The organism is Streptomyces formicae (genome assembly GCF_002556545.1).
GTDB classification, from domain to species: domain Bacteria; phylum Actinomycetota; class Actinomycetes; order Streptomycetales; family Streptomycetaceae; genus Streptomyces; species Streptomyces formicae_A.
This window is the reverse complement of sequence record NZ_CP022685.1, coordinates 514443-572113: the sequence shown is the minus strand read 5'-3', so window position 1 is coordinate 572113 and position 57671 is coordinate 514443. Positions and strand designations below refer to the sequence as shown.

Annotated in this window: 50 protein-coding genes (2 of these 50 cut by a window edge); 36 read left to right on the top strand and 14 right to left on the bottom strand. The window is 72.6% G+C overall.

All coding sequences use genetic code 11. From position 1 onward, the window contains the following. The 11 genes from KY5_RS02435 to KY5_RS02385 form a co-directional block, all read left to right on the top strand. A protein-coding gene (locus tag KY5_RS02435; protein ID WP_098240613.1) for a non-ribosomal peptide synthetase crosses the window boundary here: on the top strand, window positions 1-4589 show its 3' portion. 5272 nt of this gene lie to the left of the window's left edge; only the last 4589 of its 9861 coding nucleotides appear in the window; its start codon lies beyond the left edge, outside the window; it ends in the stop codon at window positions 4587-4589. A 50-nt stretch (window positions 4590-4639) separates the two neighbouring features. Further along, entirely contained in the window at window positions 4640-5659 is a 1020-nt protein-coding gene (gene gntD / locus KY5_RS02430) for a guanitoxin biosynthesis L-enduracididine beta-hydroxylase GntD (protein WP_098240612.1), read from the top strand. 46 nt (window positions 5660-5705) lie between these two features. Continuing rightward, a complete protein-coding gene (locus KY5_RS02425) occupies window positions 5706-6455 on the top strand; it encodes an SDR family NAD(P)-dependent oxidoreductase (protein WP_098240611.1) in 750 nt (249 codons plus the stop codon). Next, window positions 6452-6961: a cobalamin B12-binding domain-containing protein gene (locus KY5_RS02420; RefSeq protein WP_234362586.1), complete on the top strand. Its 510-nt coding sequence runs from the start codon at window positions 6452-6454 to the stop codon at window positions 6959-6961. Before KY5_RS02425 ends, KY5_RS02420 begins: the two co-directional genes overlap by 4 nt. After that, window positions 6961-8274: a methylaspartate mutase gene (locus KY5_RS02415; protein ID WP_098240610.1), complete on the top strand. Its 1314-nt coding sequence runs from the start codon at window positions 6961-6963 to the stop codon at window positions 8272-8274. The genes KY5_RS02420 and KY5_RS02415 overlap by 1 nt, the downstream gene beginning before the upstream one ends. A 1-nt stretch (window position 8275) precedes the next feature. Continuing rightward, on the top strand, window positions 8276-9604 hold the full coding sequence (locus KY5_RS02410) for a glutamate synthase-related protein (RefSeq protein WP_098240609.1): 1329 nt from the start codon (window positions 8276-8278) through the stop codon (window positions 9602-9604). Next, complete coding sequence (locus KY5_RS02405) at window positions 9601-10257, top strand: helix-turn-helix domain-containing protein (RefSeq protein WP_098240608.1); 657 nt, start codon at window positions 9601-9603, stop codon at window positions 10255-10257. Before KY5_RS02410 ends, KY5_RS02405 begins: the two co-directional genes overlap by 4 nt. Window positions 10258-10271: 14 nt before the next feature. Further along, a complete protein-coding gene (locus tag KY5_RS02400; protein WP_234362585.1) occupies window positions 10272-11678 on the top strand; it encodes an MFS transporter in 1407 nt (468 codons plus the stop codon). A gap of 196 nt (window positions 11679-11874) precedes the next feature. After that, window positions 11875-12849, top strand: coding sequence for an aspartyl/asparaginyl beta-hydroxylase domain-containing protein (locus KY5_RS02395; RefSeq protein ID WP_098240606.1), 975 nt, complete (start codon window positions 11875-11877; stop codon window positions 12847-12849). Window positions 12850-12923: 74 nt separating this feature from the next. After that, window positions 12924-14030, top strand: a complete 1107-nt coding sequence (locus tag KY5_RS02390) for a 50S ribosomal protein L11 methyltransferase (RefSeq protein ID WP_098240605.1) — start codon at window positions 12924-12926, stop codon at window positions 14028-14030. Between the two features lie 591 nt (window positions 14031-14621). Continuing rightward, complete coding sequence (locus KY5_RS02385) at window positions 14622-15665, top strand: helix-turn-helix transcriptional regulator (RefSeq protein ID WP_098240604.1); 1044 nt, start codon at window positions 14622-14624, stop codon at window positions 15663-15665. A gap of 123 nt (window positions 15666-15788) precedes the next feature. On the opposite strand, the gene KY5_RS43185 is transcribed toward KY5_RS02385, so the two are convergent. After that, entirely contained in the window at window positions 15789-16238 is a 450-nt protein-coding gene (locus KY5_RS43185) for a helix-turn-helix domain-containing protein (protein ID WP_098240603.1), read from the bottom strand. A 584-nt stretch (window positions 16239-16822) separates the two neighbouring features. Between KY5_RS43185 and KY5_RS02375 the strand changes: the two genes are divergently transcribed. Next, window positions 16823-18187, top strand: a complete 1365-nt coding sequence (locus KY5_RS02375; protein WP_098240602.1) for an FAD-dependent oxidoreductase — start codon at window positions 16823-16825, stop codon at window positions 18185-18187. Window positions 18188-18262: 75 nt separating this feature from the next. Here the strand turns inward: KY5_RS02375 and KY5_RS02370 are convergent, their stop codons facing one another. After that, window positions 18263-18883, bottom strand: coding sequence for an L-threonylcarbamoyladenylate synthase (locus tag KY5_RS02370; protein ID WP_098240601.1), 621 nt, complete (start codon window positions 18881-18883; stop codon window positions 18263-18265). A gap of 180 nt (window positions 18884-19063) precedes the next feature. Here KY5_RS02370 and KY5_RS02365 point away from each other — a divergent pair, with 180 nt between their 5' ends. Beyond that, entirely contained in the window at window positions 19064-22123 is a 3060-nt protein-coding gene (locus KY5_RS02365; protein ID WP_234362584.1) for an AfsR/SARP family transcriptional regulator, read from the top strand. 259 nt (window positions 22124-22382) lie between these two features. Next, complete coding sequence (locus KY5_RS02360) at window positions 22383-23057, top strand: M15 family metallopeptidase (RefSeq protein WP_098240600.1); 675 nt, start codon at window positions 22383-22385, stop codon at window positions 23055-23057. Here the strand turns inward: KY5_RS02360 and KY5_RS02355 are convergent. Both KY5_RS02355 and KY5_RS02350 read right to left on the bottom strand, forming a co-directional pair. Next, window positions 23027-24292: an MFS transporter gene (locus tag KY5_RS02355; protein ID WP_098247020.1), complete on the bottom strand. Its 1266-nt coding sequence runs from the start codon at window positions 24290-24292 to the stop codon at window positions 23027-23029. The genes KY5_RS02360 and KY5_RS02355 overlap by 31 nt on opposite strands. A gap of 116 nt (window positions 24293-24408) precedes the next feature. Beyond that, window positions 24409-25104 (bottom strand): type 1 glutamine amidotransferase domain-containing protein, encoded by a 696-nt coding sequence (locus tag KY5_RS02350; protein ID WP_098247019.1) that lies wholly within the window; start codon window positions 25102-25104, stop codon window positions 24409-24411. Between the two features lie 173 nt (window positions 25105-25277). Between KY5_RS02350 and KY5_RS02345 the strand changes: the two genes are divergently transcribed. Then, a complete protein-coding gene (locus KY5_RS02345; RefSeq protein ID WP_234362583.1) occupies window positions 25278-26237 on the top strand; it encodes a DNA-binding protein in 960 nt (319 codons plus the stop codon). Here the strand turns inward: KY5_RS02345 and KY5_RS02340 are convergent. Beyond that, window positions 26200-26778, bottom strand: coding sequence for a TetR/AcrR family transcriptional regulator (locus tag KY5_RS02340; RefSeq protein ID WP_098240598.1), 579 nt, complete (start codon window positions 26776-26778; stop codon window positions 26200-26202). The genes KY5_RS02345 and KY5_RS02340 overlap by 38 nt on opposite strands. A 330-nt stretch (window positions 26779-27108) precedes the next feature. On the opposite strand from KY5_RS02340, the gene KY5_RS02335 reads away from it, so the two are divergent. The 4 genes from KY5_RS02335 to KY5_RS02320 are packed head-to-tail and all read left to right on the top strand — an operon-like array spanning window position 27109 to window position 31943. Then, window positions 27109-27651: a (2Fe-2S)-binding protein gene (locus tag KY5_RS02335; protein WP_098240597.1), complete on the top strand. Its 543-nt coding sequence runs from the start codon at window positions 27109-27111 to the stop codon at window positions 27649-27651. Further along, the gene (locus KY5_RS02330; RefSeq protein WP_098240596.1) at window positions 27648-28640 is read left to right on the top strand and encodes an FAD binding domain-containing protein; all 993 of its coding nucleotides are present in this window, start codon (window positions 27648-27650) and stop codon (window positions 28638-28640) included. Before KY5_RS02335 ends, KY5_RS02330 begins: the two co-directional genes overlap by 4 nt. Further along, window positions 28637-30778 (top strand): xanthine dehydrogenase family protein molybdopterin-binding subunit, encoded by a 2142-nt coding sequence (locus KY5_RS02325; protein WP_098240595.1) that lies wholly within the window; start codon window positions 28637-28639, stop codon window positions 30776-30778. The genes KY5_RS02330 and KY5_RS02325 overlap by 4 nt, the downstream gene beginning before the upstream one ends. 13 nt (window positions 30779-30791) lie before the next feature. Further along, complete coding sequence (locus tag KY5_RS02320; protein WP_098240594.1) at window positions 30792-31943, top strand: XdhC family protein; 1152 nt, start codon at window positions 30792-30794, stop codon at window positions 31941-31943. On the opposite strand, the gene KY5_RS02315 is transcribed toward KY5_RS02320, so the two are convergent. Beyond that, window positions 31892-33994 (bottom strand): ATP-binding protein, encoded by a 2103-nt coding sequence (locus tag KY5_RS02315; protein WP_159072465.1) that lies wholly within the window; start codon window positions 33992-33994, stop codon window positions 31892-31894. The two genes, KY5_RS02320 and KY5_RS02315, sit on opposite strands and share 52 nt — an antisense overlap. 134 nt (window positions 33995-34128) lie before the next feature. Between KY5_RS02315 and KY5_RS02310 the strand changes: the two genes are divergently transcribed. The 4 genes from KY5_RS02310 to KY5_RS02295 all read left to right on the top strand — a co-directional run bounded on the left by KY5_RS02310 (window position 34129) and on the right by KY5_RS02295 (window position 38477). Further along, window positions 34129-35031, top strand: a complete 903-nt coding sequence (locus tag KY5_RS02310) for an MEDS domain-containing protein (RefSeq protein ID WP_098240592.1) — start codon at window positions 34129-34131, stop codon at window positions 35029-35031. Continuing rightward, a complete protein-coding gene (locus tag KY5_RS02305; RefSeq protein ID WP_098240591.1) occupies window positions 35028-35990 on the top strand; it encodes a sensor histidine kinase in 963 nt (320 codons plus the stop codon). The genes KY5_RS02310 and KY5_RS02305 overlap by 4 nt, the downstream gene beginning before the upstream one ends. Window positions 35991-36081: 91 nt before the next feature. Continuing rightward, window positions 36082-37257 (top strand): serine hydrolase domain-containing protein, encoded by a 1176-nt coding sequence (locus KY5_RS02300; RefSeq protein WP_098240590.1) that lies wholly within the window; start codon window positions 36082-36084, stop codon window positions 37255-37257. Next, window positions 37254-38477: a carboxylesterase family protein gene (locus KY5_RS02295; RefSeq protein WP_234362582.1), complete on the top strand. Its 1224-nt coding sequence runs from the start codon at window positions 37254-37256 to the stop codon at window positions 38475-38477. The genes KY5_RS02300 and KY5_RS02295 overlap by 4 nt, the downstream gene beginning before the upstream one ends. 42 nt (window positions 38478-38519) lie before the next feature. On the opposite strand, the gene KY5_RS02290 is transcribed toward KY5_RS02295, so the two are convergent. After that, the gene (locus tag KY5_RS02290; RefSeq protein ID WP_098240589.1) at window positions 38520-39926 is read right to left on the bottom strand and encodes a VWA domain-containing protein; all 1407 of its coding nucleotides are present in this window, start codon (window positions 39924-39926) and stop codon (window positions 38520-38522) included. After that, window positions 39923-40792, bottom strand: coding sequence for an AAA family ATPase (locus tag KY5_RS02285; RefSeq protein ID WP_098240588.1), 870 nt, complete (start codon window positions 40790-40792; stop codon window positions 39923-39925). Before KY5_RS02285 ends, KY5_RS02290 begins: the two co-directional genes overlap by 4 nt. 174 nt (window positions 40793-40966) lie before the next feature. On the opposite strand from KY5_RS02285, the gene KY5_RS02280 reads away from it, so the two are divergent. From KY5_RS02280 to KY5_RS02260, 5 genes are all read left to right on the top strand, one after another. Further along, window positions 40967-41464, top strand: coding sequence for a winged helix-turn-helix transcriptional regulator (locus KY5_RS02280; RefSeq protein WP_098240587.1), 498 nt, complete (start codon window positions 40967-40969; stop codon window positions 41462-41464). 113 nt (window positions 41465-41577) lie between these two features. Next, window positions 41578-42123: an SRPBCC family protein gene (locus KY5_RS02275; RefSeq protein ID WP_098240586.1), complete on the top strand. Its 546-nt coding sequence runs from the start codon at window positions 41578-41580 to the stop codon at window positions 42121-42123. Next, entirely contained in the window at window positions 42123-43178 is a 1056-nt protein-coding gene (locus KY5_RS02270) for an LLM class flavin-dependent oxidoreductase (RefSeq protein ID WP_098240585.1), read from the top strand. The genes KY5_RS02275 and KY5_RS02270 overlap by 1 nt, the downstream gene beginning before the upstream one ends. A gap of 116 nt (window positions 43179-43294) precedes the next feature. After that, a complete protein-coding gene (locus KY5_RS02265) occupies window positions 43295-44449 on the top strand; it encodes a 12-oxophytodienoate reductase (protein WP_098240584.1) in 1155 nt (384 codons plus the stop codon). Window positions 44450-44490: 41 nt separating this feature from the next. Further along, window positions 44491-45048, top strand: coding sequence for a CGNR zinc finger domain-containing protein (locus KY5_RS02260; protein WP_098240583.1), 558 nt, complete (start codon window positions 44491-44493; stop codon window positions 45046-45048). A 32-nt stretch (window positions 45049-45080) separates the two neighbouring features. Here KY5_RS02260 and KY5_RS02255 read toward each other — a convergent pair whose 3' ends face one another. Together KY5_RS02255 and KY5_RS02250 are read right to left on the bottom strand one after the other, a co-directional pair. Then, window positions 45081-45521 (bottom strand): nitroreductase family deazaflavin-dependent oxidoreductase, encoded by a 441-nt coding sequence (locus tag KY5_RS02255; protein ID WP_098240582.1) that lies wholly within the window; start codon window positions 45519-45521, stop codon window positions 45081-45083. Window positions 45522-45599: 78 nt separating this feature from the next. Further along, window positions 45600-46199 carry a TetR/AcrR family transcriptional regulator gene (locus tag KY5_RS02250; protein WP_098240581.1) on the bottom strand — a complete coding sequence of 200 codons (600 nt, stop codon included), beginning with the start codon at window positions 46197-46199 and terminating at the stop codon, window positions 45600-45602. Between the two features lie 137 nt (window positions 46200-46336). Between KY5_RS02250 and KY5_RS02245 the strand changes: the two genes are divergently transcribed. From KY5_RS02245 to KY5_RS02235, 3 genes are all read left to right on the top strand, one after another. Beyond that, window positions 46337-47827: an APC family permease gene (locus KY5_RS02245; protein ID WP_098240580.1), complete on the top strand. Its 1491-nt coding sequence runs from the start codon at window positions 46337-46339 to the stop codon at window positions 47825-47827. Window positions 47828-47833: 6 nt separating this feature from the next. Next, entirely contained in the window at window positions 47834-48697 is an 864-nt protein-coding gene (locus KY5_RS02240; protein ID WP_098240579.1) for a carbon-nitrogen hydrolase family protein, read from the top strand. A 103-nt stretch (window positions 48698-48800) separates the two neighbouring features. Continuing rightward, on the top strand, window positions 48801-49862 hold the full coding sequence (locus tag KY5_RS02235) for a PucR family transcriptional regulator (protein ID WP_098240578.1): 1062 nt from the start codon (window positions 48801-48803) through the stop codon (window positions 49860-49862). A gap of 70 nt (window positions 49863-49932) precedes the next feature. Here KY5_RS02235 and KY5_RS02230 read toward each other — a convergent pair whose 3' ends face one another. Both KY5_RS02230 and KY5_RS02225 read right to left on the bottom strand, forming a co-directional pair. Next, entirely contained in the window at window positions 49933-50340 is a 408-nt protein-coding gene (locus KY5_RS02230; RefSeq protein ID WP_098240577.1) for a CoA-binding protein, read from the bottom strand. 31 nt (window positions 50341-50371) lie between these two features. After that, window positions 50372-50947, bottom strand: a complete 576-nt coding sequence (locus KY5_RS02225) for a TerD family protein (RefSeq protein ID WP_098240576.1) — start codon at window positions 50945-50947, stop codon at window positions 50372-50374. A gap of 184 nt (window positions 50948-51131) precedes the next feature. Here KY5_RS02225 and KY5_RS02220 point away from each other — a divergent pair, with 184 nt between their 5' ends. Beyond that, window positions 51132-51536, top strand: coding sequence for a BlaI/MecI/CopY family transcriptional regulator (locus KY5_RS02220; RefSeq protein WP_098240575.1), 405 nt, complete (start codon window positions 51132-51134; stop codon window positions 51534-51536). Between the two features lie 23 nt (window positions 51537-51559). Next, entirely contained in the window at window positions 51560-52495 is a 936-nt protein-coding gene (locus KY5_RS02215) for a M56 family metallopeptidase (RefSeq protein ID WP_098240574.1), read from the top strand. Window positions 52496-52575: 80 nt separating this feature from the next. Here KY5_RS02215 and KY5_RS02210 read toward each other — a convergent pair whose 3' ends face one another. Next, on the bottom strand, window positions 52576-53031 hold the full coding sequence (locus KY5_RS02210; protein WP_098240573.1) for a tellurite resistance TerB family protein: 456 nt from the start codon (window positions 53029-53031) through the stop codon (window positions 52576-52578). A gap of 144 nt (window positions 53032-53175) precedes the next feature. On the opposite strand from KY5_RS02210, the gene KY5_RS02205 reads away from it, so the two are divergent. The 3 genes from KY5_RS02205 (at window position 53176) to KY5_RS02195 (ending at window position 57320) form a co-directional block, all read left to right on the top strand. Continuing rightward, window positions 53176-53859 (top strand): transcriptional regulator, encoded by a 684-nt coding sequence (locus tag KY5_RS02205; protein ID WP_098240572.1) that lies wholly within the window; start codon window positions 53176-53178, stop codon window positions 53857-53859. A 176-nt stretch (window positions 53860-54035) separates the two neighbouring features. After that, a complete protein-coding gene (locus KY5_RS02200) occupies window positions 54036-55574 on the top strand; it encodes an APC family permease (RefSeq protein WP_234362581.1) in 1539 nt (512 codons plus the stop codon). Between the two features lie 105 nt (window positions 55575-55679). Next, entirely contained in the window at window positions 55680-57320 is a 1641-nt protein-coding gene (locus tag KY5_RS02195; RefSeq protein WP_098240570.1) for an amidohydrolase, read from the top strand. Here KY5_RS02195 and KY5_RS02190 read toward each other — a convergent pair. Next, window positions 57277-57671, bottom strand: the 3' portion of a protein-coding gene (locus tag KY5_RS02190; protein WP_418952733.1) for a 4'-phosphopantetheinyl transferase family protein. Its footprint extends 331 nt past the window's final position; 395 of the gene's 726 nt are visible here — the last part of the coding sequence; its start codon lies off the right edge, out of view; it ends in the stop codon at window positions 57277-57279. The two genes, KY5_RS02195 and KY5_RS02190, sit on opposite strands and share 44 nt — an antisense overlap.

The following is a 57671-nucleotide window of genomic DNA, read 5'->3' as shown; positions in this document are numbered from 1 at the left end:
GCCGCCGGATCCTCGCCGAGTGGGGGACCGCCCTGCCCGCCGACCTGTGGCAGCGACTCGCCGCGTCGCCGTCCGGCCCCGAGTGCGCGCACACCGCGTACGTCCTGGACGCCGCGCTCCGGCCCGTGCCGCCGGGCGTCACCGGTGACGTGTACCTCGCGGCTGTCCGGACCGACTCCGACGCCGATGACCGGCTCGTCGACAGCCCTTTCACGCCCGGCGGCCGGATGTACCGGACGGGGCACCGGGCCCGCTGGCGGCACGACGGCACGCTGGAACTGACCGAGGCACCGGCCCCCACCACCAGGACGGAAGCGGCTCCCCGCCCCGTCGCGGCCGAGCCGACCGGCCCACGCGCTCCGCGCACCCCTCAGGAAGAGGTGCTGTGCGCGCTGTTCGCCGAGGTCCTCGGTGTGCCGCGTGTCGGGATGGACGACAACTTCTTCCTGCTCGGCGGCTATTCGCTGATCGCCACCCGCCTCATCAGCCGCGTCCGGTCGGTGCTCGGGGTCGAAGTGGGCATCCGCCGCCTGTTCTCGGCGCCGACCCCGGCGGGCGTGGCCGCGTTGCTCAGGGACGCGGACGACGCACGCCCGATGTTGCGTGCGGGGGAGCGGCCGGACGTGGTGCCGTTGTCGTTCGCGCAGCAGCGGTTGTGGTTCATGCGGGAGTGGGAGGAGGGGGGTGCTTCCTACAACATTCCGCTGGCCGTACGGCTGCGGGGTGCGGTGGACGCGTCGGCCCTTCGGCTCGCGCTCGCCGATGTCGTCTCGCGGCACGAGGTCCTGCGCACGTGCTATCCCGCGAAGGGCGGGGAGCCGCGACAGGAGATCGGCGACGACGTCGAGGTTCCGCTGCTGGTCTCCGAGGTCGCCGAAGAGGCGTTGTCGGAGCGGGTGGAGTTGGCCGCGGGCCATAGCTTCGACCTGGCGACCGAACGGCCGCTGCGGTGTGAGCTGTTCCGGGTGTCGGACGGCGATCACGTGTTGGTGCTGGTGCTGCATCACATCGCGGGTGACGGCTGGTCGTTGGTGCCGCTGGCCCGGGATCTCTCGGTGGCGTACGCGGCGCGACTGGACGGTGCGGCCCCGGAGTGGACCGAACTGCCCGTGCAGTACGCCGACTACGCCCTGTGGCAGCGGGAGCTGCTCGGTGACGCGGCGGATCCGACGAGTGTGGGCGCCCGTGAACTCGCTTACTGGCGCGCCCAGTTGGCAGGGCTGCCCGCCGAGCTGGCGCTGCCGGTCGACCACCCGCGTCCGGCGGTCGCCTCCTATCGGGGCAGGACCGTATCGGTCACCGTTCCCGCTTCGGTGCACGCGGGCCTGGTGGGTCTTGGCAGGGAATCCGGTGCGACGTTGTTCATGGTGTTGCAGGCGGCGTTGGCGACGCTGTTCTCGCGGTTGGGCGCGGGTTCGGACATTCCTCTGGGCACGGCCGTGGCGGGGCGTACCGACGACGCGCTCGACGATCTGGTCGGGTTCTTCGTGAACACGCTCGTGCTGCGGACCGACGTCTCGGGTGATCCCACCTTCCGTGAGCTGCTCGACCGGGTGCGTGCCACCGATCTCGACGCGTACGCCCATCAGGACCTGCCCTTCGAACGCGTCGTGGAAGCCCTGAACCCGGCCCGCTCCACCTCCCGCAATCCGCTCTTCCAGCACATGCTGATGCTGCGCGGCGAGAGCGTGGGAACCTCCTTCGACCTCCCCGGAACCGAGGCGTCGGAGTTCCCCGCGATCGCCCACATCGCCGAGTTCGACACGTTCTTCGCCGCGCGGGAGTGCTTCGACGGCGACGGCGAACCGGCCGGTCTGTGCTGGGACATCGAGTACGCCACCGACCTGTTCGACCACGCCACCGTCGAGACCATGGCCGCCCGGCTCGTCAACCTCCTCACGGGGGTGGCCGAACGCCCCGACGAGCCGCTCGGCCGGATCGAGTTGCTCGACCCCGAGGAACACCACCGCATCCTCACCGAGTGGAGCGGGCGGGCCTCCGTGCTCGCCGACGAACGGCCCGTGCACGAGCTGTTCGAGGAGCAGGCGCGGCTCAGGCCGGACGCGGTCGCACTGGTCCTCGGCAGTCGGCGGCTGACCTTCGGCGAGCTCAACTCCCGTGCGAACTCGCTCGCCTGGGAGCTGGTGCGGCGCTGGATCGGGCCCGAGGACCGGGTCACCGTACTCCTCGAACGCTCGGTCTCGTCCGTGGTCGCGCTGCTCGCGGTGCTCAAGGCGGGGGCCACCTACGTCCCCGTCGACACCGGACATCCCTCGGACCGCATCGCCTACATCCTCGACGACGCGGAGTCCCGGCTGACCCTGACGAGCATGGCGGCCATGGCCACCCTGGACGGCCTCGACCCGGGTCCCGTACTGCTCCTGGACCACCTGGAGGACGGTGCGGAGACCGGCGCCGACGACAGCGGGAACGAGCCGGGATGTTCCGTGCTGTCGCAGGACCCCACCGACGCCGAGCGGGTCACACCGCTCGACCCGGCGCACCCGGCGTACGTCCTCTACACCTCGGGCTCCACGGGGCGCCCCAAGGGCGTCGTGGTGGAACACCGCAACCTCACCAACATGTGCCACGCCCACCGCGAGTCGCTCTTCACCGAGCACCTGCTGGCCACGGGCCGCGACACCGCGCGGATCGCGTTCACCGCGCCGCTGTCCTTCGACGCGTCCTGGGTGTGGGTCGTCGCGATGTGCCTCGGCCACGAACTGCATCCGCTCGCCGAGGCCGACCGGCGCGACCCGGCCGCCGTGGTCCGCTACATCGGGCGGCACGGCGTGGACCTCCTGGACACCACGCCGACGTACGGCCTGGAGATGCTGGAGCACGGTCTCCTCTCGACGCCCGCGCTGACCCCGCGCACGATCACCCTGGGCGGCGAGGCCATCCCCGAACCCCTGTGGCGGCGGCTGCTCGAAGAGGAGGGCACCACCGGCTACAACTGCTACGGGCCCACCGAATGCACCGTCGAGACGCTCACCGCTCCGCTGGAGGGATCGCCGACGCCCGTGCTCGGGCGGCCCATGAGCAACATGTGGGTGTACGTCCTCGACGCGGAGCTGCGGCCGGTGCCGCCCGGGGTCACCGGGGAGCTGTACATCGCGGGACGCGGTCTCGCCCGCGGCTACTCCGGGCGCGCCGCGCTCACCGCGGAACGCTTCGTGGCCTCGCCCTTCGGGCCCACGGGGACGCGGATGTACCGCTCGGGAGACCTCGCCCGCTGGCGGTCCGACGGCAGCCTCGAATTCTGCGGACGCGCCGACGACCAGGTGAAGCTGCGCGGCTTCCGCATCGAGCTCGGCGAGATCGAGGCAGTCCTGAGCGGCCACCCGGGGATCGCGCACACCGCGGTGGTGGTCCGCGAGGACCGGCCCGGCGACCAGCGGCTCGTCGCCTACGTGGTCGCGGCCGGTGGCAGGGACGCCACCGACGCGGCAGCCCTGCGCGCGTTCGTCTCCGAGTCGCTGCCCGCGTACATGGTGCCCGCCGCCTTCGTGCCGCTGGACGCCCTGCCCGTCACCGGCAACGGCAAGCTCGACCGGCGGGCCCTGCCCGTCCCCGAGTACGGCGGCGTCGGCAGGCACCCGGAGACCGACCTCGAACACCGGCTGAGCGCGCTGTTCGCCGAGGCGCTCGACGTGCCCGACGTCGGCATGGACGACAGCTTCTTCCACCTGGGCGGCCACTCGTTCCTGGTCACGCGGCTCGTGAGCCGGATCCACGCGGAGTGCGCGGCGCACGCGGGCCTTGCCGGTCTCACGCTGCAGGACTTCTTCCAGACGCCGACCGTGGCCGGTCTCGCCGCGCGGGCCGACGGCGGCACCGCGCGGCCGGGGTCCGGCGTCCTGCTGCCGCTGAGCACCGCGGGCGGTCTCCCGCCGCTCTTCTGCGTGCACCCCGTGACCGGCCTGAGCTGGTGTTACGGCGGTCTGGCCGGTGAGTTGACGGACCGTCCCGTATACGGGCTCCAGGCGCGGCGCCCCGGCGAGGGCGAGGCGGCGAGCGTCTGGGAGCAGGAGCGACCCGCCGACCTCGGCGCGCTCGTGGACGACTACCTCGCGCACCTGCGCGGCGTCCAGCCGCACGGCCCCTACCACCTGCTCGGCTGGTCGCTCGGCGGGAACATCGCGCACGCGATGGCCTGTCGCCTGCGCGCGCAGGGCGAGCAGGTGGCGCTCCTCGCGCTCCTCGACTCCTATCCGATGGACGCCGACGACACCGCGCCCGCGTTCGACCCGGACGAGATCGCGGGCTTCCTGCGCAGGGAGGGCGACGGCTGGCCGGACCTGGAGCCCGCCTTCGTCGCCTCGCTCACCGCCGCCGCCGCGCACACGGTCAGGCTCGTGGAGGAGGCCGAGACCGCCACCTACCCCGGGGACGTCCTGCACTTCACGGCGGCCCTGGGACGGGACGGCACAGCGCCGCTGCCCGAGGACTGGCGCGCGTACGTCGCGGGCGACATCGCGACCCACTCCGTCGCCTGTGAGCACCTGGACATGACACGCCCCGCGCCGCTGAAGGACATCGCGGTGACCCTGGCCCGCGCGCTGGCCCAAGGCCCCACGCACCCGTGACCCCGCAACCCCGTCCGCACCCGCGGCTCAAGGAAGGAAGTGTCGGCGCCATGGCCGAAGAGAACATCCTGCACTACGAGTTGTCCCCCGACGAGGCACGTCAGTTAAGGGAAGAGAGCGCCCGCCTCGCCGTCACCCTGCCCGACGCGACGGACCCGGCGGGCTTCGACCGCAACCCGTTCGCCGACGCGGGACTCCCGGACGGTCTGCGCAAGGCTCTGGAGCGGTTCCGGCGCACCGAGGACCACGTCGGGTTCCTCGTCCACGGCTTCCCCGTGGACGACGAGGCCGTCGGCGCGACCCCCGAGCACTGGGAGCGCACCGACCCGAGCGGCTCGACGCGGGAGCCCGACCACTTCCTCGCCATGTGCGCGACGGCGCTCGGCGACCCCTACAACTGGCTGACCCTCCAGCTCGGCCGCATGGTCCAGGACGTGCTGCCCATCCGCGGCGACGAGGAACGCCCCACCGGGCACGGCAGCGAGGCGCTCCTCGAACTCCACACCGAGGACTGCTTCCACCCGGACCGCTGCGACTATCTGCTGCTCCTCGGCATGCGCAACGACGAACAGGTGCCGACCGCCCTCTCCTCGGTGCGCGACGTGAAGCTCAGCGAGGAGGACCTCGACGCGCTGATGCGCCCGGACTTCTACAACCTCCCGGACGACGAGCACATCCGGCAGCTGCGCACCCGCTTCCCCGACCACCCGGCGCTCGCCAGGGCCGAGGAGATGGAGCGCGACCCGGAGGCGGTGCCGGTCCTCTTCGGCGACCGCGAGCGTCCCTACGTCCGCGTGGACCAGACCTTCACGCGGTGCGTGGCCGACCGGCCGGGCGCCCAGCGTGCCTTCGACAACCTCATCGCCGAGCTGGAGCGCGTGCAGCAGGCCGTGGTCATCGAGCAGGGCACCCTGCTGATCGTCGACAACTACCTCGCCGTGCACGGCCGCAAGCCGTTCCGGCCCAAGTACGACGGCAGGGACCGCTGGCTGAAGCGGATGATCGTCAGCCGCGATCTGCGCAAGGCCAGCGCGAGCATCCTCCCGGACAGCCGCCGGGTCCTGTTCTGAGCTTCCGGCATCCGTGCAAGTCACTCTGAATCACGAGGAGTCGAACGTGCGCACCATCGTCATATCAGGAGCGTCCAGCGGGATCGGCCGCGCCACCGCCGAGCGGTTCGCCGCGGCGGGCGACCACGTGGTGAATCTGGACGTCAACGCCCCGGACCCGGGCGGCGAGCCCGCAGGGACCTGGACCGAGGTCGACGTCGCCGACTGGACGGCGGTGCAGGAGGCGGTGGCCCGGGTCCACCAGGAGACCGGGCGGCTCGACGTCGTCATCGCCAACGCGGGCATCAGCACCCGGCACGGCGTCCTCGACATGCGCGAGAGCGACGTCCGCCGACTGGTCGAGGTCAACCTCTTCGGCGTCCTGGCCCTGTGGCAGCAGGCCGCCCGGATCATGGTCGAGCAGGGACACGGCACCCTGCTGGCCACCGCGTCCGTCAACGGCACGCGGGGCTACCCGTACTACGCCGACTACAACGCGAGCAAGGCGGGCATCCTCGCCCTCGTCCGTACGTTCGCGCTCGAACTGAGCCCCCGCGTCAGGGCCGCCTGCGTCAGCCCCGGCGCGGTGCTCACCCCCATGCAACTCGCCGAGTACACCGACGAGATGCTCAAGGAGACCAACGCCCAGATCCCGGCGGGCCGGCACGCCGACCCGGCCGAGATCGCCTCGGCGTTCCACTACCTCGCCTCCGACGAGGCCGCGTTCCTCACCGGTCAGGAACTGATCATCGACGGCGGCGAGACCGTGGGCGCCACGACCTCCGCGTACGGCACGGCCGTGCGCAGCGGCCGATGACCGGACTGGGGAGCCCCGGTGTCGTGCCCCGCGACGACGCCCCGCGCGGCGACGTTCCGCGTGGCGACGTTCCTCGTGGGGAGACAGGACGCCTGGACGTCGTGGTGACCGGCACCTCGTCGGACGCGCACACCTGGAACCTGATCTACCTGGAACTGCTGCTCACCGAGTGGGGGAACCGGGTGACCAACCTGGGTCCCTGCGTCCCGGACGCGCTGCTGCTCGACCACTGCACGGCGCGGGTCCCCGACCTCATCGTCGTCAGCAGTGTCAACGGCCACGGCGCCAACGACGGACTGCGGCTGATCGGCGCCATCAGGGAGACCGCGGAACTCGCGGCGACACCGGTGGTGATCGGGGGCAAGCTGGGCACCCTCGGCGACGGCTCGGCCGCGTGGGGTCCGCGACTGCGCGACGCGGGCTACGACGCGGTGTTCGACGACAGCGTCGGCGTCCTCCAGTTCCACGGCTTCCTGGAGAAGCTGCGGGCCGAGGCGCGCTGCTGATGGCGGAGAGCACCCGTGGCCTCGCGCCCACGAGCTTCGGCGGATTCGTACGCGCCGCCGGGGAGCTGGTCGTCCAGCCCCGCATGGGCTTCAGCTCCCCGGAGCGGATGCGCAGGGGCCTCGATGCCACCCGTGCCGCCGACGCCACCACCGTCGGGACGCTGACCATCGACAGCTACACCAGGGTCGGTGATCTGCCCGCCGCCCGGCGCGCCCTCGACGAGGGGGTGGACCTCAACGGCTACCCCCTCGTCACGCACGGCCCCCAGCGCACCCGCGAGATGCTCGACGGAGTGCTCGGGCCGGAATTCCCCGTCCAGGTGCGACACGGTTCGGCGGCCCCGCAGGACATCGTGCGGGCCCTCACCGAGGCGGGACTGCACGCCACGGAGGGCGGTCCCGTCTCGTACTGCCTGCCCTACGGCCGTACGCCGCTCGAGGAGTCCGTACGCAACTGGGCGGAGTCCTGTCGCATCCTGACCGACGGCGTCGGCGACGGCGCCGAACCGCATCTGGAGAGCTTCGGCGGCTGCATGCTGGGGCAGCTGTGTCCGCCGGGACTCCTCGTCGCGCTCTCGCTGCTCGAAGGCATGTTCTTCGCGCAGCACGGGGTGCGCAGCGTCTCGCTCAGCTACGCCCAGCAGATCGACCCCGAACAGGACGCCGAGGCGGTGCGCGCGCTGCGCGCCCTCGCCGACGAGCTGCTGCCCGGCGTCGACCGGCACATCGTCATCTACACGTACATGGGCGTCCATCCGGCCACCCGCTCGGGCGCCCGCGCCCTGCAAGAGGCGGCCGTCAGGCTCGCCGTGCGCACCGGCGCCGAGCGGCTCATCGTGAAGACCACCGCGGAGGCCCGCCGGATCCCGACGATCGCCCAGAACGTGGCGGCACTGGAGGACTGCGCCGCCACCGCGCGGCGCACCGAGCCGGGCGCCGCGCCCCGCGACGCGAGGGGCTCTGCGGTGTACGCGGAGGCGCGCGCCCTGATCGACGCCGTCCTCGATCTCGGCCCCGACCTGGGCGATGCCCTGCTCACGGCGTTCCGGCGCGGCTGGCTCGACGTGCCGTACTGCCTGCACCCCGACAACGCCTCGCGCAGCGCCAGCTTCATCGACGAGCGCGGCAGGCTGGCCTGGAGCTCGATCGGCTCGATGCCTCTCGGACACGTCGTCACGGCCCGGCCCGCGGCGGCCCTGACCAGCGGCGGACTCCTGGAGGCCCTGCACCACACGGCGGCACGACTGGACCTCGGCGAACTCACGCGGGCGCCGAGCGGGGAACCGTATCCGATCCGAGACGGGGCGATGTGACGTGAACGCACTGCAGGCCACCGGCTTTCCCGAAGCGGAAGTACGGGCCCGGGCCCGGGAGGGAGCGGCCCGCCTCTTCCCGCCCGCCTCCTCCTACGGCCATGAGCTGTTCGGCGCGGCGGCGCATCCGCCGGACGTCGCCGACCCGCTCGACCGGGCCAGGCTGGTGCCGCCCGCGTTCATGCCGCGCCGCCTGGAGAAGCTCATCGAGCTGGCCCGCGAACCCCTGCACGGCGACGTCGACCTGACGAGCGTGATCGGCGGCTTCACGGCGGCGCTGCCCCTGTACGTCTCGGCGTTCGGCTCCACCGAGGTGGCCAGCCGCGACCTGGGCACCGCGGTGGGACGGCAGGCGGCCAGGCTCGGCATACCGATGGTCGTCGGCGAGAACATCGGTCCGGTCAACGGCACCGGGCGCCTCGACGCGCGGGCGGGCAGGACGCTCCTCGGCCGGATCGGCGCCTACGGCGACGCGTTGGAGGGCGAAGGGGGCGGCGTCGCCGTCCAGCAGTCCACCGAGGACGCCGACGCCGAGATGTGGAACCTCGTCTACAGCGACGTCTCCGCGCAGCCGCTCATCGACTCGGGGCGGCTGGCCTTCGAGCTGAAGGTGGGGCAGGGCGCGAAGCCCGGACTCGGCGGGATGACGGTGGTCGGCGAGGAGGCCGCGCACCGCCTGGAGGAGCAGTACGCCGTGGAGCGGATCCTCGACGAGGGCAGCGGCCTCGCCCTGCGCTGCGGCACCCCGGGCACCTTCACGCGCGAGATCCTCGCCCACCAGGTGCGGCTGATGCGGAACAACTACCCGCGCGCCAAGGTCTGGGTGAAGCTGCCGCCCTCCCGCGACGTCCGCGAGGCAGCGGCCACCGCCTGGGAGGCGGGTGCCCACGCGGTCACGGTGGACGGCGCGGAGGGCGGCTCCGGCTGGGCGCCCACCGCCTTCCTCGCATCGGTGGGCCTGCCCCTCGCGGAGTGCCTGCGCCGCCTCGCACCGCGCCCCGGGGACTGTCTGCTCGTCAGCGGCCGGATGTGGGAGGGCACCAGGGCCGCCAAGGCGCTCGCGGCCGGAGCCGACGCCGTGGGTCTGGGCAGGGCCGCGCTCCTCGCCGTGGACGAGGACGGCGACGCGGGGCTCGAACGCCTGGTGCATGCGCTCGCCCTCGAACTGCGGCTGCTGGTCAGCGCGATGGGCAAGTACCGGGTGGGCGAGCTGGGTCCTGAAGACCTCTGGGACCCGGCCGCGGCTCCGGTGCCGGAACCTGTTTCCCAAGACTTGTTTGCCAAGGAACCTTGGCAAACAAGTCTTGGGACTCCTACAGTCGGGACATGAGGACGAACGGCGGAGCACCCCACGGCGGCCAGGACGACGGACACACCCCGCAGGACACCGAAGTCACCCTGGACGCGAGCTCGTTGCGGGGCCTCGCGCACCCGCTCCGGGTCAAGTTCCTCGACCTGCTGCGCACCGAGGGCCCGGCCACCGTCACCCGACTCGCGGACCGCACGGGAGTGAGCTCGGCGTCCGCCAGCTACCACGTCCGTCAACTCGCCCAGTACGGCTTCGTGGAGGAGCAGACGCGGTCGGGCGGCGGACGCGAGCGCTGGTGGAAGGCCGTGCACCGGACGACCCGGGTGCGGCCCGCCGACCTCGTCGGCAGCGATGAGGTCGGCGCGCTCGCCGACACCTATCTGCGCGGCGTCACGGCCCTGTACGCCGAGCAGACCCAGCGCGCCATCGACGAGCTGCCCCAGTTGCCCGCCGAGTGGCGTGCGGCGAGCACCACCAGCGACTTCGAACTGCGCCTTTCGGCCGACCGGTTGAAGTCCCTGGTCGAGGAGATCTTCCGCACCGTCGAGCGGTACCGCGCCGAAGGCAGCCGACCGGCGGACGACGCCGAAGAGACGGCGCCGGTCACCCTTCAGATCCAGGCGTTCCCCCGGCCCGGCACGCTGACCGGGAGCGAGCCGCACGAACCTGAATGACGGAAGGACGGTCCATGTCCCGTACGAGCGGCTCCACAACGCCCTCCCCGATACCCGCCCCAGCGCCCTCGCGCAGGCCCATGACCGGTCTGCTCGCCTCCTTCACGGTCTCGCTCTTCGGCACCAGGCTCAGCATGATCGCGCTGCCCTGGCTGGTGCTCGACACGAGTGACAGCCCCATCCGCACCGGTCTCATCGTGTTCTGCGAGGCGGTGCCGCTGGTCGTCGGCAAGGCGTTGTCCGGTCCCCTGATCGACCGGATGGGCGGGCGGAGCTTCAGCGTCGCGGCCGACCTGATCAGTGCCGTCGTGGTCATGCTGGTCCCGCTCTGCTACTGGCTCGACGTCCTGCCCTTCGGGGTCCTGATGGTCCTGGCCGCCGCGATCGGCCTGGCCCGTGGACCCGGTGACGTGGCCAAGCGCACCCTGATCCCGACGGTCGCCGAGGACGCCGGGATCACGCTGGAACGGGCCAGCGGAATGATGGGCACGGTCGAGCGGATCGCGGGCGCGGCAGGACCCGCCGCCGCCGGCGCGCTCGTCGCCCTCCTGAGCCCGCTGTGGGCCATGGTCGGCAACTCCTTCTGCTTCGTGCTCTCCGCGGGGCTCATCTCCATCGGCGCCCTGCGGTCGGCCCGGGAGACCTCCACCGTCGTGACGCGCGACAGGCAGACGCAGCGCGAGCAGACACGGGGCGAGCACCCCGAGGACCGATCTCCGGAGGGGATCCCCGCCGAGGACCAGGCCCCGGAAGAGAGGCACCCGGAAGAGAGTTACGTGGAGCGGCTCAAGGCGGGCGCCCGCTTCCTGGCCCGCAACCGCCTGCTGCGCTCCATCGCCATCATGCTCAGCGTCACCAACCTCATCGACGCGGCCTACGGCTCCCTGCTCATCCCGGTCTGGGCCAAGGAGACCGGCGGCGGCCCCGCCGCCATCGGCGCGCTCGGCTCGGCCTTCGGCATCGCGGCCGTCGCTGGTTCCCTGCTTGCCACGGCCTTCTCGCACAAGCTGCGCCGCCGCCGTACGTACGTCATCGCCTTCCTGGTCGGCGGGCCGCCCCGGTTCATCGTCATGGCCCTGGACGTACCGCTGTGGGTGGTCGTGGTGACCGCGGTGGCGGACGGCCTCGCCATCGGCTTCATCAACCCGATCATCAACGCGGTCCAAATGGAGCGCATCCCGCGCCACTTGCTCGGCCGGGTCTCCGCGCTCACCGACTCCGTGGGCACGGCCGGGATTCCGCTCGGCCCGATCCTGGCCGGTGTCGCCGTGTCGTTCACGGGCCTCGCGCCCGTCCTGCTCGGCTGCGGCGCGATCTATCTGTTCTGCACCGTGATACCCCCGCTCTTCCCGCACTGGCGCGAACTGGATTCCCGGCCGCGACAACCGGAGGAACCGGAACCACGCAAGGAGACCGTGTAGCCCGAGCGGATCACCGGATTCTGCCGCCGCAATTGCCTCCACAACTTCCGGCCCCCGCACAGCGCCTGACGGTAGTTTACGAAGTGCGGAAGACATGAAGCCCGAGAACTGCCGGGTCTCCCGTAATCCGGATCACGTACTCAACTCCCACGTACTCCACTCCCAAGTACTCGACTCACGGAATAGAGACGTCATCATGTCGAATGCCATGTTCGGCGCTGCGCAGCTCGAGGGCGAATTTGACGTGGACCGGCTCGTGGCCGAGCTCGTTCATCTGGAAGCCACGCAATGGGCGAAGCAGCGCACCTTCGGAGAGAGCCTGGAACCCACGGAGGAGACCGAGTCCGACTGGCGGGTCCTCCCGCTGCGCAGCCCCGAGGGCCGCGTCGACCGCACGGACCCCGGCGGCATGGGCCTGGTCGACTACGCGCCCACGCCCTGGATGGAGCAGGCCCCCTACATCGCGTCCATCGTGGACGCGCTGCCGACCGACGTGCGCGCGGTGCGGCTCATGGCACTCGGCCCCGGCGCCGAGGTCTCCGAACACCGCGACTATCCCTACGGCCTGCCGGCCGGGTGGGTGCGGCTGCACATACCGCTGATCACCAATGAGGAAGCCGTTCTCACCCTGGACGGCGTCGACTACACCTGGCAGCCGGGCACCCTGTGGTTCGGCGACTTCAACCGGCTGCACTCGGTGCGCAACGGCGGCAGCGAACGCCGCGTCCACCTCGTCATCGACAGCTATGTGAGCCGGGAACTCCTGGAACTCTTCCCCGCGGACTTCCGGGAATCCATGCGCTGGTCGGACGTACTCGTGGACCGGCCCGAAATGCCGCTCGGCAAGGCCGAACTGCATTCCATGCTCGCCGATTTCGCGCTTCCCGGACAATTCCTGTACGGCGAGATCGACGAACTCGACGACGCGGCGACACCCGACCTCGAAGGCCGACTCCGGCTCGACGAGGACCGTCTGATCCTCGACGTCGGCGGCGTCCCGACCGCATCGCTCGTCCACGTCGGCGAGGGCGAGTTCCGCATGACCGGCGGAATGATGGACCGCACGCTCAAGGTCGAGCCCGCCGACGGCGGCCTGCGCGTCCGTTTCCGCAGGCGCCACGGGAGCCGTACGGAGGAGGCCCTGCGCTCCGCGGTACGGCCCGCGGGCTGAGCCGCACACACCTCAGGCCGCCGATCAGGCCGCCGAGTTGGCTTCCGAGCAGGCTTCCGACATCAGGAGCGAGAATGTTTCTGCAGGAGAGCGAGACCAGTACGACCACCAGGGTGCGCCGTCCGCTCACCGCGCCTGACGACACCGGGAGCGGCTCGGCGCCGAACCCGCCCGACAGCGCGTACCGCCTGGCGGTCGCCTCGTTGCAGACGCTGGCCCAGGAGATCAAGGACCTCGCCGAGCGGGCGCAGGCGACGCTGCGGGACCCGGCGGCGCACCTGGGCGCCGGTTCGGGTGCGATGTCCGACATCGCGCTCGCTTCCGTGCCCCGCTGGCACTTCGCGATGCTGAACGACACGGAGCGCAACAGCGCGCTCGTCTCGGCGCTGGAGAGCAGCGTGCCGCCCGGTTCGCACGTCCTCGACATCGGATCGGGGACCGGACTCCTCGCCATGGCGGCCGTGCGGGCCGGTGCGGGACGCGTGACGACGTGCGAACTCAACCCGCTCCTCGCGGAGGTCGCGCGGCAGATCATCGACGCGCACGGCATGTCCGACACCATCACCGTCATCGGGAAGCCGTCGACGGAGCTCGTGGTCGGCAAGGACATCGACGCGCGCGCGGACGTCCTGGTCTCCGAGATCGTCGACTGCGGGCTGATCGGCGAGGGCCTGCTGCCCTCCATCCGCCACGCCCGCGAGCATCTGCTCGCGCCCGACGGCATCATGCTGCCCGCCACGGCGCGGCTGTACGGACAGCTGGTGCAGAGCGAGTCCATGGCCCGGCTCAACCGTGTCGACATGGCGAGCGGGTTCGACGTCTCCCTGATGAACTCCCTGGCGACGCCCGGGCACTTCCCCGTACGCCTCAACACATGGCCGCATCAGATGCTCTCCGGAGCCGTCCCGCTCGTCGCCTTCGATCTGGAGAAGGGGATCCTGGGGCCCGGCGCGCGCACCCTGCCGGTGGCCGCCGAGACCGACGGGCTCGCCCACGCGCTCGTCGTCTGGTTCGAACTCGATCTCGGCGCGACGACCTTGTGCAACGGTCCCGACAGCAAGGACTCGCACTGGATGCAGGCGCTCGTCCCCTTCGAGCTGCCCGTCCCCGTCACCGCGGGGGAGAAGGTCCCGCTGCGGCTCAGCTGGAGCGACTACCGGCTGAGCGTGACCGTCGCCTGAACGTTCGCCAAGGGGAACCGACGAGCGTCCGGAGATCCCCGGGCGAAGCGATGCGCAAGCGGTAATCCGGCCCTGATCCACCGGCCCGGGCGGCCCGTCAGCGGCCGAGGTGAACAGATCGCCTCGGTGACGGGCCGCCCGGGCCGTTCGTGTGGTGGTGGTGTGTTGGCGGTGTGTTGACGGCGCGTTGTTCATATGCCGTCTGGCTTGAATGCCCCGTCGCCCGAGAGCCCGGCCTCCGCCGTCGTGTGCGGGATCCGCTGCGGAAGACGATCTCCCGCAGCATCTCGGCCACTTCCTGGTTCGTGTGATGGTTGAAATGCGATGAGTGCGCCCCGTCGAATGGGCAGTTCAGGCGCGTGCCGAACCAGTTGATGGCGGTATCTGTCGGCTGTCCGATAAATGTTTGTTGACGCTTCGTCAGGGGTGTGCAGTTGTTCCCCGTCGGCTAGGTTGGCCAAGATTCACCAAGATTTTCGGCCAGTCCACTCACCACGGGGAGTGTGGAGGTATGGAAATGAGCCACATCCCCGCGGAATTCGCCATGCGCTCAGCTAAGCCCCACCATGACTGAGGCTGAGGGAACTCTGGATGAACCTACATACCCCGCAGGGACATCAATCCGGATTCGCGTCGTTTGACGCGTTGCAGTTGGACGAGGAGGGCAAGGCGGTCTACAAGGCCATCCTTGCCGATTTCGGCGCGGACATCGCGGGACTCTCCTCCCGGCTCGACATTTCGCAGGGCCGGTTGCGCGAGATCCTGGCCCGGCTCAGCGAACTGTCGTTGATACGCGCCACGCTCGAAGCGCCGGAGCACTATCGCGCCGTCGATCCCAACGTCGCCGCCCACATGCTCATCGCGCACCACCAGGAGCGCATCGCGGCCGAACAGCGCCGTGTCGCCCAGATACAGCTGCTCGCCGCCGAGTTGACCTCCGACGTGGTGAACGGCGCCCGGCCCCACGGATATCCCGACGGAGTCGAACAGCTCCACGGCATCGAGGCGATCCGCGACCGGATCGGCACCCTCGTCAAGTCCGTGACCGGCGCCGTGATGACCTTCGCGCCGGGCGGCGCCCAGAGCGAGGCGAGCCTGGAGCGCGCCAAGCCGCAGGACCGCGAACTGCTGCGCAGGGGCATTCGGATGCGCACCCTCTACCTCGACAGCTGTCGCAACAGCCCCGCCACCATGGAGTACGCCCAGTGGCTCACGGAGTTCGGCGGCGAGGTGCGCACCGCGGTGTCGCTCCCCATCCGGCTGATGATCCTCGACCACACCACGGCGGTCCTCGCGACCGACGACAAGGACAGTGCGGCAGGGGCCCTGGTGCTCAGGGACGACGGCACGCTCGCGGCGCTCTGCGCGCTGTTCGAACGGTGTTGGGAGACGGCGGCGCCCCTCGGCGCGAAGGTGCGGGGCCGCGACGAGTCGGGACTGACCGCTCAGGAGACCGAGGCGCTGAGGCTGCTCGGGCAGGGCCTCACCGACGAGGCCGTGGCCGCCAGGCTCGGGGTCTCGCCACGCACCGCACGTCGTATCGCCGCCAACGTGATGGCCCTCCTCGGCGCCCGCAGCCGCTTCCAGGCCGGGGTGCGGGCAGGGGCGCGAGGGTGGCTCTCGGGAGACGAATGACCGGGCCGCGGCCTGGATGACGAGGTCACCGCCGGTGCGCCGCCGATCCGCGCGGAGGGATCCGGGGAGCGGGGGAGCGGGGAAGGGCCCGGCGGTGACCACCGCCCGTCAGGGACCGACCGGTCAGACGTCGGCCCTGGGGCAGAGCTGGCGCTCGAGGAACGCCACGCCGCGATCGACGGTGACGAGCCGCCAGGACTGCTTCGCCAGGTCGTTGAGCGCCTCGGCCCAGCCGCCCTGCGGATGTTCGGCGGTCGGGGAGTCGAGGGGCACCGTGGCGTATTCATAGACGTCGCCCATGAAGGGGATGCCGGACAGTTCGGCACCGCCGACCGGCGTCGGGCGAGCCGCCTGCTCGAAGACCTCGCGCCTCTCGGTGTCGAGCCTGAGGGCATCGGCGAGGAGTCGGACGGTTTCCCGCCGGGGCCGCTTGGCCCGGCCGTGCTCCAGGTCCCGCAACGCCCGTACGCTCAGGACGGAAAGGTCGGCCAGCTGCTGCTGGGTAAGCCCCCGCCAGGTCCGATAGAACTGCAGAATGGATCCGAACTCGTTTTCCTTCCAGCGCGACTGCACAGCCCCTCCAGTCAACCCGGCCAACGGGATTTCGGTCCTTCCGCCATGAGAAGACGCTCTTTCGCAAGGGCTGCCGCACGGTGGCGCGGCGGCATGCTCAGTCCCAGCCCGTGGTATCCGATTCGCCGGGGCCGGGTGCGATCCTTGCGGTGTCCTTCCTTTTCGAGGGCGGGGTGGCTCTGAAATCCGCGACGGAAGTTGACGTGCGCAGCGTCACGTGAAGCACGGTTGAGATCTCCTTCTTGTTGCTTCATTGCGGCAAGGGATCAGTGTTTCCTCGGTGACTCCCGACGTGCATGACATGAATACACGGGTAAACAGCCAGCGTCAGCCCCGCGAGCGTGCCCTCATCCGGCACCTGCATAAACCGTCCACGCCCGCGAGTGCGGGGACGGATACGGCAGCGGGGGAGGTCAGCGCCCGTCGGGGACCCCGTGGCGACAGCGTGGTGCCGGGTCATAAGTGCGGCTTATGGGGTCATAGATCGGACCCGCCTACTGACTTAGGCTTGCCTTAGTTTAGGCTTCCCGCTGAGTACCGCCGCTACGAGACGCGTACCGCCACCGCTCGAAGGGAACCTGAACATGCCTCGCCCTCTGCGGGTAGCCATTGTCGGAGCCGGCCCCGCCGGGATCTACGCCGCCGACGCGCTGCTCAAATCCGCAGTTGCCGTCGAGCCCGGTGTCTCCATCGACCTCTTCGAGCGGATGCCCGCCCCCTTCGGTCTGATCCGCTACGGTGTCGCCCCCGACCACCCGCGCATCAAGGGCATCATCACGGCCCTGCACCAGGTCCTCGACAAGCCCCAGATCCGCCTCTTCGGCAACGTCGACTACCCGGGCGACATCAGCCTGGACGACCTGCGCGAGTTCTACGACGGAGTGATCTTCTCCACGGGCGCGACCGCCGACAGGGCGCTGGACATACCCGGCATCGACCTCGCCGGTTCGTACGGCGCCGCGGACTTCGTCTCCTGGTACGACGGACACCCCGACGTCCCGCGGACCTGGCCCCTCGACGCGGAGAAGGTCGCCGTCCTCGGCGTCGGCAACGTCGCACTCGACGTCGCGCGCATCCTCGCCAAGACCGCGGAGGAACTGCTTCCGACCGAGATCCCGGCCAACGTCCACGAGGGACTCAAGGCCAACAAGGCCCTCGAGGTGCACGTCTTCGGTCGCCGCGGCCCCGCCCAGGCCAAGTTCAGCCCGATGGAGCTCAGGGAGCTCGACCACTCCCCGAACATCGAGGTCATCGTCGACCCCGAGGACATCGACTACGACGAAGGGTCGATCGCCACCCGGCGCGGCAACAAGCAGGCGGACATGGTCGCCAAGACCCTGGAGAACTGGGCGATCCGCGACGTCGGCGACCGGCCGCACAAGCTCTTCCTGCACTTCTTCGAGTCGCCCGTCGAGATCCTCGGCGAGGACGGCGAGGTCGTCGGCCTGCGCACCGAGCGCACCGCCCTCGACGGCACCGGCAACGTGAAGGGCACCGGCGAGTTCAAGGACTGGGACCTCGGCGCCGTCTACCGCGCCGTCGGCTACCTCTCCGACGAGCTGCCCAAGCTGCCCTGGGACGTCGCCTCCGGCACGGTTCCCGACGAGGCGGGACGCGTGATCGAGGAGTCCGGCGAGCACCTCACGTCCACGTACGTCACCGGCTGGATCAGGCGCGGTCCCGTGGGCCTGATCGGCCACACCAAGGGCGACGCCAACGAGACGGTCGCCAGCCTCCTCGACGACCACGCCAACGGCCGCCTGCACACCCCCACCGCGCCCGCTCCGGAGGCCGTCGACGCCTTCCTGGGCGAGCGGAACGTCCGCTTCACCACGTGGGACGGCTGGTACCGCCTGGACGCCGCCGAGAAGGCGCTCGGCGAGCCGCAGGGCCGCGAGCGCGTGAAGATCGTCGAGCGCGCGGACATGCTCGACGCGAGCGGCGCGTAACCACACGTCCGGACCGGCACGGAGGCCGCGGCGCACCGAGTGCGCCGCGGCCTCCGTCGTCGGTCGGGGCCCCGCCTACTCGAACGGCGCGGTGTCGCCCGCGCCCCTGCGCACGATCTCGGCCTCGCCGCTGGAGAAGTCGATGACCGTCGTCGGCTCGGTGCCGCAGTCGCCCGAGTCCACGACGGCGTCCACCACGTGATCGAGCCGCTCCTTGATCTCCCAGCCCTGGGTCAGCGGCTCCTCCTCGTCCGGCAGCAGGAGTGTGCTGGACAGGAGCGGCTCGCCCAGCTCGGCGAGGAGCGCCTGGGTCACCGTGTGGTCCGGGATGCGGACGCCCACCGTCTTCTTCTTCGGGTGCAGGAGCTGGCGCGGCACTTCCTTGGTCGCGGGCAGGATGAACGTGTAGCTGCCCGGGGTCGCGGCCTTGATCGCGCGGAACACGTCGTTGTCGACGTACACGAACTGGCCCAGCTGTGCGAAGTTCTCGCAGACCAGCGTGAAGTGGTGCCGCTCGTCGAGGTTGCGGATCGAGCGGATGCGGCCCATGCCCTCGCGGTTGCCGAGCTGGCAGCCGAGCGCGAAACAGGAATCCGTCGGATAGGCGACGAGCGCGCCGGACCGGATGCTGTCCACCACGCTGCCGATGATGCGCCGCTGGGGGTTCTCGGGGTGAACGTCGAAGTACTTCGCCATCCGCCGACCCTATGCGATCAGGGCCGCCGGGGCGGGGAGCGGGGGGCGGCGCGCTGGCCGGTGGCTTGATTCCCTTTCCGGGTGCGCCAGTTGGGTCCCGGCGGACGTAACATGCCAGTCGGCCTGGGGTGGGGGCCGGGAGCGGGGGGCGGCGCGGGGCGAAGACCCATGGAGATGGGCGTGGACAGGGACACCGACTACCGCTTGCTGGGACCGGTCGAGGCGTGGCGCGCGGGACGACGCCTGAGCCTCGGCGGCCCCAAGCCGCGCGCGCTGCTCGCGGCGCTGCTCCTGCAGCCGGGCCGGGTGGTGTCCGCCGACACCCTGATCGACGTCATCTGGGGCGACCGGCCGCCGGACACCGCGCGCTCCCTGATCCAGTCGTACGTCTCCGCGCTGCGCCGCGCGCTGTCCGCCGACGCCATCGAGACCCGGCCGCCCGGCTATCTGATCCACGCGGACGGCTCCTTCGTCGACCGCGCCGCGTTCGAGCGCCTCACGGGCCAGGGACGGCAGGCCGCCGCCGCGGGCGATCACGCGGCGGCCGCCCGGCTGCTCGGCGCCGCGCTCGACCTGTGGCGCGGCCCCGCGCTCGGCGGGATCGGCGAGACGCTGCGCGCCATGGCCGACCAGCTGGAGGAGGCGCGCCAGGCGGCCCTGGAGGAGCGCATCGCCGCGGACCTGGCCCAGACGGGCCGCGAGACGGAACTGGTCGCCGAACTCACCGCCCTGGTCGCCACGCACCCCACGCGGGAGCGGCTGCGCGGCCAACTGATGGTCGCCCTGTACCGGTTGGGCCGCCAGGCGGACGCGCTCGCGGTGTACGCGGAGGGCCGCGACGTACTCGCCGACGAGCTGGGGATCGATCCCGGGCCCGGGCTCCAGGGGATGTACGAGGCGATCCTGCGGGCGGACGACGGGCTGCTGCCCGCACCGGAGGACGGCGCGGGCCAGGCCGCCGCCCCGGCGGCAGCCGCTCCGGCCCCCGCCCTGCTGCCGCCCGCCATCGGCGACTTCACCGGACGCGACGCACAGGTGCGGGAGATCAGCACCGCGCTGACGGGACAGCACGACACCATGCCCGTCGTCGTCCTCTCGGGCCCCGGCGGCGTGGGCAAGTCCGTGCTCGGCGTCACGGCGGCCCACCGGGTCGCCGACGCCTACCCGGACGGGCAGCTGTACGCCGAGCTGCGCGGCGCCACCGACCCCGTGACGCCCGGCGAAGTCCTCGGGAGGCTGCTGCGCGCGCTCGGCGCCGACCCGCCCGAGGGGGACGCCGAACGCAGGGACCTCTTCCGCAGCCTGGTCGCGGGGCGCCGCATGCTGCTCGTACTCGACGACGCGGGCAGCGAGTCACAGGTGCGCCCGCTGCTGCCCGGCAGTGCCACCTGCGGCGTGCTCATCACGGCGCGCTCCCGACTCGGCGGCCTGCCCTGCACCCACCGCACCGACCTCGACGTGCTGGAGACCGAGACGGGCAGCCGCCTGCTCGCCAAGGTCGCGGGGGAGTCGCGGGTGCGCGCCGAACCCGCGGCCGCCCGGCGCATCGTCGAGCTGTGCGGCGGCCTGCCGCTGGCCATCAGGATCGCCGGTGCCCGGCTCGCCACGCGCCGACACTGGACCGCGCGGACGCTCGCCGAGCGGCTCGCCGACGAACGCCGCCGCCTGGACGAACTCGCCGTCGGCGATCTGGAGGTACGGGCCGGACTCGGTCTGAGCTTCCGCTCCCTGGACACCGCGGCGCGCACCGCCCTGCAACGCATCGGGCTGCTCGCCGCGCCCGACGTCGCCGCCTGGGTGATCGCCGCGCTGCTCGACGTGTCGGAGGCCGCCGCGGACCGCGTCGTGGAGCAGCTCATCGACGCCCAACTGCTGCACTGCACCGGCGTCGACCGGGCAGGACAGCCCCGGTTCGGGCCGCACGACCTCGTACGGGTCTACGCCGCCGAACGCGCCGAGGCCGAGGACCCGCCCGCCGAACGCGCCGCCGCCATCGGCCGGGCCCTCGGCGCCGGGCTCTGGCTGACCGGCCGCGTCGCGTCCGCCACCCCCTCCGGCGCGGTCGAGCTGCACCGCGGCTTCCTGGACTCCAGCGGCCCCGTGAGCGCGGCCTCCGCCGCGCTGCGCGACCTCGTGCGCCCCGTCGGGCCCGAGGCCACCCGGCGGGCCCTCGCCGACCCCGCCGCCTGGTTCGAGGCGGAGGCCGACGCCTTCGCCGCCGCTGTGGAGCGCGCGGCCGCCTACGACCTGCACACCCTGGCCTGCGAGGCCGCGGCCGCCCTGTGCTCGTCCGCGTACGCCGTCGGCAACCGCTTCGAGGCGTGGTGGCGCAGTCACGACGCCGCCCTGGCCGCCGCACGCCGTGCCGAGGACCGCTCCGGCGAGGCCCTGCTGCTCATCGGCCTCGGCCAGCTCCGCTACGAACAGGACCGCTTCGCCGAGTCGCAGGCGTACTTCCGCCTCGCCGCGCGCCTGTGCACCGAACTCGGCGACACGCGCGGCAGGGCCGCCGCCCTCGCCGGTCTCGGCAGCGCCCTGCGCGAGGCGGGCGGCCTGCGCGCCGCGCTCGACGCGCTGACGCGGGCGGTCGACGACTTCCGCGCGCTCGGCGACGACCCGGGCCTCGGCCTCTCCTGCCGCTTCGCGGGCACCGTCCACCTCGAACTCGGCGAGCACGAGGCGGCGTTCACCCTCCTCGACGAGTCCCTGCGGGCCTACCGAAGCCTCGGCAGCCGTCGCGGCGAGGCGCTCACGCTCCGCTCGATCGGCCTGGTGCACCGGGCACTCGGCGCGTACGCGGAGGCGGAGGAGTTCTCCGACCGCGCGGTGCGGCTCCTGAGCGCCATCGGGGACCCGCTGATGGCGGCGTACGCGATCCAGGCGCGGGCCAAGTGCCGCTTCCGCCTCGGGCGTTGGGACATGGCGGCCGCCGATCTGCGGTCCGTCCTGGAGACCTGTCGCGCCCATCACGACCGCTTCGGCGAGGCGCTCGCCCTGCGCACCCTCGGCGAGTGCGAGCTGGCGGCGGGCCGCCTCGAAAGCGCCGAGCGGCACCTGTCCGATGCCGCCGCCCGCTGGTCGGCCCTGGAACTGCCGCTGCCCCGCGCCCGCACCCTGCGCGACCTCGCCGCCACCCGGGAGGCGGCGGGGGATGCGGTGGGGGCCCGGGCGCTGCGCGCGGAGGCGCGGCAGGTCTTCACCGCGTACGAAGCACGAGAACGGGACGAACCGGACGGCTGACCCGCTTGGTGCGGATTTGCAGAGAACTTGCAGCGGCCCCCGGCATGCTCAGGGAGTCGGCGGCGCCAACAGGCCGACAGCAACGGGGGACATCACGGGGGATAGGCCACTGTTGCCTCGCACGGCCCATACGACCGAGTCAGTCGGCCGTATGGGCCGTACTTCGCGTGGAGCCACTGCAAAGAAGGGGGACTCCGGGGGCGGGCGGCAGCCCGCCCCCGGAGCTGTGCCCGTCACTCCTGTCCCGAAGGAGCCGAGCTTGCCGCCGATCATCCTCATGAACGACCCCAGAGTCGTCGACATCCCGGTCCACGAGTGCGGCGAGCCCCTCGTCGACCTGCGCCAACTGCCGTTCGTGGACGTCGACGAACGGCTCGCCGACCAGGCCGGGGCCTACGCGCAACTGCGCGAGGGCGTGGCCTGGCGCCTCGCCCGCGCCGCCCGGCTGCTCCCCGAGGGGCTGCGGCTCCTGGTCACCGAGGGCTATCGGCCGCTGTCCTTGCAGATCAAGTACTTCGAGGACTACGCGGCCGAACTCAGATGCGCCCATCCGCACTGGTCGGACGAGCATCTGCACATGCAGACGAGCCGCTCCCTGTCGCCGCCCGAAGTGGGCCCGCACGTCGCGGGTGCCGCCGTCGACGTCACCCTGTGCACCGTGGCGGGCACCGAACTCGACCTGGGCACCCCGGTGAACGCCAGCCCCGAGGAGAGCGACGGCGGCTGTTACACGGACGCCGACGGCGTCTCCACCGCCGCCCGCCGCAACCGCCGCACCCTCTCGGCGGCCCTCGCCATGGCGGGCCTGGTCAACTACCCCACGGAGTGGTGGCACTGGTCGTACGGCGACCGCTACTGGGCCTACGCGACCAGCTCCCCCACCGCCCGGTACGGACCGATGACCTACGGCGCCTTGGCCAACGGGTCGGTGTAGCGGTCGCCGGTCCGCGGCGTGTGTTCCTTGCGGGGGAGCAGCAAGGGCGAGGCGAGGAGCAGGGCACCGGCGACCGCGATCGCCGTACGGGGCCCGGTGAGGGCGGCGAGCAGACCCCACAGGGCCGTCATGGCGGCGGTGGTCAGCTTGCCGGTGACCGACCAGGCGGTCAGGGTGCGGGCGACCCGGTCCTTCGGGGTCTGTTCGAGGCGCTGGGTGGCGAGCATCGGGTTGAAGACACCCGCGCTGATGATGAGGCCGAACTCGATGCCCATGACGAGCACCAGACCGGCGACTCCGGGGCCGACGAACGCCAGACCGAGGGACCAGCACGCGCGCAGCGCACCGGCGACGAGCAGAACCCTGTGCCGCCCGAAGCGGGCCGCGAGGGGGCGGGCGAGCCGTGAGCCGATCAGGCCGCCGAGACACGGCACCGCGAAGGCGAGCCCGTACTGCCACGCGGCGAACCCGAGGTCGCCGAGCATGAGGACGGCGAGCAGCGGGTGGATCGCCATGATCAGGCTGTTGACCAGGAGCGAGTTGAGGAACAGCGGCCGCAGCAGCGGGTGGCCCAGGATGTACCGCCAGCCGTCGAGGAGGTCCGCCGCGCGCAGGCCGGGCGCGCCCGAGGCACGCTCGGGGCGCTCGGGGTGGGCCTCCTTTCCGCCGATCGCACGGATCCCCGCCGCCGAGAGCAGATAGCTGAGCGCGTCGGCCGTCACCGTGAGGACCGGTCCGAAGAGGCCGAGCGCGGCTCCGCCCAGCGGCGGCCCGAGCACACTGGCGGTCCACATGGTCGACTCGAACCGGCTGTTCGCGACGAGCAGGTCCTGCTGCGGCACGAGCGACTTGAGGAAGGCGCCGCTCGCCGCGTTGAACGTGATGTCGGCCGCGACGACCGTCACCGAGACGACCAGGAGCTGCGCGAAGCTGAGCAGGTCGAACGCGTACGCGAGGGGGACGCTCAGGAGCGCCGCGCACCGGATCAGGTCCATCGTGACCATCACCGGACGCTTGCGGCGGAACTCCACCCACGGGCCGAGCGGCACCGCCACCACGGCCCCCACCGCGAGCCCGGCGGCCGCGAGCAGGGACACCTGGGTGGTGCCCGCGTCGAGCACCAGGATCGCGATCAAGGGGAACGCGTCGAACGCGAGCCAGGTGCCGAACGTGCTGATCGCGAACGCCGTCCACAGCCATCCGAAGCGCCGTCCCAGTGACCGCCCTTCCCCCATGCGCAGCCACATCCCTCACCTCGCGCCCGAACCCGAAGGCGCACACATTAGCCGGGCCGCCAGGGCAGGGATCGGCCGGGCGGCTCAGGCGCGACGCGAGGGCGACCGGCCTCGGCTCAGGCCAGTTTCCGGAGCAGCTCGGCGGCGAGCGGGGCGGCGGACGCGGGGTTCTGGCCGGTGACGAGGTTGCGGTCGACGATCACGTGCGGCGCCCAGGGCTCGCCCTCCTGGAAGTCCACGCCCGCCGCGACGAGCCGGTCCTGGAGCAGCCACTTCGCCCGGTCGGCGAAGCCCGCCTGGGCCTCCTCGGCATTGGTGAACGCGGTGACGCGGTATCCGGCGAAGGGGTTGGTGCCGTCGGCCCGCGCGGCGGCGAGCAGCGCGGCAGGGGCGTGACAGACCACACCGAGCGGCTTGCCGGAATCCAGCGCGCGGGTCAGCAGGTCGCCGGACTCGGCGGAGACGGAGAGGTCCTCCATGGGGCCGTGGCCGCCGGGGTAGAAGACCGCGGCGTACTCGTCGAGGTCCACCTCGGACAGCTTCACGGGGTGCTGGAGCTCGGTGAACGCGGCGAGCCCGGCCTCGACCCGGTCGGCGCCCTCCTGGCCGCCGTTGAACTCCGGCGCGAGCGAGCCCCGGTCCAGCGTGGGCACGACACCGCCGGGCGTGGCGACGACGACCTCGTGCCCCGCCTCCTTGAACGCCTCGTAGGGGGCGACGGCCTCCTCGGCCCAGAACCCGGTGGGGTGCGCGGAACCGTCGGCCAGCGTCCAGTGGTCGGCGCCGGTCACGACGTAAAGGATCTTCGACATGGTGTTCATCTCCCAGCTCGGCTTCAGGGGGCCGGTCTCGAACCTAGGCCGCGGCGCCGGGTCCGGCCAGCGAGGGGGCTGCGGGAGACCCCACGTAGCCTCTGAGGAGCACGAGAAGCATGAGGTGCCCGAGGGCGATGTGCGGAGCAAGCACGAGAGGGAGGGAAGCGGCCTTGGCAGCCAGGAGTGAGCGGACCGGTACCTCGACGTCCTCCGTCGTCCGCGCGACCGAACACCTCCTCGCCCTCGATGCCACGCAGGGCGCGAGCGCCGCGCTGCCCGCCGTCCGCGCCGTCGTACGCGGCGTTCCCGAACTCTCCGGGGATCCCGCGCGCCTGCGCGGCCTGGACCGCGAACTGCTCGCCGCCCTGGCCGAGTTGAGCGAGGTCGTCGGCTGGATCCTCTTCGACGCGGGCCGCTACGCGGGCGCGCGCCGCGCGAACGCCCGGGCGCTCGCCGTCGCCGGACTCTGCGGCGACACCTGGACGGCCCGGCTCACCCTCCTGAACCACAGCATGCTCCAGGCCCGTACGGGCCACGCCCGGGCCGCCCTGGAGAGCGCATCGCGCGTGGCGGCCGGTCCCGGCCCCCTGCCCGCCAGGGTCGGCGCGCTCGTCCTGATCCGCACGGCGCACGCCGTGGCCCTGTTCGGCGGGGACCGCGAGCCCGTGGAGCTGATCTCGCGTGCCCGGAGCCGGTTCCTGGACGGCGTTTCGCGCCGCGACCCCGCGTGGTCCTGGTGGATCGACGAGACCGAGCTGCTCGGCCACCAAGGCTGGGTCCACGCGCGCACGCGCCGCTGGGACCCGGCCATCGATCTGCTGCGGCAGGCCGTCGCGGTGCCGGGGCCCGCCTACCGCGACCTGTTCACCGCCGAACTGCTCGGCGCCCTGGTGGGCGCCGGGGCATGGCGCGACGCCGAGGAGCTGATCGCACGGCTCGCGCCGCGTGCCGCCCGCATCGGATCCGTGCGCACGACCGAGACACTGACGGAAACGGCCGTACGGCTGCGGGGCCGCACCGGCGTCCCCACGGCGCTGCGCGACGCGGCGGTCCACCTGCTGGAACAGCTGCCCGAGCGGGCGGCCGGACCGCTCACCGCCCCGGAGCCCCCGCCCGCAGCCCGTCCATGACCAGGTCCATGAGCCAACCGGCCCGCGCCTGCCAGTCGCTGCGCGGGTCGATCTGCCACAGGCCCGCGATGGCGAGGAAGAAGTCGTCGGCGCTCACTCCGGGGCGGATGGTGCCAGCCTCCTCGTTCGCCGTGAGCAGCAGCGTGATGGCCTCGGTCACCGGGCCGTGCCCGATACCGGCCAGGCTGCCCTGCTGGCTGGTGGCCTTGCGGATCGCGTCGGCGAGGCCCGCCTTGGCCATGGCGTACTGTGCGAGGCGGCTCATCCATTCGCGCAGCGCCTGGTCCGGGGCGCGTGTGCAGAGCAACTGGGCCGCGCAGTCGGCGACTTGCTGCACCTCGTAGCGGTAGACCTCGAGGACGAGTGCCTCGCGGTGCGGGAAGTTGCGGTAGAACGTTCCCTGTCCGACGCCCGCCTTCTTCGCGATGACGCTCAGGGGGGTGTCGCACGCCTCGGTCAGCTCGACGAGGGCCACCTCCAGGATGCGCTCGCGGTTGCGCAGCGCGTCCGAGCGCAGGGGAATGTCCTTGTGGTGCCCCACTCTCGTTCTCCTCCCGGGCGGTCGGCCCGAACCGCCGAGCGGTACGCGCTGGATTTCGCTCTTGCCTAAGCGGACAACTGTCCGTTAAGTTTTGAAGCTAACGGACAGTTGTCCGTTTGAGCCCACCATAGCGGCGCCGGAGCCGCTGGGGACAGTGCAACCACCCGCTACGCACGGCGCCACCCGCTTCCGACAGAGCCACGAACTCCCAGCTCGCCGCGGATCCGACTCCCCGTTCGGCGCTCCGCCACCCCCGCTCGCCACCTCCCGCCTCCCGAACTCCCCGCCGGGACGGCCTCGTTCGACGCGATTCGCGAAAGAAGGCTGCTCATGGCTCCATCGACGACCAGTGCCGTCATCCTGAACATCAACGGCGAGAAGCACTCACTGTCCGTCGACCACCGCACCACCCTGCTCGACGCCCTGCGCGAGCGACTCGACCTCACCGGCACCAAGAAGGGCTGCGACCAGGGCCAGTGCGGCGCCTGCACCGTGCTCATCGACGGCCGGCGCACCGTCTCCTGCCTGCAACTCGCGGTCGCCGCCGACGGGCGCGAGATCACCACCATCGAGGGCGTGGCGCAGGGCGACACGCTGCACCCCGTGCAGCAGGCGTTCCTCGACCTCGACGGCTTCCAGTGCGGCTACTGCACGCCGGGGCAGATCTGTTCGGCCCTCGGGGTGATCGCGGAGCACGCGGCGGGCTGGCCGAGTGCCGCCACCGACGACGTGCGCCCCGAGGCGGGCGTGCCCGAGCTCACCGCGGAGGAGATCCGTGAGCGGATGAGCGGAAACCTCTGCCGCTGCGGCGCCTACGTGTCGATCGTGCAGGCCGTGGCGCGGGCCGCGAAGAACGAGGAGGGCGTGGCATGAGGGAATTCGGATACGAGAGGGCCCACGACGTGCCCGGCGCGGTCGCGCTGCTCGGCGCCGATCCTGAGGCCCGCCCCCTGGGCGGCGGCACCAACCTCGTCGACCTGATGAAGTCCGGCGTGGAGCGTCCGGGCTTCCTGGTCGACGTGCGCGAACTGCCCCTGGACCACATCGAGTCGACGCCGGAGGGCGGGTTGCGCATCGGCGCGACCGTCACCAACAGCGACCTCGCGGCCCACCCCGAAGTGCGGCGCCGCTACCCGGCGCTCGCGCAGGCGGTCCTCGCGGGGGCGTCGGGACAGTTGCGCAACATGGCGACGGTCGGCGGGAACCTGCTGCAACGCACCCGCTGCGGCTACTTCACCGACCTGTCCAAGCCGTGCAACAAGCGCACCCCCGGCAGCGGTTGCTCCGCGATCGAGGGCGAGCACCACAACCACGCCATCCTCGGCGCCACCGACCACTGCGTGGCGATCCACCCCTCGGACATGGGCGTGGCACTCGCGGCCTTCGACGCCGTCGTCACCTACGAGACCGTGGACGGGCCGGGCGAACTGCCGCTCGCCGACTTCTACCTGCCGGTCGGCGACACCCCGCACCTGGAGACCGCGCTGCCGCCCGGCGCGCTGATCACCGGCGTCGTCCTGCCGCCCGTGCCCTTCGCGACCGTCTCGCGCTACCGCAAGGTGCGCGAGCGCGCCTCGTACGCGTTCGCCATCGGCTCGATCGCCGCCGCCGTCGACGTCGAGGACGGCGTCGTACGCGAGGCCCGCATCGCCTTCGGGGCGGTCGCCTCGCGGCCGTGGCGGGCCCGCGCGGCCGAACGGGCGCTGACCGGCGGCCCGGTGAGCGCCGAGGCGTTCGCCGCCGCCGCGGACGCGGAACTGGCCGCCGCGCGGCCGCTGCCCCACAACGGCTACAAGGTGACGCTGCTGCGCAACCTCGTCGTGGCCGTGCTCACCGAACTGACCGAGGAGGCCGCCCGATGACCACGACCACCGGAGTGCCCACGGCGACCAGGTCCGTCGGCACCGCGCACACCCGGCGGGAAGGCGTGGCCAAGGTCACCGGAGAGGCCCGCTACGCCGGAGAGGTGCCGCACGCCGAGCTCGCCCACGGCTGGGTGGTCCTCTCCACCGTCGCGCGCGGGCGCGTCCTGGCCGTCGAGGACGGTCCCGTACGGCGGATGCCCGGAGTGATCGAGGTCCTGCACCACGAGAACGCGCCGCGGCTCCAGGAGGGCTTCGCGGGGACGCTCGGGCCCGACGCGACCGCGCTGATGCTCCAGCACGACCGGGTGCCGTACGCCGGGTGGCCGGTGGCGGTCGTCGTGGCGGAGACCTCCGAGCAGGCGAGGGAGGCGGCGGAGGCGCTCGTCGTCCGCTACGAGACCGAGTCGCACGACGTCGGATTCTCCGCCGAGCACCCCGACCGCTACACGCCGGAGTCGACGATGGTCGGCCCCGCGACCTCGGAGAAGGGGGACGTCGAGAGCGAACTCGCCGCCTCCGCCGTGGTCGTGGACGAGCGGTACACCACTCCCGAACAGCACCACAACGCGATGGAGCCGCACGCGGCCATGGCGCGCTGGGACAACGGACGCCTCGAGGTCGTCGACTCCTCCCAGGGCACGTTCGTGACGGCGAGCGACCTCGCGAAGCTCTTCTCCCTCGACCCGGCCTCGGTGCGCGTGCGCGCCGAACACGTCGGCGGGGCGTTCGGCGCCAAGGGGCAGATGCGCGCGCATCTCGTGCTCGCCGTGATGGCGACGACCGTGATAGGGCGCCCTGTCAGGATCGCGCTGACACGCCGTCAGGTCTTCTCGCTGATCGGCCACCGCAGCCCCACGGCCCAGCGGGTCAGGCTCGGCGCGGATGCCGAGGGGCGCCTGCGCGTCCTCGACCACGTCTCCCTCTCGCGCACGTCCCGCCTCGACGAGTTCATCGAGGCGGGCGCCAACTTCGGGCGCTCGATGTACGACGCGGACGCGCACCGCACCGTCAACAGCGTGGTGCCGCTCGACGTGCCGACGCCCACGTTCATGCGTGCGCCCGGCGAGACGCCGGGATCGTTCGCGCTGGAGTCCGCGGTCGACGAACTCGCCCACAAGTGCGGGCTCGACCCGATCGAGCTGCGGGTCCGCAACGAACCGGTGGTCGGACCCGTCACGGGCCTGCCCGTCGAGGCCCGCGGCCTGCTGCCGTGCTTCGAGGAGGGCGCACGCCGGTTCGGCTGGGCGGGGCGCGACCCGCGCCCTGGTGTCCGCCGCGAAGGCCGCTGGCTGCTCGGGACCGGCACCGCGGGGGCGGGGTTCTTCGTCGGCGCCTTCCCCTCGCAGGCGGCCATCACCGCCGAGCCCGACGGCACCTTCAGCGTGCGGATCGCCGCGTCCGACGTTGGCACCGGCGCGCGGACGGCGCTCACCCAGGTGGCCGCCGACGCCCTGGAGGTCGAGACGGACCGGGTCAGGGTGCGGATCGGCGACAGCGACTTCGGCAACGCCTGGCTCGGCGGCGGCTCCATGGGCACCCGCTCCTGGGCCTGGGCGGTCATCGTCGCGGCGCGCGAGCTGCGCGAGATCCTGGTGCCCGGGGCGGAGGTCCCCGCCGAGGGGATCACGGTCCGCTCGGACACCACGGACCAGGTCGCGTCGGTGGCCGCGCGCGAACACCACTCGCACGGCGCGCAGTTCGCCGAGGTCGCCGTGGACGTCGGTACCGGTGAGGTGCGCGTGCGGCGGATGCTCGGGATCTTCTCGGCGGGCCGGATCGTCAACCCGCTGACCGCGCGCAGCCAGTTCGTCGGCGGCATGATCGGCGGCCTGTCCATGGCCCTGCACGAGGAGGCGATCAGGGACCGCGCCTCGGGCGCCCTGGCCAACCCCGACTTCGCGGGCTACCACTTCGCCGCGCACGCCGACGTGCCGGAGATCGAGGCGGACTGGGTGGACGTTCCCGACCCGAACGACCCCGTCGGCATCAAGGGCATCGGCGAGATCGGCATCGTGGGCGCCGCCGCGGCGATCGCCAACGCGGTCTGGCACGCGACGGGCGTACGTCACCGGGCCCTGCCGATCCGGCCCGACCGTGTCCTGCTGGCGGGCCGGGGAGCGGGGGAGAGCGGATGAGGAGGCGAGCCACGTGCTCGACATCGCCGAGGAGCTGACCCGCTGGATCGACGAGGGCAGGGACTTCGCCGTCGCCACCGTCGTCTCCGTCGGCGGCAGCGCACCGCGGGGCATCGGCGCCGCGCTCGCCGTCGACGGCGGGGGCACGGTCATCGGATCGGTCTCCGGCGGCTGCGTGGAAGGGGCGGTGTACGAGCTGTGCGTGCAGGCCCTGCTCGACGGCGAGGCCGTCGTCGAGCGGTTCGGCTACAGCGACGAGGACGCCTTCGCCGTCGGTTTGACCTGCGGCGGTGAGATCGAGGTCCTGGTCGATCCGGTGCGGGCCGACGCACCGGACAGGGCGGTGTTCGCCACCGCCCTGGCGGCCGCCGCCCGGGGCGGGGTGACCGCCCTGGCCCGGGTGTTCAGGGGGCCTGCCGAGCTGCTCGGCAGGCCGCTCCTGGTCGGCGGCGACGGGACGTACGAGGGAAGTCTCGGCGGACACCCGGACCTCGACCGTTCGGCGGCGGGGGAGAGTCGCGCGCTCCTCGCGGCGGGCCGCACCGGCGAGTTCGCCGTCTCGGCGAGCGGCTCGCGCTGCGACAGCGCCCTGACGGTCCTCGTCGAGTCGAGCGTGCCGCCGCCCCGGATGATCGTGTTCGGCGCGGTGGACTTCGCGGCGGCCCTCGTCCGTACGGGGAAGTTCCTCGGCTACCGCGTCACGGTGTGCGACGCCCGGCCCGTCTTCGCGACGCGGGCCCGTTTCCCCGAGGCGGACGAGGTCGTCGTCGAGTGGCCGGACCGCTATCTGCGCGGCACCGACACCGACAGCCGCACGGTCCTGTGCGTCCTCACGCACGACGCCAAGTTCGACGTGCCGCTCCTCGTGGAGGCGCTGCGGCTGCCCGTCGCCTTCGTCGGCGCGATGGGTTCGCGCCGTACGCACGAGGACCGGGGCCGCAAGCTGCGCGAGGCCGGTGTCACCCCGGACGAGCTGGCCAGGCTGCGCTCCCCGATCGGCCTCGACCTCGGGGCCCGTACGCCGGAGGAGACGGCCCTGTCGATCGCCGCCGAGATCATCGCGGCGCGGCAGGGCGGCTCGGGCCTGCCGCTCACCGGCTCGGGGACGCCGATTCACCACGACGTGCCGGGCGGCTGGTCGGCGCGGACGAGCGCGATGGCCTGATCGATGGTCAGCTCCCGCCCTTCGGCAAGGAGTTGACGGCATCGGGTCTCGCCGATGAGGTCCCCGAGCCGCCGCTCGTGGTGGTCGCGGAAGCCGGTGGAGGTGGCGCGGCCGAGCTCGGGGAGCCCGGCCGCGTGCCACAGCCGCGCGCTCGCGCCGAGGAGCCGCGCGGCCCGTTCGGACCTGCCCCGGCCCGCCTCGGCGGCGCTGAGCAGGTCCATGGCGGCGGCGGTGCCGAGCCGGTCGTGGACGCGCCACTTGGCGGTGAGCGCCTCGCGGGCGTGGGCGGCCGCGGCCTCCGCGTCGCCCTGCCCGAGCCGGGCGAGCGCGAGGAAGTAGTCGCCCCAGGCCCGCATCCACAGCTCGCCGCACTTGTCGCACTCGGCCCGCAGCCGCCCCGCGACGGCGGCCACCCGCTCGAACGCGCCCTGGGCGGCGAGCAGATACGCCTGGACGGCGAGCGCGGTGAGGCGGAAGAACACCGCGCCCCCGCCGCCCGTCGGTGCCTGACCCGACGGGCCGTGCAGGACGGCCGAGCGCGCGGACTCCCCGCGCACGGCGATGCTCGCGCCGCCCAGCGGCAACTGCGCGGCCACCTCCGGCAGTCCGCGCCGGGCCGCGAGGCGCGCATAGGCGGCGGCGACCTGTTCGGCCGCGTCCAGGTCGTCGGGGGTGAGGGTGATGAGCCGCTGGGCCCACAGCGCGAGGACCCGCTCGGCGCCGGTCCCCGCGCCCCGGCGCAGGGCGCGCGCCAGATAGCCCCGGCCCTCCTCGGCGTATCCGCAGGCGAACCAGAAGAACCAGAGCGTGCCCGTCAGTTCGAGCGCGCACGAGGGGTCCGGGTCGGCGAGGCACTCCTCCACGGCGAGCCGCAGATTGGCGTGTTCGGCGCGCATCCGCTCGGCCCAGTGCCGCTGCGCGGAGCCGAGCCACTCGGGCTCGCCGCGCCGGGCGAGCCACCGGTAGTAGTCGCGGTGGCGGCGCCGCACGGACTCCGTCTCGCCGAGCCCGTCCAGCCACTGGGCGCCGAAGTCCCGCAGGGTGTCGAGCATCCGGAACCGCAGCCCGGACCCGTCCGCCTCCTGAACGACGATGGACTTCTCGGTGAGGCAGGAGAGCAGCGCGAGGACGCTCTCGGTCGCCAGTGGGCCCCCGTGGCAGACGATCTCGGCCGCCTCCACGTCCCAGCCGCCCGCGAACACCGACAGCCTGGCCCACAGCAGCCGCTCCAGCGGCGTGCACAGTTCGTGACTCCAGCCGATCGCCGTCCGCAGCGTCCGGTGCCGGGCGAGCAGCGGCTCCGTACGGGCGGCGAGCAGGTCGAAGCGGGAGTCCAGGCCCTCCAGTAAACGGTTGAGGGGCACGCCGCGCATGCGGACGGCGGCCAGCTCGATGGCGAGCGGGATGCCGTCGAGACGGGCGCAGATGGCGGCGATCTGCGCCCGGTTGGCGCGGGTCACCTTGAACTCGGGCACCGCCGCGCTCGCCCTGGCCGTGAACAGCTCCACCGCCGGGCTGTCGGCGCCGTCCGCGCCGGTCGGCTCCAGGGGCAGCGGGCCCAGCGCGAGCACCTGCTCACCGGGCACGGCGAGCGGCTGCCTGCTGGTGGTCAGGATCCGCAACTCGGGCACCCGCGCGAGCAACTCCGACACCAGCCGCGCACAGGGCTGAAGGACGTGCTCGCAGGTGTCGAGCACCAGCAGCACAGCGGCGCCCGTCAACTGCTCGACCAGCACGTCCCTCAAAGGGCGTACGGTCTGATCGGGGTGCCGCAACGCCTCCACGACGGCGTGGGTCAGGAGTGCCGCGTCGGTGAGCGGGGAGAGCTCCACCAGCCAGGCGCCGCCCGGAAAACCGCCCTGCGCCTCGTGGGCGGCGCGCAGCGCGAGACGGGACTTGCCCACCCCGCCGGGTCCGGTCAGGGTCACGAGCCGGGCGCTCCCCAACAGAGCGGCGATGCGCGCGAGTTCGGCGCCGCGCCCGATGAACACGTTCACTTCCGTCGGAAGATTGCCGCTCCGGGCGTGGTCCTCGCGCACTGAGGCCGCCATGCTCCCCCTAGATCCGCATGTGACGCGGATCACCATAGCCCGTTCCGGCGGGGCCTTCGGATGCGTACGGTGTAGTCGTCCAGCGACGTCGGGCAGCGGCGTGGCACGTGGCGTACGCAGAGAGGTGCGTGAGGATGGACACCGCTCCCGCCTTGCTGGTCGTGGGGGAGATGCGGCCCGGAGACCATCTGCTCCTCGGCTACGCGACGGACGAGGAACGCGAGACGGTGCTCGCCGCCTTCCTCCTCGACGGGCTCGCCAACGGGCATCGCGGACTGCTCCTCACCGCCTCCGACGCGCCGCCCGGTGAACTCCTCGGCTTCCTGCGGCGCGAGGGCTGCGACGTGTCCGAGGAACTGGCCGCGTGCAGGCTGAAGGTGAACGCGCGGCTCGGTGCGCCCGGTGGCCTGTGGGACCTGGACGAACTGGTGCGCCGCGAGGCGGAACAGGCGGTGGCCGACGGCTACCTGGGACTCCGGGTCGCCCTCGAAGTGCCGAGGGGCCAGGGCGAGGGCGCCGCGCCCAAGGGGCTGTGCGACACCGAGCGGCTCCTCGACCCCGTCTTCCAGTCGCTGCCCGTGCTCGGACTCTGCCAGTACGACCAGCGCGCCTACGACCGGCACGAACTGGCCTCGCTCGGCGCCCTGCACCACGGCAGGGCGATCGCCGACCACATCTGGCAGGACGAACTCCTGCGCATCACCCGGACGTTCACGCCGCCCGGACTCGCGCTGCGCGGCGAGGTGGACGACAGCAACGTCACGGCGGTGGCCCGCGCCCTGCGCGGCGAGGCCGAGCGGGCCGCCGACCGGCGGGACGCACCCCACCGCACCCGGCTCGACCTGCGCGACCTGACGTTCATCGACGTGTGCGCGCTGCGCCTGCTCGTCTTCACGGGCCTCGGCCTGTACGCGATGGGCGGCGGCCTCCTCCTGGACGGCGTCGCGCCGCACGTGCGCCGGGTCATGCGGGTCACGGGCTGGGACCGCGTCCCCGGTCTCGACATGGGCGGCGACGGGGAGAGCGAGGACTCATGACGTGCACCGGCTTCGTCCATCAGGCGCTGTGCTACGCATCGGACGAGGAATTCCTCGCCGGGACGGTGGACTTCGTCCGCGCGGGCCTGGCGGCGGACGACGCGGTCCTCGCCGTCGTCGCCCGGCACAACGTGGGTCTACTCCGGGACGCGCTGGGCGGCGCGGAGAAGGAGGTCGACTACGTGGACGCCGTCGACTGGTACGGCTTCCCGGCACGCACCCTCGGCCGCTACCACGACTACTGCACCGAGCACGCCCGAGGCGGCGCCCGGGGCGTCCGCGTCATCGGCGAACCGGTGTGGGCGGGGCGCACCCCCTTCGAGACGCGGGAGTGGATCCGCTACGAGTCCCTGGTGAACGTGGCGTTCGCGGAATCCGGGCACCGGATCCTGTGCCCGTACGACACCCGTGTGCTCCCCGCCGACGTGCTGGCCGGTGTCCGGCGCACCCACCCGGAGCTCGCGCTCGGCTCCGGCGGCCTCCGGTCGAGCGGCCGGTACACGGAACCCGCGGAGTTCGTCGCCGAGTGCGACGGGCTGGGCACGGAGCCCGCGGCCCCGGCGGGTTCCGTGCGGGAAGTCGGCTTCAGGAGGGGCGAGTCGGTGGCCGCGCGCCTCGCCGCCGCCGAGTTCGCGCGCCGGGGCGGCCTCGACCGGGAGCGCGCGAGGGACATGGCGGCCGCCGTGCACGAAGTGACGGTCAACGCCGTGCGGTTCGGCGGCGGGGGCGGAGTCCTTCGGCTGTGGCAGGACGCCGACTGGGTGGTCTGCGAGGTCGCCGACCACGGCGGCGGAGCGAGGGCCGCGCCCGTCGAGGACGCGGGCTTCCTCGGCCACGTGCCACCGGACCCCTACGCCGCTACGGGCCACGGTTTGTGGGTCGTACGGCAGTTGAGCGACCTGGTCACCGAGCGGATCCGCACGCGGGGGTCGGTCGTGCGGCTGTACTTCCGCCGTTGAGCTTCCGCGCTCCGGGCGGGGGGGGGATCCCCCGGCTGATCGTGGGGCAGGCCGGATCGTGCCCGGGCAGGGGGAAAACTAGCGTGCGGCCATGACTCGGACAGCACACAAGTGCCTCGCCCTGGCACTCGGCATCGCCACGCTCGTCACGGCGGGTGCCACCGCCGCCGCCCAGCCCGCGGGAGTCTCGCCCGCGAAGCGGTTGCGCCAGGACGTCGAGGCGATCCACGCCCTCGGTGTCAGCGGTGTACAGGCACGCGTCATCGCTCCTGACGGCAGAGGGACCGTCGCCACCAGCGGCACTGCCGACCTGACGACCGGCCGCCCGGTCCGTTCCGACGGCTACTTCCGCATGGCCAGCACGGCCAAGACCCTCGTCGCCACCGTGACCCTCCAACTGGAGGCCGAGGGCGCTCTGTCCCTGGACGACACCGTCGAGCACTGGCTGCCGGGCACGGTGCGGGGCAAGGGCAACGACGGCCGCCGGATCACCGTCCGCCAACTGCTCCAGCACACCAGCGGCATCCACGACGACCTGCCCGGATACACCACGCCGGAGGAGTACTACGAGCAGCGCGACGACGTCCACCGCCCCGGGGAACTGGTCGCCCGCGCCATGGAACACGCGCCGGACTTCCGGCCGGGCAAGGGCTGGGCGTACTCCAACACCGGCTACGTCCTGCTCCAGATGATCATCCAGAAGGCCACGGGCCACCCCGCCCACGAGGAGATCCAGAACCGCGTCCTGCGGCCGCTCGGCCTCGAAGGGACCCGGTGGGTGGGCCTCTCGCCCACGCTGCCCCGGCCGCACGCCAGGGCCTACCAGTTCTTCGGCCCCGGCTCCCGGGTGGACGTCACACGCCAGGTTCCGATGGACCAGGAGATCCTGGCGTGGGTCACGACCACCCAGGACGAGAACGACTTCTTCCGCGCGTTGCTCGGGGGCCGCCTGCTCCCGCCGCGCCACCTGGCCGAGATGAAGCAGACCGTCCCGGTGAACGAGGAGTTCCAGAAGCCGTGGCCCGGCGGCCGCTACGGGCTCGGCCTCGCCGAACGCCCCCTGAGCTGCGGAGGAACCTACTGGAGTCACGAGGGTGGTGACGGCGGCTACGTCACGCTCAACGGCGTCACCGAGGACGGCCGGCGCAGCGCCGTGGTCTCCATGTCCGAGGCCCGCGGCGACACCATGGAGCACATACTGGAACAGGAGGAAGCGGCGAGCGCCCTGATCGACCGAGCACTGTGCGCCGGAGGTGCACCCGCATGACCGAACTGATCCGCACCGAACTGATCCGCACCGGTCCGATCCGGTACGCCACGGCGGAGCGCTTCGCCAGGCCAGGGCCGGTGGCGGCGGACGAAAGCCGCCCGTCGAGCGGTCAGATCAGCCCCCAACTGCCCTCCCGGCTCGACGCGGTGATGGGCCCGCCGCGCGACGACCACCCGCAGGGGGAGGACTGCCTGAACCTGTCGGTCACCACACCGGCGCGGGACGCCGGGGCCAGACCGGTGCTCGTGTGGTTCCACGGGGGCGGGTTCAGCAGCGGGGCGGGGCTCCTGGACTGGTACGACGGCGGGGCCCTCGCCGCCGAGGGCGACGTGGTCGTCGTCACCGTGAACTACCGGCTCGGCGCGCTCGGATACCTCTGCCTGGACGGCGTCAGTGAGGGGAATCTCGGCCTGTACGACCAGGTGGAGGCGTTGCGCTGGGTGAGCGCGCACATCGGCGCGTACGGCGGGGATCCCGGCAACGTCACCGTCCTCGGCCAGTCCGCGGGAGGCATCTCCGTCCGGCTCCTGATGGACCTGCCGGAGGTCCGTGGCCTGTTCCGCAGGGCCGTTCTGCAGAGCGCCCCGCTCGCGTTCACCGCACGCCCCCGGGAGGACTCCCTCGCCGTCGGCCGCGACTTCGCCGAGGCCCTCGGGGTTGATCCGCGCGAGGCAGGGATCCCCGAGCTGCTCGCCGCGCAGCGCGAGACCGCCCTGGCCAACCTCCGGCGCACCGGACGGCCGATGGAGCCCGCGTTCCTCCCGGTCGCGGGGAGCGATCCCCCGGTCGGGCCGGACACGGCCTTCGAGGAGAACGTGCGCGGCCTCGACGTCCTCTACGGCTGGAACGCCGACGACATGACGGCCTTCCCCAGCGAGGGCGACGACACGGCCGGGCTGACCCGCCGTGCCTACGACGAGCCGCTCGCCCGCTTCGGAGCGCGCCTGGCACGGGCCGGTGCCACGGTCCACGCCTACCGCCTCGACTGGCGCCCCGCCGGATCTCCCTTCGGCGCCACGCACTGCCTCGAACTGCCGCTGCTCTTCGGGACCCGCGAGGCCTGGCGCGGATCACCCATGCTCGGCGACGCGTCCTGGGAGGAGACGGAGGCCCTGGGCAAGGCGACCCGCGCCGCCTGGCTCACCTTCGCGCGCACGGGCGACCCCGGGCCCACGTCCGCGCCCCTGGTGAGCGGACCGGGCCCGGACGTGACGTAGGCAGGGGCCCCGCACGGAGCCCCGGCTCAGCCGCACGCCTCCTCAGACCGGCAGCAACCGCGCGATCAACCCGCTCAGTTGCACCGCGTTACGGCACTCGTGCATCTCGACCAGTTCCGCGTACGCGTCCGCCGCCGAGTCGCCGGTCGACCACTGGCCGCGCTGCTCGGGGTTGAGCCAGTACACCCGGCGGGCCCGCTCGGCGATCTGGCGAAGCGCGGGGAGGTTCGGGTCGCTCATGTTCGTGCGGGCGTCGCCGAGGACGAACACCGTGGAGCGCGGGCCGACCGCCTCCAGGTAGCGCTCCGCGAACTCGCCGAGCGAGGTGCCGTAGTCGCTGCTGCCGTGCCAGCCCGTGACCGTGGCCTCGCCCAGGATGCGGCCGCCCAGGCCCGCAGGGTCCGCCCCGCCGTGCGAGAGCAGCCCCGTCACCTCGTCGACGCGGTTGACGAACGCGAACACGCGGACCTTGCTGAACTGGTCGTGCAGCGCCTGGACCAGGAGCATCGTGAAGTTGGCGAAGCCCGCGACCGACCCCGACACGTCGCAGAGCAGCACCAGCTCCGGGCGCGCGGGCCTGCGCCGCCGCAGCACGGGCCGCATCGGCACGCCGCCGGTGGAGAGCGAGCCGCGCAGCGTGCGGCGCAGGTCGATGCTGCCGTGCGCGGCACGCCGGCGCCGCGCGGCGAGCCGGGTGGCCAGCTTGCGGGCCAACGGGTGCACCGCCCTGCGGAGTTCGTCCAGGTGGGCCCGGCCCGCGAGGAGGAAGTCGACCCGCTCCGCGGAGGGTGCCACGGCACGGCGTGCGATCTCCTCGGTGCCGCGCCGCTCGGCGACCCTGCGCCGCGCCTCGGTGCGGACGCGCTCGCGGAACCCCTCGATGCGCCGCCGGATCTCGTCGGCCTCCAGCCGCTCCGTGAACGCGCCGCCCTGCGCGGCGGACCCCGCGCGGATGGCGGCCAGGACACGGGCGAGCAGCGTCTCGGGCCGCAGCCGGTCGAGCGTCTGGTGCGAGGACCAGCCGTCCGACCCCGGCGACGAGCCGTACCCGCCGAAGCCGTCCACCGCCTCCACGGCGAGCTGCCCGATCAGTGCCTGGTCGTCGGCGGCGAGCGCGTCGGCGATGCGGTCGCGCAGCTCGTCCCTGTCGGCGCCGCGCCCGGCCGCCTCGCGATGCGTGTCGGAGCCGTCGGGCCCGCCGACACCGAGCGGGAAGTACAGATCGAAGACCGGGTCGAAGACCGCCCGCTGGCTCTCCTGGTGCAGCAGCGCGGCGGCGAGGCCCTCGCGCACCCGCTCCCGGTCGTCGAGGCCGAGCGCCGCGAGGGCGGCCGCGGCGTCGACGGTCTCACCGGTGCCGACGCGGATGCCGTGCGAGCGCAGGGCACGCGCAAGCCCGGTGACCCGGTCGGTGAGCTGGTCGACGACCCGGTCGGGGCGCGCCGTCACACGGCGTCCAGATCCAGCTTGGCGCTCGCTTTGAGCACGTCGTCCTGGTGCTTGAGCACGACACCGAGGCTGTCGCGTACGACGGTCTCGTCGAGGGTGTCGGCGCCGAGCGCGAGCAGCGTCCGCGCCCAGTCGATGGTCTCGGCGACCGAGGGCACCTTGCGCAGGTCCATCGCGCGCAGCGCGCCGACGACACGCACCACCGACGCGGCGAGCGCCTCGTCGAGCCCCGGCACCTTGAGCCGTACGATGCGGCGCTCCAACTCCTCGTCGGGGAAGCCGATGTGCAGGAAGAGACAGCGGCGGCGCAGCGCCTCGGAGAGTTCGCGGCTCGCGTTGGAGGTCAGGACGACGAAGGGGCGGCGCTCCGCGCTGATGGTGCCGAGTTCGGGAACGGTCACCTGGAAGTCACTGAGCACTTCGAGCAGCAGGCCCTCGACCTCGACGTCCGCCTTGTCGGTCTCGTCGATCAGGAGCACCTTCGGCTCCGCGCCGCGGATCGCGCTCAGGAGCGGGCGCGAGAGCAGGAACTCCTCGCTGAAGATGTCCGTGCGCGTCTCGTCCCAGGACTCGTCGCGGCCCGCGGTGATGCGCAGGAGCTGTTTGGCGTGGTTCCACTCGTAGAGCGCGCGCGACTCGTCGACGCCCTCGTAGCACTGGAGCCGCACCAGCCGCGCGTCCGCCACCTGTGCGACGGCCTTGGCCAGTTCGGTCTTGCCCACGCCCGCGGGGCCCTCGACGAGCAGCGGCTTGCCGAGCCGGTCGGCGAGGAACACAGTGGTGGCGACGGCGGGCGAGGCCAGGTACCCGGTCTCGGCGAGTCGGGCCGCGACGTCGTCGACGGACGTGAAGTACCCGGTCGTCATGGGCGAGTTCTCCTGGTTCCTCGGGCTCCTGCGGCACTCGTACCCGATCAGTTCCGGGCGCGCCCCACAACACCCGGGCGCCGTTTGCGTCGAACGTCACGTGCCCGGGCCGCGGCGCCGGGCCCGGCGTCCGGACTGCTGGGTCTCATGGTGAGACCTTCGTATGCTGAGGGCATGAGGCGTACTTCCTTCGCGAACTGGCCGTGCTCCATCGCCCGCACGATGGACCTGCTCGGCGACTGGTGGACGCCCCTGGTCCTGCGGGAGGCGTTCTACGGCATCAAGCGGTTCGACGTGTTCCAGCAGGAGCTGGGGATCGCCAGGAACACCCTGACCGACCGGCTGCGCCGCCTGGTCGACGAGGGACTCCTGGAGAAGCGGCCCTACCAGCGGGACCCCGTGCGCTACGACTACGTGCTCACGGAGAAGGGCCGGGACTTCTTCGGCGTCCTCGCGGCCATGAACAGCTGGGGCGACCGCTGGCTGAGCGGTGACGAGGGCGCACCCGTCGTCTTCCACCACGACAGCTGCGGCCACGAGAGCTCCGCCGAAGTCGTGTGCGCGCACTGCAAGGAGCCGATGACGGCCGCGAACACACGGCCGCGCCTGGGCCCCGGCTACCCGCCCCGCCTCGCCGAACGCCCCGACGTCCAGGCGCGGTTCGGCGCCTGATCCCGCCCCTTCCGGTCGTCTCCGCCGTCCGTACGGCTGCTTCGCTGACCCTTGACGAGTGAGTTCATCTACGCAACTCTCAAGGTCAGCGACCTTATGGAGGGCAGTCGACGATGGAGTGGACGGGTGCGCGGTATGCGGACGGGGCGACGGTCGAGGTGCGCGGGCGGATCGCCGCCTCACCGGAACGGGTGTGGGAACTGGTCTCCGACATCGGCCTGATGCCCGCGCTGAGTGCGGAGCTGCGGTCGGTCGCGTGGCTGGACGGGGCATCGGGTCCCGTGCGCGGAGCCCGGTTCACCGGCCGGAGCAGCCACCCGTCCCTCGGGGAGTGGGAGACCACGTCGTACGTCGTGGAGTGCGCGGCACCACGGGTGTTCGCCTGGGCGGTGTCCGACCCCGAACGGCCCAGCGCCACGTGGCGGTTCACCCTCGCGGCGGGCGAGGACGGCGGCACCGAGCTGACGCAGTGGATGCGGCTTGGCCCCGGCCGTTCCGGGCTGTCCCACGCGATCGACCGGATGCCGGAGAAGGAGCAGAAGATCGTGTTCGTGCGGCTGCGGGAGTTCGAGCGGAGCATGACGGCCACGGTCGACGCGATCAAGCATCTGGCCGAGGGGACGGCGACGCTGCCGACTCGGCAGGGGGAGGGCGCCTGATGCGTACGTCCACGACCGTGGAGGCGTCCGGCGCGAACTGGCGGGAGACCGTCGACTTCGTCACCGAGGCCGAGAAGCTCGGCATGGACATCTGCTGGGTCGCCGAGGCGTGGGGCTCCGAAGCCCCCTCCCCGCTGGGCTACTTGGCGGCCCGCACGGAGCGCCTGCTCCTCGGTTCGGGGATCATCCAGCTCGCGACCAGGAGTCCCGTCGCCATCGCCCGCGCGGCGATCACGCTGTCGCAGATCTCCGAGGGGCGCTTCCTGCTGGGCCTCGGACCGTCAGGGCCCCAGGTGATCGAGGGGCTGCACGGGGTGCCCTTCGCGCGCCCGCTGTCCCGCATGCGGGAGACCGTGGAGATCGTCCGCCGGGCGGTCGCGGGGGAGAGGATCGCCTACGAGGGGCGCGAGTTCGTGATCCCGCTGCCCGGCGGCGACGCGCGCCCCATGCGTCTGTCGATGCGCGCGGAGCACGACATCCCCGTCCATCTCGCCACGCTGTCACCGAAGATGCTCCGCCTGACCGGCGAGGTCGCGGACGGCTGGCTGGGCACCAGCTTCGTTCCGGAGGGCGCGAAGGAGGCGTACTTCGACCATCTGGACGCGGGCCTCGCGGCGGCGGGGCGGACCCGTGCCGATCTCGACGTCTGCCAGGGCGCGGAGGTGGCCTTCGCGGCCGACGAGGGCGCGCTGCGGACGATGGTCGCGGGCCGCAAGAAGGAACTCGCCTTCAGCCTGGGCGGGATGGGCTCCGCCACCACCAACTTCTACAACAGCGCCTACAGCAGGCAGGGCTGGTCGGAGGTGGCCGGGGAGGTCCGCGAGCGCTGGCAGTCGGGCGACCGCGAGGGCGCCGCCGGTCTGATCACCGACGAGATGGTCCTCGCGACCACGCTGATCGGCACCGAGGAGATGGTGCGCGCTCGGCTGCGGGTCTGGCGCGCGGCGGGCGTCGACACGGTCCGCCTCTACCCGGCGGGCGAGACCCTTGACGCGCGTCTGGCCACGCTGGGGCGGGCGATCGAGCTCGTGGGGGAGGTGGAGGCCGAGGCGTAGGGGGAGGGGCGCGAGAGGTCGACAGAAGTAAAACGCCGATGCCTATTTCCCAGACATAGGTAAACGGTCTACGCTTCTTTTGTTGATCTCGTACGCACTCAGCAGAGGAACCCGTCATGGCTACCCCCTGGACCGACGCCCCCTCGACCGACACCCGCTCCGGTCCCGAAGGGCACTCCCGCGCCGCCCGGCTGCTCGGCAGGCCCTTCACCCTCGGCGACCTGACGCTGCGGAACCGGATCGCGATGGCCGCGGTGACCCGGCGCTTCTCGCCGGGCGGGGTGCCCGGCGAGGACGTCGCCGCGTACTACGCCCGGCGTGCGGCGGGCGGCGCCGGTCTGGTGATCACGGAGGGCACCTACATCGGACGGGAGGCGGCCGCCGCCTACACCCGCGTGCCGCACTTCCACGGCGACGAGGCGCTGGCGGGCTGGGCGCGGGTGGCCGACCGCGTGCACGCCGCCGGTGGCCGGATCATGCCCCAGCTGTGGCACACCGGCGTCGCCCGCACCGAGGCGTCACCCGGCGCCCCCGCCGAGGGTCCGTGCGGCGTGGACCTCGACGGCCGTCCGCACGGCGGCGCCATGACGCTCGACGACATCGACGACGTCGTGCGCTCCTTCGCCGAGGCCGCGGCGGCGGCCGAGCGCATCGGCTTCGACGGGGTCGAACTGCACGGCGCGCACGGCTATTTGATCGACACCTTCCTGTGGCACGGCACCAACACCAGGGCCGACGCCTACGGTGGCGACTTCGCCTCGCGCGCCCGCTTCGCCGCCGAGATCGCCGCCGCGGTGCGGGCCGCGGTCTCGCCCGGTTTCCCTGTCCTCTTCCGGCTCTCCCAGTGGAAGACCGACCACTACGACGCGCGGCTCGCCGAACGGCCCGAGGAACTGGAGGAGCTGCTGACCCCGCTCGCCGCGGCGGGCGTCGACGCCTTCCACGCCTCCACGCGCCGCTACTGGCTGCCCGAGTTCGAGGGCAGCGACCTCAACCTGGCGGGCTGGGTGAAGAAGCTCACCGGCAGGCCCTCCATCACCGTGGGCTCCGTCGGCCTCGCCCAGCAGTTCGACGGTGCGCCGGGGCGCACCCAGCGGTCCGGTGTCAGCGGCATCGCACCGCTCCTCGACCGACTGGAGCGGGACGAGTTCGACCTGGTCGCCGTGGCGCGCGCGATCGTCGCCGACCCCGAGTGGCCCGCCAAGGCGCTCACCGGCCGCCTCGACGAGGCGGTGCCGTACGACGCGTCGCTGCTCGACGCCCTGGTCTGAAAGAGTGGGGCACCCCGTCCACCCCTGGAGAGTGAGCCGTCATGACCTGGTCCGCGACCGAGCGCTACCACCTGGAGCCTGCTCCCGGCGGCCTGGGACTCGTCCAGGACCTGCTCAACACCGTCTCCGCGGGCCTGCCCGAGCGCCCGGACCTCCTGGCCGACCTCACGCGCGCGCAGGTGTGGGCGGACGACGCCGTCGCCGCGTGGGCGTCGGCCACGGGGCGGCCCGCGCCGACGGTGGTCCTTGACGACGCCGACGGATGGCAGGCGCTCCGGGACCTCCGTGACGCCCTTGGCGGACACGCCGAGGAGACCGGCGCCGACGCCGGGCTGCGGCTCGGTCCGGACGGCGTCGTACGCCTGGAGCCGCGCGGTGCGGGAGCGCACCTGGTGGTCTCGCTGGTCCTCGCCGCGCTCTACGAGGCACAGCAGGCGGACACCAGGCGCCGCCTCAAGACGTGCCGCAACCCGCTCTGCCGCGTCGCCTTCTATGACCGCTCACGGAACAACAGCGGTGTCTGGCACGACGTCAAGACCTGCGGGAACGCGGCGAACCTGCGGGCCTACCGGGCCCGGCGGCGCGAGCGGGCGGACTGACCGCGCCCCCGCGCGTCGCTGGGCCGGTGTGATCAGGCGTCGAAGGGCGTCAGGACGAACACCGGGATCTCCCGGGTCGTCTTCTTCTGGTACTCGGCGTAGTCGGGCCAGGCCGCCACCGCGCGCTCCCACCAGGCGCGCCGCTCGTCACCGGTGGCGACGCGCGCGCGGTAGTCCTTGCGCACCGGGCCGTCCTGCAGCTCGACGTGGGGCTGGGCGACGAGGTTGTGGTACCAGGACGGGTGTGCCGGGTCGCCGCCCTTGGAGGCCACCACCGCGTACTCCCCGTCGTGCTCCACGCGCATCAGGGGGTTCTTGCGGAGCTTGCCGCTCTTGGCGCCGACCGACGTCAGCAAGATGACGGGCTTGTCCTTCATGGTCGTGCCCTCGGTACCGCCGGAGCTCTCGTACAGCTCGGCCTGCTTGCTCGCCCAGTCCCAAGTCCCGGGCTCGTACTCTCCAGTCAAAGGCATGACCCGTCCAACGCGGGGTGCTCCGCGATTGTTCCTGACGCCGCCCGGTGCTCCCGGATGTCACCCGACCGGGGGCCGTCACTCGTCGGGCCGGTATCCGATCGCCACGCGCGCGTAGGAGTGCAGCGCCGTGATCACCTCCTGGCGGCTCCTGCGCCCCGCGAGGACGTCCATCTGGTAACCGTCCTCCAGCGCCACGAAGTTGGCGGCCACCAGGCGCGTCGGATCCTGGAGGGTGAAGTGCCCCTGGGCCTCGCCGAGGACGAGGATGCCCTGGTAGACGGAGATCTGGCGTTCCGCGAGGACGCTGTCGAGCGAGGCCGCCTTGGGGTCGCGCAGTGTGCGCGGCCAGTACTCGAAGAGCAGCCGGGGCAGCCGGTCCTGCGGCCCCGTCGCCACCCCGTGGCGGATGCAGTCGAGCAACTGCTCCCTGGCGTCGTCGTGCCGCGCCGCCGCCTGCTCCCGGCTCCGGCAGAACCGCTCGATGCCCTGCTGGAACGTCTCGTACATCAGGGCGTCGAGGTCTTCGTAGTAGTAGAGGACCGCCGCCGGGGTGACGCCCGCCTCCTGTGCCACGTCCCGCAGGCGCAGCCCCTCCAGGCCACGGCTGAGCAGCGCCCGCTCCGCCGCCTCGCCCAACTGGGCCCGCCTGGCCTCCTGGTCCTTGCGCCGCGCCACCGCGCCCCCTCTTCTCTTCCCCAACGCCGGTTCTTTGAACCAGAGCCAAAAGATACCCGCACCGGGGTTGACGCGGCGAGCGCTGTTTTCTTAAATCTGCGTTTAGTGAACGTGCCGCACTCTTCGTGGAGGCCCTCATGACCACCGATGCCGCCGGTGCGCCCCCGGACACCCCGCGGGGCAAGGGACTCAGGAGCGGCTCCGTCGGGCTGCTCGCCACCGTCGCCCTCGGGCTCGCCTCGGTCGCACCCGCCTACAGCTTCGCCGTCACCCTCGGCCTCGTGACCCTGGTCGTCGGGGACCTGGCGCCGGCGGCCCTGCTGCTCGGCTTCGTGCCGATCCTGCTCACCGCGTTCGCGTTCCGCGCGCTCAACCGCGAGATGCCGGACTGCGGCACCACCTTCGTCTGGAACACCCGGGTCTTCGGCCCGGCCGCGGGCTGGCTCGCGGGCGGCTGGATCCCCCTCGTCGCCATCGTGTTCGCCATGACGGCGCTCGCGCGGGTCGGCGCGGGTGCGCTCCTCGGCTTCGCCGCTCCGGACGCGGCGGCCGACAGCAGCGCGGCGGTCGCCGCCACCGCCGTCCTGCTGATCGCCCTCACCGCCCTGGTCGCCTACCGGGGGGTGCGGCTCGCGGCCCGGGTGCAGTACGCGATGCTCGGCCTCCAACTCGTCGCGCTGCTCGCGTTCGGCGTCGCGGCCCTGGTCAGGGACGGCGCCGCGACACCCTCCCCGGGGTTCTTCGACCCGCTGGGCTTCGACGGCTTCGGTTCGCTCACCGAGGCGGTCCTGCTGTGCCTGTACATCTACTGGGGCTGGGACGCGCTCATCACCTTCAACGAGGAGACCGCCGACAGCGGAAGGACCCCCGGCAGGGCCGCGCTGATCTCCACCGTCGTGCTCCTGGTGACGTACCTCTTCACGGCGTTCGCCGCGATCTCCTTCGCGGGTACCGGCAGTTCGGGCCTCGGCCTCGGCAACGCGGTGGTCGCGGGCGACGTCCTCACCGGTCTCGGGCCCGCCGTGCTCGGCGACGCGCTCGCCAAGGTCGTCCAGCTGGCCATCGGCGTCTCGGCCGTCGGCGCCCTGCTGACCAGCGCCGCCGCCGCCCCGCGCACCGCCCTGTCGATGTCGGCCCACGGCGCGCTGCCCGGCGCCTTCGCCCGGATCCATCCGCGCCACCGCACCCCCGCCTTCGGCACGGTGTTCTTCGGCGGCGCGGCGGCCACCGTCCTCGTCCTGCTGACCGTCATCTCCACCGACTTCCTCGGCGACGCGATCCGCTGCGTCGGCCTGCTCATCGCCCTCTACTACGGAGTGACCGGAATCGCCTGCGCCTGGTACTTCCGCCATCGGCTGCGCGGTTCTGTACGGGACCTGCTGACCCGGGGCGTCATGCCCTTCCTCGGCGGCCTCATGATGCTCGCGGCCTTCGCCCGCAGCGCCTACGACATGTTCGACCCGGCGTACGGCAGCACGTCCCTCGGCGGCGTCGGGGGAGTCTTCCTGCTCGGTGTCGGCTCGGTCCTCGCCGGGGCCCTCGTCATGACCGCCCTCCGCGGCCGTCACACCGGCTTCTTCCGGCACGGCCGCACGGCCGTCACCCGCCTCACCGTCACGGAGAAGTGAACCCCCATGCGCACCCTGGCCATCGCCGCCGTCCAGACCACCCCCGTCCCGCACGACCTGCCCGCCAGCTTCGAACGCTTCGCGGGCCGGGTCCGCGCGGTGCGGCGGACCTTCCCGCACGTCCAGCTCGTCGTCGTGCCCGAGCTGATGCTCAGCGCCGAGGCCCCGCTCCTCGCGGACAGCGGCACGTGGCCGACCGAATCGGCCCGCACCGTGCCGGGACCGCTCACCGACCGCCTCAGCACGCTCGCCAGGGAGACCGGCCTGTGGCTGGTCCCCGGCACCGTGTACGAGAAGGCGGACGACGGGCGCGTCCACAACACCGCGCTCGCCATCTCCCCGGACGGCGAGATCGCCGCCAGGTACCGCAAGGTGTTCCCCTGGCAGCCCTACGAACGGACCGCGCCGGGGGAGGAGTTCGTCGTCTTCGACCTGCCGGGCATCGGCCGCGCGGGCCTCGCCATCTGCTACGACGGCTCCTTCCCCGAGACGGCGCGCCAACTGGCCTGGCTGGGTGCCGAGGTGATCATCCAGCCGACCCTCACCACCACCCGCGACCGCGAGATGGAACTCGTCTGCGCGCGGGCCAACGCCTGGACCAACCAGGTGTACGTCGTCAACGTCAACGCCGCCGACCCCGCGGGCGTCGGCGCCAGCCTGATCGTCGACCCCGAGGGCCTCGTGCGCCAGCAGGCGGGCGGCGGCGAGGAGGTGCTCGTCGACGTCCTCGACCTGGACGCGGTCACGCGCGTGCGCGCCTACGGCTCCGCAGGACTCAACCGGCCCTGGGCCCAACTCGCCCGCTACGGAGAGGGCGTCGAGCTGCCCATGTACGGCGGGACGTTCCGAAGGGCTCCCTGGCAGGTCTGAAGAGCGTCGTCCGCCGGCGCGGGATCCGGACCCGCCCCACCCCCGCCGACCCGCGATGCGTTAGAAATGCATCAATGATTCACCAGGACATCGGGGGCAGAACATGACGGGGCAGGGCATACCCGAGGGGTATCTCGACGGCTACGCCCGCATCCTCGCCGACGCCTCCGCGACCGGACGCAGGCTGACCCGCGACGAGCTGGAGTCGCGGCGCGTCCTCGGGGAGCGGGCCGCCGACGCGGGCCATGGACTGCGCGCCCTGGTGGGCGCGCACCTGGCCGCCACCCGCGCCCACTGGCCCGCCGCGCACGCGGCCTCCGTCGACGGCGCGCTGGCCGCCGCCGAGCAGGCCGTGGACGCGTTCGCCGAGGGGTACGAGCGGGCCCAGCGCCTCGCCGTACGCCAGGAGGAGGCGGCACGGCGGGAGTTCATCGACGACCTGCTGTACGGACGCAGCGACCTCGGTCTGCTCGCGGAGCGCGCGGAACGCTTCGGTCTCCGCCTCTCCTACGAACACGCCGTAGCCGTCGCCCAGGGGCCCGACGGCTACGAGGAGGGGCACGCCGTGCCCCGCGAGGTCGAGCGCGCGCTGATCGGCCGGTTCGGCGACCGCAGCATCCTGGTCACCACGAAGGACGGCCGCCTGGTGTGCATCGCCCCCGGCGACCAGGACGAGGTGCTCGCCTTCTTCGCCAAGCGGGCGTACGCCGCCACCGACGGCGGCCGCGTCGCCATCGGGCGCCCGCAGGCCGGTCCCGGTGGCGTCGTCCAGTCGTACGAAGAAGCGCTCAACGCCCTCGACCTCGCGGCGCGCCTGGAGCTCGACGAGCCCGTGCTGCGCGCCGCCGACCTGCTGGTCTACCCGGTGCTCACCCGGGACAGGCAGGCCATGGCCGACCTGGTCCTGAACACGCTCGGCCCGCTGCGCCAGGCCCGTGGCGGCGCGCGGCCGCTCCTGGAGACGCTGACGGTGTTCTTCGACGCGGGCTGTGTCGCGGCGGAGGCGGCCCGCAGGCTGGCGCTGAGCGTGCGCGCCCTGACCTACCGCCTCGAACGCATCCACCAGCTCACCGGCGCCGATCCCGCCGACCCGGTGCACCGCTACACCTTGCAGACCGCGGTGATCGGCGCGCGGCTCCTCGACTGGCCCGACAAGGAGTTCTGAGGGCGGGTTCCCAGCCCTGGGCGTTGCGCGAAGGCACGGGCCCGGGTCCGTGTGGACCCGGGCCCGAGCCTCACGGCAGCTGCGGAATCTCGATCGCCGGGCAGCGGTCCATCACCATGGCGAGGCCCGCCGCGCGGGTACGGTCGTACGCCGCCTCGTCGACCACGCCGAGCTGGAACCACACCGCGTCCGCCCCGGCCGCCACGGCCTGGTCGGCGACGTCGCCCGCGAGCTCGCTGTTCACGAACACGTCGACCACGTCGACCTTGAACGGCACGTCGGCCAGGGACGGGTAGCCCTGCTCGCCGTGGACCGTCTCGGCCTTGGGGTGGACCGGTACGACGCGCTTGCCGAAGCGCCTCAGGACGGCGGCGACTCCGTACGCCGCCCGGTCCTGGTTGTTGGACAGGCCGACGACCGCCCAGGTGTCACCCAGCTCCGTCAGGATCTCGCGCACCGTTTCCCGGTCGCCGTACATGGCCTGCCTCCTGAAGATTCGCGGGCGTGGCTCAGACGTTGACGCCGAAGTCCGACGCGATGCCGCGCAGCCCACTGGCATAACCCTGGCCGACCGCGCGGAATTTCCACTCGGCGCCGTGCCGGTACAGCTCGCCGAAGACCATGGCGGTCTCGGTCGACGCGTCCTCGGACAGGTCGTAGCGGGCGATCTCGGCGTTGTCGGCCTGGTTCACCACGCGGATGAAGGCGTTGCGGACCTGGCCGAAGCTCTGGCCGCGGTTCTCCGCGTCGTGGATCGAGACCGGGAAGACGATCTTCGAGATGTCGGCGGGCACCTGCGCGAGGTTGACCTTGACGGCCTCGTCGTCGCCCTCGCCCTCGCCGGTGAGGTTGTCACCGGTGTGCTCGACGGACCCGTCGGGGCTCGTGAGGTTGTTGTAGAAGACGAAGTGCTGGTCGGAGACGACCTTGCCGGACTCGTCGCAGAGCAGCGCGCTCGCGTCGAGGTCGTAGTCCGTGCCGGTCGTGGTGCGCACGTCCCAGCCGAGACCGACAAGGACGGCGGTCAGGCCAGGGGCCTCCTTGCTGAGCGAGACGTTGCCGCCCTTGGCCAGGGAAACTCCCACGATGTCCTCCTGCGTTCCGGGGTCTGGTGCGTCCCGGCCCTTGGTCGCGGCCGGGACCTTAAAATCTACAGGACTGTAGAAGAAGGTGGAGCGGCGGTCGCCCGTTACGATGTGGCGCTCGCGAGCGACGCGGATTCCCCCGCGCGGCGGCAGCGGGACACGAGAGGGCGGAGGGGCGCAGGGCATGACGGACCACGAACGCGAAGAGCCGCAGCCGAGGCTGCGGCGGCGCGCGCAGGGCGAGCTGGAGGCGCAGGTGCTCGCCGCGCTGCAGTCCGCGCGCGAGCCGGTGAGCGCCGCCTGGGTGCAGGAACGCATCGGCGGTGACCTCGCCTATACGACCGTGATGACGATCCTGACGCGCCTGCTCGCCAAGGACGTGGTGACCCGCGAGCGCGCGGGCCGCTCCTTCGCCTGGACGTCCGCGTCCGACGAGGCGGGCCTCGCGGCCTTCCGGATGCGCAAGGTGCTCGACGGCGAGAGCGACCGCGAGGCCGTGCTCGCCAGCTTCGTGACGACCCTGTCGCCCGGCGACGAGCAGCTCCTGCGCGAGCTGCTCGGGCGGGCGGACGCCGAGCCCGACGACTGACGCCTGATGGGAGTGCTCCACTGATGGGCGTCTTCGTCTTCCTGCCCCTCGTCCTGCCGCTGACCGCGTGGCCGATCGCCCGCCTCGCCGAACAGCATCTGCATCCGCGCGCCGCGACCCGGCTGCTCACCGCGGTCGCCGGAGTGATGGCCCTGTGCAGCACGCTCTGCCTGGCGCTCCTCATGGTCGTCGGCACCGCCCAACTGCCCGGCAACCCGCTGCCCGACGCGTGGTCCGATCCCGAGGTCCGGGCCGCGGTGCCCTTCGACGAGTACGCGGGCCGGGCCGCGATCCCCGCGCTGCTCCTGGTGTGCGCGGCCTGTGTCCACACACTCTGGCGGCACGGCAGGGTGCGCAGAGGGGCGCGCCGCGCCGTCGAAGGACTGCCGGGCTCCTCCGTCGCGGTGCTCGCCGACGAGGCGTCGTACGCGTACGCCCTGCCCTCGCGCGAGGGCGGCCGGGTCGTGGTCACCACCGGCATGCTCGGCAAACTCGCGGCCCCCGAGCGGCGGGCGCTGTTCGCGCACGAGCGGGCGCATCTGGCCGGTCGGCACCACCGGCACCTGCTGGTCACGCAGCTGGCGGCCCGCGCCAATCCGTTCCTGCGGCCGCTGCGCACCTCCGTCGCCTACACCGCGGAGCGGTGGGCGGACGAGACGGCGGCGCGCGCGGTGGCCGACCGCCGTGTCGTGGCCCGGGCGATCGGCAAGGCCGCGCTGGTCTCGCGGGGGACCCCCGCGCCGTCGCTCGCGGGCCTCGCCGCGGCGGGACCCGTACCGCGCCGCGTGGCCGCCCTGCTCGCCCCGGCGCCCGCGTCCCGCAACCGGCCGCCCTCGGTCTTCACCAGCGTGGGCCTCGCCCTGTGGGGTGCCGCGTTCGGCACCGCCGTCTCCGCGATGTCCTCGGCGAACTCCGCGGTGACGATGGTGCTCATCCTCCGCGCGGCGACACCGCTCTGACGCGGCGTGAGGCACCGCTCTGATGCCGCGTGGGACACCGCTCGCAGCGGTGTCCCACGCGGGGCGGCCCCGGCCGGAGGCTAGAGGTCGAACTCGTGCGGCGGCAGGTCGAGCGCGAAGCACGCCTCGCGCACGACGGCCTGCTCGTCCTTGTCGAAGTCGCCGTCGGCGCCGCCGATGACGATGCCGATCTGGATCACGGCACGCGCCTCGGCGGGCTTCTTCTTCGCCTTGGCGACCTCCTGGAGGACGCTCACCTTGCCGAACGCGAAGTCGGCGGTCAGCTTGTCGACGTACTCGTTGAACCGGCGCTGCAGGTCGTCCGCGGCGAAGTTCTGCAGCACCTCGTTCGTACCGATGAGCTGGGCCACGCGCTGGCGCTCGGAGGCGTCGACGGTGCCGTCGGCCGCCGCGACCAGGGCGCACATCGCCATACTGGCGTCACGGAAGGCGCCGCTCTTGAGGTCGTTCTTCTTCGCCATCAGCTGGGTCTGCATCGTCGATGCGGATTCCTTGACGCGGTCCCACAGGGCCATGGAGAACTCCATAAAAAATCGATGTATCAGGGGTGTTCGGCGCGGTCCGGTCCGCCGTGCGCGGGTCCGGGGCCTCGCCAATATCTACAACAGAGTAGAAACTAGCAGTCGGAGCGAGAAGTTCCCGACCGGAAGGCGCGTGTGATGACACCGACGGCATACGAGCTCCTGCGCACCACGACCGAACGCCTCGCCCCCGCAGCGGACGCCAACCCGCTCGTCCCCATCGTCGCGGACGGCACCGCGCAGCTCCGGACCCTCGCGCTCCTCGCACTGGAACAACGCCACGTCATCCCCGCCGACCAGCGCTCCTTCCGTCATCTCGCCCAGCGCGCCGCCGAGTCGGGCGACGCGGAGTCCACCGCCTTCTTCGACGCGCTCGCCGATGGTGAATCACTCGCCCAGGAGCGGCTCGCCCCCCTTCTCGACGCCTGTTCGGTGAGCAAGACGGAGGCGGAGACGTACGAGCCGCAGGCGGGCTGCCAGGCCTACCCGGCGTACGTGGCCTGGCTCGCCCTGAACGGGGAACCCGCCGACGTCGCGCTCGCGCTCACCGCCAACTTCGCCTCCTGGGGCCGCTACTGCGCGACGATCGCCCGTGCGCTGCGCGACCACCACGGCTTCACGGACGAGGCCTGCGGCTTCTTCGACCTGTTCGCCGAGCCCGCGCCCGACCTGGACCGCCACGCGCTGGCCGCCGTGCAGGCCGGGCTCGACCGTGGCCGGATCACCGCGGTGCACCTGCGCTACGGGAGGCTCGTGCAGCGCTACGAGGCGATGTTCTGGCAGACGCTCGCGGACGGCGACGCGGCGGCGCGGGGCCGCTGACGGGCGCCCGGTCTTTCCCGGTGTCCGCAACTCCCTTGGCGCAAGAGGGTCTTCCCCGTCGCGCCGGGCGCCGGGTACGGTCCTGCCAGCCAGGACTAAAGGGTCTAGCTTTTTCCGGGCTCCCGTCGTTCCCGCCGTCCCGGCCCGTCCGGGATCCCGAGACCGGAAGTACGCGCGTGACCGCACCTCGCTCCTCCGCATCGCCTCCCGTGCCGAAGCCCGCGCCTGTCGCCGATGCCCCGTCCGAATCCGACTCCGCATCCGCATCCGGGCCCGCGTCCGCGGCCTCCTCCCGCGGCCTCAAGGGCGGTGCCGTCGGGACCGGCGACCTGGTGTTCTTCGTCGTCGCGGCCGCCGCCCCGCTGACGGTCATGGCGGGCGTCGCCCCGCTGGCCATCGGCATGGCGGGCCGCGCGGCACCGCTCGGCTATCTCCTCTCCGGGCTGCTGCTCATCGTCTTCGCCGCGGGATTCACCGCGATGAGCCGGTTCGTGCGCAACGCCGGTGCCTTCTACGCCTACATCGGGCGCGGCCTCGGCCTGCCGACCGGAGCGGGCTCCGCGTACGTCGCGCTCTTCGCGTACAACGCCATCGAGGTCGGCCTGCTCGCCGCCTTCGGCTGGTTCACCGAAGCGGGCTTCGAGGACCTCACCGGCGTCCACGTGCCCTGGTGGGCCTGGGCGTTGGGCGGCCTCGTCGCCATCGGCGTGCTCGGCTACCTCAAGGTGACGCTCAGCGCCAAGGTGCTCGGCGTCGCGCTCGTGCTCGAAGTCCTCGTGCTGCTCGTGTTCGAGGCGGGCGTCCTCGCGCACGGCGGCGGCCCACAGGGCCTCGACCCCGGCACCTTCTCCCCGGCGCACCTCGGCGAGTCGGGCGTGGGCGGCATGTTCGTCCTCGCCATCGGCGCCTTCGTGGGCTTCGAGGCGACCGCGATCTACGCCGAGGAGGCGCGGCAGCCGGCCAGGACGGTGCCGCGCGCCACCTACATCGCCGTGGCGTTCCTCGCGCTCTTCTACACCTTCACCGTCTGGATGATCATCAACGCCTACGGCGCGGACCGCGCCCAGGCCGTCGCGAACGGCGACGGCGGAGCCGACATGGTCTTCTCGGCCACCGAACGCTTCGCGGGAGCGTGGGCCGCCGACTCCATGCACGTGCTGATCATCACGAGTGCCTTCGCCGCCACCCTCGCCTTCCACAACGGCGCGGCCCGCTACTTCTACGCGCTCGGCAGGGAGGGCCTGCTCCCCGCCCGCCTCGGCACCGTCTCCGCCAGGACCCGGGCGCCCGCCGCCGCGGTCCTCACGCAGTCGGTCGTCGCGCTCGCCGTGATCGTCGTCACCGTGCTGGCCGGAGCCGATCCGTACGCCGTCACCTTCCTGTGGAGCAGTGGCTCCGGCATCCTCGGCGTGATGCTCATGCAGGCGCTGGCCGCGCTCGCGGTCTACGGCTTCTTCCGGGGGAACCGGCGCGCCATGCCCCTGTGGCGGGTGGCCGTGGCCCCGCTGCTCGCCTGCGCGGGGCTCGTCGTCATGATCGTCCTGGTCTGCGCCAACCTCGATCTGCTCACCGGGGCGTCGGCAGGCGTCAACGCGGCCCTGATCGCCCCGCTGCCGCTGCTGTTCGTGGCCGGGGTCGCGGTGGCGCTGCGGATCAGACGGCGCGACCCGGAGGCGTACGGGCGACTGACGACGGTGGACACGGAGCGCGTCTGACGGGCCCGACGGCTCTGAAGGGCACGACGGACCGAGCGGCACGACGCGGCCCGGCGGCGCAGGCATCGCAGAACCGACCAGCACGAACAGGGAGAGCACCCCAGCATGACGGCGACGACCCTCGTCTTCCTCGGCACGATCCGCACCGGTTCACAACCCGGCGACGACACCACCGCGCTCGCCGTGCGCGACGGCCGGATCCACGCGCTCGGCGACGCGGCCCTGGCCCTCGCCGCGGACGCCGACGAGGTCGTCGAGGTGGGCGATGGCCTGCTGATGGCCGCCTTCGGAGACGGCCACGCACACCCCCTCTTCGGGGGCCTGGAGAGCTTCGGACCGCGGATCAAGGGACTCGGCTCCGTCGCAGACATCGTCTCCGAAGTGGGGCGCTGGGCGAAGGAGCATCCGGCGGCGGAGTGGATCGTCGGGGCTTCGTACGATCCCGCGCTCGCGCCCGACGGGGAGTTCGACGCCCGCTGGCTGGACGACGCGGTGGCCGACCGGCCCGTCGTGCTGCGCGCCGACGACTACCACACCGTGTGGTGCAACACCGAGGCGCTGCGCAGGGCCGGAGTGACGGCGGCGACCGAGGAGCCGCGCCTCGGCTGGATCGTGCGCCGCCCCGACGGCACGCCGCTGGGCACGCTGCGCGAGTGGCACGCCTGCGACCTCGTGCTCGACCAGGTGCCCGCGCGCGCCGAGGACGAACTCGTCGAAGCGCTGCGGCGCGCCGGGGACACCTACGCGCGGGCGGGCCTGACCTGGGTCCAGGACGCCTGGGTGGAACCGGAGATGGTCGACGCCTACCTGGCCGCGGCGCGGCGCGGGGCGCTCGGCTTCCGCGTGGACCTCGCCCAGCGCGCGGACCCCGACCACTGGCGCGCACAGCGGGAGCGGTTCGCCGCCACGCGCGCGCGGGTGGCGGCCGAGGGCGGCGAGCTGCTGACCGCGCGCACCGTGAAGTACTTCAGCGACGGCGTCGTCGAGGGCGGCACGGCCGCGATGCTCGCGCCCTACCTGGACGCGCCGCACAGCTGCGGCATGCCCGTCTGGGAGCCGCGGGCGCTCGCCGAGGCCGTGCGGGCCTTCGACACCGACGGCTTCCAGACGCACATCCACGCCATCGGCGACGCGGGTGTCCGCGCCGCGCTCGACGCCGTCGAATCGGCGATCGTCACCAACCCGGCCTGGGACCGCCGCCCGGTGATCACCCACGTCCAAGTCGTGGACCCCGCCGACCTGCCCCGCTTCGCCGCCCTCGGCGTCATCGCCAACTTCGAGCCCCTGTGGGCGCAGCCCGACCCCTTGCAGACCGAGCTGTCCATCCCGCGGATCGGCGCGGAGCGGGCCGCCCTCCAGTACCCGATGGGCCACCTCGCGCGCGACGGTGTGCGCCTCTCCTTCGGCAGCGACTGGCCCGTCAGCTCCCACGTGCCGCTGGAGGGCATCCAGGTCGCCGTCACCCGGCGCACCTTCGCCGGGGAGCCGGAAGCGGGCTGGCTGCCGCACCAGCGGCTCACCGTCGAAGAGGCGCTGACGGCGGCGACGGCGGGCGTCGCCCACCAGGCGGGCGCCGACGACCGACTGACCCTGGCCCCCGGCGCCCCGGCCGATCTGGTCCTGCTCTCCGCCGACCCGCGCGCCGTGGATCCGATGGAGATCCGCCACGCGCGCGTGCTCGGCACCTGGCTCGGCGGCCGCCCTACCTACCGGAAGGACCAGCAGGGGCGGAAGGACCCGTCGTGAACGGGAGCACGATGGCGGTGGCGGCGATCCCGTCGCGCACCGCCCACTGACCGGAGAACACCTTCAGCTCGACGCCCTCCACCACGGGGCCCTCGACCAGCAGGCGCGCGGTGAAGGTGCCGTCGGGAACCAGCTCGACCCGGGCCTCCTCGAAGCCGAGCCAGCGCCCGGTGAGCGGGAACCACGTCTTGTAGACGGACTCCTTGGCGCTGAAGAGCAGCCGGTCCCAGGGAGTGTCGGGATGCGCGGCGCCGAGCGCCTTGAGCGCGGCGCGCTCCGATTCGTCGGCGACCAGCTTCAGCACGTCGGGGTCGCGCAGCGGCTCCGCGGGCTCCGCGTCGATGCCCAGCG

Coding starts and splice junctions, on each gene's coding strand:
- KY5_RS02395 (WP_098240606.1), top strand. CDS start 11,875: ATGTCGAATGCCATGTTCGGCGCTGCGCAGCTCGAGGGCGAATTTGAC.
- KY5_RS02215 (WP_098240574.1), top strand. CDS start 51,560: ATGGGCGTCTTCGTCTTCCTGCCCCTCGTCCTGCCGCTGACCGCGTGG.
- KY5_RS02195 (WP_098240570.1), top strand. CDS start 55,680: ATGACGGCGACGACCCTCGTCTTCCTCGGCACGATCCGCACCGGTTCA.
- KY5_RS02405 (WP_098240608.1), top strand. CDS start 9,601: ATGAGGACGAACGGCGGAGCACCCCACGGCGGCCAGGACGACGGACAC.
- KY5_RS02300 (WP_098240590.1), top strand. CDS start 36,082: ATGACTCGGACAGCACACAAGTGCCTCGCCCTGGCACTCGGCATCGCC.
- KY5_RS02420 (WP_234362586.1), top strand. CDS start 6,452: ATGACCGGACTGGGGAGCCCCGGTGTCGTGCCCCGCGACGACGCCCCG.
- KY5_RS02280 (WP_098240587.1), top strand. CDS start 40,967: ATGAGGCGTACTTCCTTCGCGAACTGGCCGTGCTCCATCGCCCGCACG.
- KY5_RS02270 (WP_098240585.1), top strand. CDS start 42,123: ATGCGTACGTCCACGACCGTGGAGGCGTCCGGCGCGAACTGGCGGGAG.
- KY5_RS02275 (WP_098240586.1), top strand. CDS start 41,578: ATGGAGTGGACGGGTGCGCGGTATGCGGACGGGGCGACGGTCGAGGTG.
- KY5_RS02355 (WP_098247020.1), bottom strand. CDS start 24,292: ATGGGGGAAGGGCGGTCACTGGGACGGCGCTTCGGATGGCTGTGGACG.
- KY5_RS02295 (WP_234362582.1), top strand. CDS start 37,254: ATGACCGAACTGATCCGCACCGAACTGATCCGCACCGGTCCGATCCGG.
- KY5_RS02350 (WP_098247019.1), bottom strand. CDS start 25,104: ATGTCGAAGATCCTTTACGTCGTGACCGGCGCCGACCACTGGACGCTG.
- KY5_RS02205 (WP_098240572.1), top strand. CDS start 53,176: ATGACACCGACGGCATACGAGCTCCTGCGCACCACGACCGAACGCCTC.
- KY5_RS02335 (WP_098240597.1), top strand. CDS start 27,109: ATGGCTCCATCGACGACCAGTGCCGTCATCCTGAACATCAACGGCGAG.
- KY5_RS02255 (WP_098240582.1), bottom strand. CDS start 45,521: ATGCCTTTGACTGGAGAGTACGAGCCCGGGACTTGGGACTGGGCGAGC.
- KY5_RS02220 (WP_098240575.1), top strand. CDS start 51,132: ATGACGGACCACGAACGCGAAGAGCCGCAGCCGAGGCTGCGGCGGCGC.
- KY5_RS02285 (WP_098240588.1), bottom strand. CDS start 40,792: ATGACGACCGGGTACTTCACGTCCGTCGACGACGTCGCGGCCCGACTC.
- KY5_RS02315 (WP_159072465.1), bottom strand. CDS start 33,994: ATGGCGGCCTCAGTGCGCGAGGACCACGCCCGGAGCGGCAATCTTCCG.
- KY5_RS02375 (WP_098240602.1), top strand. CDS start 16,823: ATGCCTCGCCCTCTGCGGGTAGCCATTGTCGGAGCCGGCCCCGCCGGG.
- KY5_RS02260 (WP_098240583.1), top strand. CDS start 44,491: ATGACCTGGTCCGCGACCGAGCGCTACCACCTGGAGCCTGCTCCCGGC.
- KY5_RS02245 (WP_098240580.1), top strand. CDS start 46,337: ATGACCACCGATGCCGCCGGTGCGCCCCCGGACACCCCGCGGGGCAAG.
- KY5_RS02305 (WP_098240591.1), top strand. CDS start 35,028: ATGACGTGCACCGGCTTCGTCCATCAGGCGCTGTGCTACGCATCGGAC.
- KY5_RS02385 (WP_098240604.1), top strand. CDS start 14,622: ATGAACCTACATACCCCGCAGGGACATCAATCCGGATTCGCGTCGTTT.
- KY5_RS02310 (WP_098240592.1), top strand. CDS start 34,129: ATGGACACCGCTCCCGCCTTGCTGGTCGTGGGGGAGATGCGGCCCGGA.
- KY5_RS02390 (WP_098240605.1), top strand. CDS start 12,924: ATGTTTCTGCAGGAGAGCGAGACCAGTACGACCACCAGGGTGCGCCGT.
- KY5_RS02235 (WP_098240578.1), top strand. CDS start 48,801: ATGACGGGGCAGGGCATACCCGAGGGGTATCTCGACGGCTACGCCCGC.
- KY5_RS02400 (WP_234362585.1), top strand. CDS start 10,272: ATGTCCCGTACGAGCGGCTCCACAACGCCCTCCCCGATACCCGCCCCA.
- KY5_RS02330 (WP_098240596.1), top strand. CDS start 27,648: ATGAGGGAATTCGGATACGAGAGGGCCCACGACGTGCCCGGCGCGGTC.
- KY5_RS02240 (WP_098240579.1), top strand. CDS start 47,834: ATGCGCACCCTGGCCATCGCCGCCGTCCAGACCACCCCCGTCCCGCAC.
- KY5_RS02230 (WP_098240577.1), bottom strand. CDS start 50,340: ATGTACGGCGACCGGGAAACGGTGCGCGAGATCCTGACGGAGCTGGGT.
- KY5_RS02370 (WP_098240601.1), bottom strand. CDS start 18,883: ATGGCGAAGTACTTCGACGTTCACCCCGAGAACCCCCAGCGGCGCATC.
- KY5_RS02265 (WP_098240584.1), top strand. CDS start 43,295: ATGGCTACCCCCTGGACCGACGCCCCCTCGACCGACACCCGCTCCGGT.
- KY5_RS02415 (WP_098240610.1), top strand. CDS start 6,961: ATGGCGGAGAGCACCCGTGGCCTCGCGCCCACGAGCTTCGGCGGATTC.
- KY5_RS02210 (WP_098240573.1), bottom strand. CDS start 53,031: ATGGCCCTGTGGGACCGCGTCAAGGAATCCGCATCGACGATGCAGACC.
- KY5_RS02325 (WP_098240595.1), top strand. CDS start 28,637: ATGACCACGACCACCGGAGTGCCCACGGCGACCAGGTCCGTCGGCACC.
- gntD (WP_098240612.1), top strand. CDS start 4,640: ATGGCCGAAGAGAACATCCTGCACTACGAGTTGTCCCCCGACGAGGCA.